Below are 56,929 nucleotides of genomic sequence, written 5' to 3'. Positions count from 1 at the left end.
TCCGTCTGCTCGAAGGACGACACGGACTCGGCTTCCATGCCGGTGAGCTCCGCGAGCTGGCCGCGCGCCTGGCGCAGCACCTCCATCGGCCTCGGCCGGCTGTCGGCCTTCTGGTTGTCGTTCGTCTTGTCCGAATTCTGTGAGTCCTGAGACTTCTGTGAACTCTGTGACTCTTGCGTGTTTTTTGTGTTCGACATGGCCACCTCCCCCTCCGTGTGGCCGCAAGCGTGTTCGCCAAACCTCTACAGGCGCATGCATCTGACACCCACCGGTAGATCGCCGGGGTCTCAGCCACGCAGGGCGTTCAGCCGCCGCCGGGCCGGTCCCAGCGCCCTGCCGCGGCTCAGCAGGCCGGACCAGGGGTTGGTACGGGCCTGCTCGACGGCGTCGGCGACGGTCCAGCGGCGGGCGTGCAGCTCGGGGTCGTCCAGCTGGTCCCAGGTGATGGGGGTGGCCACCGGCGCGCCCGGGCGGGGCCGGACCGTGTAGGGCGCGACGGCGGTCTGGGCGTAGGCGTTGCGCTGGATGTCGAGGTAGAGCCGCTCACCGCGCTCCTTCTTGCGGGCTGCGGTGGTGAGCCGGTCGGGATGTGCGTCGGCGAGGGTGTCGGCGACGTCCCGGGCGAAGGCGCGCACCTCGTCGAAGTGGTGCCGGCCGTTCAGCGGCACGATGACGTGCAGCCCGCGCGAGCCGGTGGTCATCAGCGCCGAGGGCAGGTCCAGCTCGTCCAGCAGCTCCCCCAGGCGCCGGGCGGCCTCGCGCACGGCCTCGAAGTCGTCCCTGGGGGACCCCCCAGGCCCTTCGGGCACTGGGGGAGGGTCGAGGTCGAAGACCAGCCGGTCGGGGTGGTCGACGCTGTCGGCGCGGGACAGCCAGCGGTGCAGGGTGATGCTCGCCTGGTCGGCCAGGTAGAGGAGGGTGGCGGTGTCGTCACAGACGGCGTGGCGGACGGTGCCGCCCTCCTTGGCCACCTCGACCCGGGGGATCCACTCCGGGTAGTGCTCCGGTGTGTTCTTCTGCATGAACGTCGGGCCGTCGATGCCGTCCGGGTGCCTCTCCAGCATCAGTGGCCGACCGCGCAGGTGCGGCAGCATGAAGGGCGCGACGGCCCGGTAGAAGTCCACGAGATCGGCCTTGGTGTACTCCTTGGCGTCGCCGCCGCCGGGGAAGAGCACCTTGTCCGGCCGGTGCACCTCCACCGTGCGGCGGCCCGCCCGCACCCCGCGCGTGCCGTCGCCGCCGCTCACCGCACGACCGCCTCCTCCACCAGCAGCCGCCCGGCCGCCGCGATGGAGTCCGCGTCGATGCCCGAGGCGCGCAACTGCTCCTCCGGGGAGGCCGAGCCCGGCATGCTCCGTACGCCGAGCCGCACCAGGCGCGGTACGGGGCGTCCGTCGGTGAAGGCGTCCAGGACCGCGTCCCCGAGGCCGCCCTCCGGGTGGTGGTCCTCCACGGTCACCAGGCAGCCGGTCTCCTCGGCGGCCCGGCGCAGGGTGGCCCGGTCGACGGGCTTGACGGAGTACAGGTCGATCACCCGCACCGCGATGCCCTCCTGCTCCAGGGCCTCGGCGGCGGCCAGCGCCTCGTGCACGGTGACACCGGCCGCGACGAGGGTCAGCCGGTCCTGGCCGGAGGAGCGCAGCACCTTGCTGCCGCCGACCGGGAACTCCTCGTCGGGGGCGTAGATCACCGGGCTCTCGCCGCGCGAGGTGCGCAGGTAGCGCACGCCCTCCAGGCCTGCCATCGCGCCGACGAGCCGGGCGGTCTGGTTGGCGTCGCACGGGTACAGCACGGTCGAGCCGTGCACCGCCCGCATCATCGCCAGGTCCTCCAGGCCCATCTGGCTGGGTCCGTCCTGGCCGATGGCGACGCCCGCGTGCGAGCCGACGAGGTTGATGCCGGAGCCGCTGACGGACGCCATCCTGATGAAGTCGTACGCGCGGGTGAGGAAGGCCGCGAAGGTGGCGGCGTACGGCACCCAGCCGCGGGACGCGAGCCCGACCGCCGAGGCCACGAGCTGCTGCTCGGCGATGTAGCACTCGAAGTAGCGGTCGGGGTGCTCCTTGGCGAAGAACTCGGCGCGGGTGGAGTCGCCGACCTCGCCGTCCAGGGCGACGATGTCGCCGCGGCCGGTGCCGAGGGCGGCGAGCGCCTCGCCGAAGGCGTTGCGGGTGGCGATCTCCTCGCCCTTGTCCCACCTCGGGAGTTCGAAGTTCCCGGTGTGGACGGAGTGCAGCATGCGGGCGGCGGCCGGCTCCTGCACCCGGACGCGGGTGTCGCGCTGACCGCCGAGTTCGGTGATCGCCTCCTCGGCCTCCGGAAGCGGCTTGCCGTGCAGGCCCTCGCGGTCCTGGACGCCCTCGACACCCTTGCCCTTGAGGGTGCGGGCGAGGATCGCGGTGGGCTGGCCCTTGGTGGAGGCGGCCTCGGCGTAGGCCCGGTCGACGGCGTCCACGTCGTGGCCGTCGACCTCGACGGTGTGCCAGCCGAAGGCCTGGAAACGCCGGGCGTAGGCGTCCAGGTCGTGGCCGTGCCGGGTGGGGCCGCGCTGGCCGAGCCGGTTGACGTCGACGATCACGGTGAGGTTGTCCAGGTGCTCGTACCCGGCGTGCTCGGCGGCCTCCCACACGGAACCCTCGGCCAGTTCGCTGTCACCGCACAGCACCCAGGTGCGGTAGCCGGTGCGGTCGAGCCGCTTGCCGGCCAGCGCGATGCCGACCCCGACGGGCAGGCCCTGCCCGAGCGAACCGGTGGCCGTCTCGACCCACGGCAGGCGCTGCGGGGTGGGGTGCCCTTCGAGGCGGCTGCCCAGCTTGCGGAAGGTGAGCAGCTCTTCGTCGTCGATGGCGCCGGCCGCCTTGTACGCGGAGTACAGCAGCGGGGAGGCGTGGCCCTTGGAGAGGACGAAGCGGTCGTTGCCGGGGTGGGCGGGGCGGTCGAAGTCGTAGCGGAGGTGGTGCGCGAGCAGGACGGCCATCAGGTCGGCCGCGGACATCGAGGACGTCGGGTGCCCGGAGCCCGCCGCGGCGGCGGCGCGGACACTGTCCACCCGCAGCTGCTGTCCGAGGTCGGTGAGTTCACCGGTGTTCATGAGTCTCCTTTCGTGGAGTCGTCCGGGTCGTCCGGGACGTCGGTTCGTTTGACGGGGCCGGGGGCGGGATGAGGGGCCGGGGGCGGTTGACCGGGACCGGGCTGGTTCTTCGCCGGTTCACCGCCGGGCTGGTTCTTCGCAGGCTCACCGCCCGGCTGATTCTTCGCAGGCTCACCGCCCGGCTGGTTCTTCGCAGGCTCACCGCCCGGCTGATTCCTGGCCGGCTCGCCCCCGGGCTGATTCCTGGCCGGCTCGCCACCCGGCTGGTTCTTCGCAGGCTCACCGCCCGGCTGATTCCTGGCCGGCTCGCCGCCGGGCTGATTCCTGGCGGGCTCGCCACCCGGCTGGTTCTTCGCAGGCTCGTGGGCAGACCGCGCAGCCGCAGCCGTCCCCGCATCCGGGCGCCCCTTCGCCGTCTCCGACTCGGACCGCAGCTCCCCGTGCCCCCGGCCGGGGGCGTCCGCAGCCGGGCGGCCCTTCGCCGTCTCGGGCTCGGACCGCAGCACCGCGGCCCCGGATCCGGGCCGTACCTGCGTCGGCCCGGATCCGGGCTGCCCCTTCGCGGGCTCATCGGGGGGCCGGTACCGGCCCGGTCGGGCGCCGGTGCCCCCGTCGTCCGTGTCGGCCGCGAGCGCCGCCCCCGGTCCGGACCGGGCGCTCGCCTCCTGCCGCTGCCCGGCTGGCCCGCCCGGCACCCGGGCTACCTCGGGGGACGAGGTGTCCAGCGGCACCGACCAGGACCGTACGAGACCCAACTGCACGGCCTGGCGCGGCAGGACCGCATCCAGCAACCAGTCGGCCGCGACCCGGACGCGGTTTCCGGGCATCGCGGCGAGATGGTAGCCCCGCGTCACCGCGCCCGCCGGTACGCCGGACAAGGTCACGCCGAGCGGATTGGCGGCGGCCTTCGCCCCGCCCAGGTCGACGACGAAACCCAGATCGCGGTGGCGGTACGGCGTGCGCGCACCGCCGAGACCGAGCGAGGCGGCGACGTTCTCCGCCGCGACCTTGCCGTGCCGCCAGGCGTGCTGCGCCGTCATCGACGTGTAGCTCCCCGGGTTCTCCAGATCGGGCACCGCGGCCACGTCACCGCAGGCGAACAGCTCCGGCCGGCCCGGAACCCGCAGATGCGGGTCGACGAGCAGCCGCCCCTTCTCCATGGGCAGCCCGAGGGACTCGACCAGCGGGTCGGGGCGCACCCCCACGCACCACACCAGCGTCCGGGTCTCGACGAACTCGCCGTCGGTCAGCAGGACACCGTCGTGCGTGGCCTCCTTCACGGAGGTCCCCATGCGCACGTCCACACCCCGCTGCCGCAGCACCCGGTCGGCGGTCGCGGAGAGCCTCTCGTCCATCTCGGGCAGCACCCGCGGCGCCACGTCCAGCAGCATCCAGCGCGGCCGCATGCCCTGCCGCAGCGGGTGCTTGCGCACCTGCGCGTCGGTGAACAGCTGCCCGTGCGCGGCGACCTCGGTGCCCGTGTACCCGGCGCCGACCACCACGAAGGTGCACCGCGCGGCGCACGTCCCCAGATCGTCGGAGGAGGCCGCGAGCTCCACCTGCCGGGTCACGTGATCGCGCAGGTACAGGGCCTCCGGCAGCCCCCGGAAGCCGTGCGCGTGCTCGGCGACACCGGGAATGGGCAGCAGCTTGTTGACACTGCCCGCGGCCAGCACCAGCCGGTCGTAGGCGAGGGTGCCGCCCTCCCCTTCGGGGCCGGTGTAGTGCAGCGTGCGGTCGTCGAGGTCGATGCGGTCGGCCTCGCCCAGCACCAGCCGCACGTCCGGCAGCGAGTCCGAGAGGGAGACCGTGACCCGGCGCGGCTCCAGGACACCGGCGGCGACCTGGGGCAGCAGGGGCAGGTACAGGAAGTAGTCGGTCGGGTTGAGCAGGGTGATGTGAGCCCGGCCCCGGGTGAGCCGGGACAGGGTGCGGGCCGTGCGGTACCCGGCGAAGCCGGCACCGACGATCAGGATGCGGGGTCGACTCACGGTCGCTCGCCTCCGGCGCTGTCGCGTAGCTCGGGAGCCTTCCGCGTCCCCCTGGCCAGGGCACCCAAACGTCGGCCGGAGCCCGCTCACCCGCACGCCGCCGGTTTCCGCTCACCCGCACGCCGCCGGTTTCCGCTCACCCGCACGCCGCCGGTTTCCGGACCCTCGCTCGGGTACCCGGTGCGGGATACGGACCGCCGACGTCGCGGAGGCACTTCCCCATGCCCGAGTACGGATACTTCCTCTCGTGCGAGCAGTACGGACCCGCCGAGCTGATCGAGCAGGCGCGGATGGCCGAGCAGGCCGGATTCCAGGCGCTGTGGATCTCCGACCACTACCACCCCTGGAACGACGAGCAGGGTCAGAGCCCGTTCGTGTGGTCGGTGATCGGCGCGCTGTCCGAGGCGGTGTCCCTGCCGATCGAGACCGCGGTGACCTGTCCCACCGTGCGTATGCACCCGGCGGTGGTGGCGCACGCCGCGGCGACCAGCGCGGTGATGACGAACAACCGCTTCCGGCTCGGCGTCGGCTCCGGTGAGGCGCTCAACGAGCACATCCTGGGCGACCACTGGCCCCCGGCGCACGTCCGGCTGGACATGCTGGAGGAGGCCATCCAGGTGATGCGCCGGCTGTTCAGCGGCGAGGAGGTCAACCACCACGGGCCGCACTACACGGTCGAGAACGCCCGCCTCTACACCGTCCCGGACGAACCGATCCCGATCGACATCTCCGGCTTCGGCCCCGCCGCGACGCAGCTCGCCTCCCGCGTCGGAGACGGCTACATCACCATGATGCCGGACGAGGCGATGGTGGAGCAGTACCGCAAGGGCGGGGGCGGCGGAAAGCTCGTCAGCGGCGGCACCAAGGTCTGCTACGACACCGACAAGGACGAGGCCGTACGGACCGTCCACCGGCTCTGGGCGAACGAGCAGCTGCCGGGCGAGCTCGGTCAGGTGCTGCCCTCCCCCAAGCATTTCGAGCAGGCGCAACAGCTCGTCACCGAGGACATGGTGCGGGCGAACCGGGTGTGCGGTGACGACGTGGACGAGCACGTGGCGGAGCTGAAGCAGTTCGCCGACGCGGGCTTCGACCGGGTCTATGTCAACCAGATCGGGCCGGACCTGCGCGGCTTCTTCGACTTCTACCGCACGAAGGTGCTGCCGCAGCTCCAGCAGGCCGTCTGACCTCGCGCCCACCCTTTGACCCGCGCCCCGGGACGTCCGGGGGCGGGAAATCCGGGGACGGACCTGTGGTGGGTCGCTTACAGTCGCCCGCATGTCTGTTCGTCTGCGTATGCGTGACGCCCTGCCGGAAGCGATGCGGGCCCGGGACAAGGCCGCGGTGAGTGCCCTGCGCGGCACGCTGGCCGCGCTGGACAACGCCGAGGCGGTGCCCGTGGACGGCGCCGTGCCCCGGGCCGCCGCTCTGGAGGCCTCGCCGGTCGGAGCCGGTGCCACCGAGGTGGCCCGGCGCGAGCTCGGTGAGCGCGAGATGGTGGACGTCGTACGCGCCGAGGCCGCCGAACGTCTGGAGGCGGCAGCACACTTGACCGCCCCCGCCCACGCGGATCGTGCCGACCGGCTGCGGGCGGAGGCGACCGTACTGCTGCGGTTCCTCGACGGCTCCGGGGACGGCGGCTGCGGGGACGGCGCAGAAGACGCGTAGCGGGTCTGCGGGGCGGGGCGCTAGCGCCGAGCCCGGCCGGTCAGCTTGCGTACGGTCAGGGCGGCGGCTGCCGTGGTGAGGGCCGCGCCCATCCATCCCCGGTTCCGCGACAGCCACTGCTGCGGGCTGTCGTCCGTGGATTCGTCGTCGAAGCGCCCGTGCGCGCCGAAGTCCCGCCCGTGCGGCCCGTCCGCCGGGGACCACAGGTTCGCGGGCCCCTCGGGCGGGCCGTCCTCCTGCTGCGCGTCGACGTTGGTGCGGGCCAGGTAGCGGTCGAGCAGCCCGGGAGCCACCGCGTTCGCGAGGAGGGTGGCGGCGGTGGAGCCGCCCACCCAGTACTCCCGGCGCCGTGCGTGCGACGACGCGTGCACGATGGCCCGGGCCGCGACCTCCGGCTGGTACACGGGCGCGACCGGCCGGGCCCGCCCGGGCATCCGGTTCAGCACCCAGTCGAACTGCGGCGTGTTGAGACCCGGCAGCTGCACCATCGTGGTCCGCACCCCGCTGCGCGCGTGCAGCAGCTCGCAGCGCAGCGACTCGTTGAACCCCTGGATCGCGTGCTTGGCCCCGCAGTACGCCGACTGCAGCGGAATGCCCCGGTAGGCGAGTGCGGAGCCGACCTGCACGATCGTGCCGCGGTCGCGCGGCAGCATGTGGCGCAGGGCGGCCCGGGTGCCGAACACGTAGCCCAAGTAGGTCACTTCGGTCACCCGCCGGAACTCCTCCGGGGCGACCTCGGTGAACGGCGCGAACACCCCGGTGAAGGCGTTGTTGACCCAGACGTCGATGTGGCCGTAGGCATCGACGACCTGCTGGGCGGCATCGTCGACGGCCTTGGCGTCGGAGACGTCCACGGGGACGACGAGCGCCTCGCCGCCGGCGCGTTGCACCTCGTCCGCCGTGGCGGCGAGTCCCTCACGTCCGCGGGCGAGCAGGGCCACCCTGTCGCCGCGGGCGGCGAAGGCCCGGACCGCGGCCCGGCCGACACCGCCGCTGGCTCCGGTCACCACCACCACACGGCCGCGCCGGTGCGATGTTCCTGGTGTGCGCACCCGGCATCACACCCCGCGTCGGGGTACGTCCGGGTCGCCCGCCGGCCGCGGGGGCACGGGGCCCGGGGCGGCCGTGCCACCGGGCGGGGCCGGCGGCACCGGCGGATACGGCATGCCGCCGACCGCTTCGGCAGCGGTCCGGCGGGCACCGTCTCCGCCCGGCGCCGTCCCGGCCGTGTGCCCCGCGCCCGGCCGGGACGGCCGCGCCATGCCGCGCAGCACGTAGGCGAGGGCGCCCAGGATCACGGCGGTGATCAGCGCGGCGGCCCAGTCGGGCAGTCCGAGGGCGAGGGCCAGCCCCACGGCGAGGGCGAGGGCCGCGCCCGCGTACAGGGCGAGCGCGCCGGACGCGGCGTACAAGGCGGCCTTGCGGCGCTGCTTGCGCGTCTGCTCGCGCAGCTCCTCCCGTACCGTCTCGCGCGCCACCTGTGCCAGCTCGTCGACGAGGTGCTTGTCCAGATGCTCCAGGTGATCCAACGGCTTCATGCCCGGCCGGGTACCCTCGGCCCCTCGCGCGTAACTAGGCTCAGCCGTATGGAGATTCTGGGTGCCACACTGCGCGTCTGCGTCGACGACCTCGAGACCGCGATCCCCTTCTACGAGCGACTGGCGGGCGGCAGAGCCCAGCGCTTCGAGCGGGGAGGTGTCCAGGTGGCGGCGATCGGCTGCTTCCTGCTGATGAGCGGCCCCCCGGCGGAGCTGGAGGTGCTGCGCAAGGTTGCCGCGACGATCGCCGTGACGGACGTGGACGAGACCCACAAGGTGCTGACCGAACTGGGTGCTCACATCGTCGCGGGCCCTATCGCCTCACCGGCGGGCCGCAACCTGATCGCCCTGCATCCGGACGGGTCGATCTACGAGTACGTGGACCGTCACGCCTAGATCCTTTCCTTTGGATCAGGTCGCGGACGCGGGGCCTCAGCGCCGTCCCGGACCGGTGATCATCTCGGTGGTGATCGCCCAGCGTTCGTGGTCGCGCCAGGCCCCGTCGACGAAGAGCATCTTCGGCGAGAAGCCCTCCAGACGGAACCCGCAGCCGCGGGCCAGGGCGATCGACGCGGCGTTGCCCGGCTGGACGTTGATCTCCAGCCGGTGCAGCCGCATCGGGCCGAACGCGTACCCCACGACGAGGTCCAGCCCTTCGCGCATCAGCCCCCGCCCGGCAGCGTGCGCGAAGGCGCCGTAGCCCAGTGCCCCGGACTGGAAGCCGCCCTCGACGATGTTGTTGATGTTGATGAAGCCGCCGATGGCCCCGTCGTCCTTCTCGCAGACCAGGAAGCCGGCCTTGGACGGATCCTCGATCAGCCGGCCCGCGTAGGCGGTGTACGCCTGTGCCGTGGTGGGCGGGAAGAGCCACGGGTGGTGCAGGTCCTTGCTCTCCCGGGCGCGGGAGGTGAACTCGGCACCGTCCTCGTAGGTGAAGGGGCGTATGCCCACCCGGGGGCCTTCGGCGAGGTGGCGGGATGCGTGGTGCGGCACCCCGCCACAGTAACCGCGCCGCCTGAGTGTCCCCAGTCGGGGCGTCAGGAGCCGACGACCGGCAGCCGCAGTACCCCGGTGTCGCCCGGCCCGCTGACCACGGTCACCGGCTTGATCCCCCGGTTGCCGAAGTACGCGTCGTCGCTCGCGGCGATCACGAACCGCAGCCGGTGCCCGGTCTCGTACCGGTGCACGATGCCGGGCAGGGTGACGGTGAAGCTCCGGGTGACGTCCGGGACGCGCACCGGTGCGATCAGCCGGCGCACCAGGGTGCGGGTGCCGTCGGGGGCGACGTCGTAGAGCTTGGCGAACAGCACGAGCTTGTCGGCCGCGTCGGAGCTGTCCTGGGTGCGCTCGGCCCTCGGGGAGACGACCTTGAGCGTGGCCCGGGGGGCGCCGACGACGTCGAGGGGGCGCTCCAGCGGCGGGGTCGTCCAGTCGAGGTAGGTGCCTTCGGTGTCGCTCGGCGGTGGGTCCGGCAGCCCGATGAGCCCGGCGAGCGAGCTCTCCGAATGGCTCGTGGGGATCAGCCGGTTGGTGTAGCCGCGGCTGCCGCGGGCCACCTTGCGGCGGTTGTCGACGAGCTTGCCGTCGCCGGAGAGGTACAGCGTGCGGCTGAGGGCGGGGAGGTGTTCGGCGGTGGCGTAGGTGCGGTCCGGGTCGGTGATCCAGTCGCGGTGGTAGGCGAACGCCGGTCCCGTGTCGATGTGGGGCCGTTTGCGCAGGTGCCGGTCGAACCAGGCGAGGACGCGCCGGCCGACGTAGCTGGTCTCCAGGTTGCCCTTGGTCAGGTCGAGTTCTCCGGCGGCGGCCGGGCCGGTGAGCCCTCCGCTGTGCCCCCAGGCCTGCCAGATCATCTTGACGGGTGTGCCCCCGGCCTTCAGCGCCCGGTACGTCGCCGTCGCCTCGTTGAGGTTGAACAGGGTGTCGGCCTGCCCCTGGACCAGCAGGGTCGGTGTGTCGACGCGGTCGAGGTAGGACAGCGGGGACACGCGGCGCGCGAAGGCGAGCAGCTCGGCGGTCCGGTCGGCCGGGTAGCTCCCGGAGTTGAGGGTGTGGACGGTGCGGCAGGCCTCGGTGACGAAGTGCAGGCAGGACAGGGAGTTGATGCGGGAGGGATCGAGAGCGGGCTGGAGCAGCGGCTGGCCCTCGCCGATGAGGTAGAAGCCGTTCGTCCACTGCCATTTGAAGGCCCCGGGGACGTTCCCGCTGCCGACGGCGTTGTTGGGAGAGAGCGCGTACGCCAGGTCGTTCCAGGTGATCATCGGCACGAGCGCGTCGAGGCGGTGGTCGACGGCGGCCGTCGCGAGCTGGACGGCGCCGCCGTAGGAGCCGCCGATCATGCCGACGCGTGGGTCGCCGGGTGCGTCACGGGTGACGAAGTCGGCGCGGGTGCCGTCGTCGGCGGCGCGGGTGCCGCCGAGGAAGTCGACCAGCCGCGAGGCGGCGGCGCCGTCGATGTCCGGGTCGTCGAGGGAGATGAGGCACCCGCTGCGGCCGAATCCGAGCCCGGAGTAGACGAGCGAGACGTAGCCGCGCTGGGCGAAGGCCTTGCCGATGGCGTCCGTCGAGCCGTCCGTCTTGCTGCCGCCGAAGCCGTTCGTGCCGAGCACGGCGGGCGCCGGGTGGTCGCGGTCCACGCCCGCGGGACGGTACAGGTCGGCGTCGACCGTGCAGGCTCGGCCGCCCGCCCGCACCGTGAACTTCAACGGCGTGACGGTGTAGGCGTCGGCCGCGGCCGCCGGCGGGGTGAGGGCGAGGGGCACGGCCAGGGCGGCGCCCAGAGCGAGAGCGAGGGGTGCGCGGGTTCTGGGCAGGCGTCGGGACACTCGGACCTCCACGGTGAGGGCAACCCGGATACCGACCAGTAGGTACCGGGCCGATTGTCATGGTGTGACACGTGTCAGAAGCCGTCAATCACCGAAACGAGGGTTCTTGACGGGCCTTCAGGGGGCGATGCCCTCAGCCGAGGGCCGGTTCCTCCAGTGTCAACGTGCCCGACTCGGCGTCCAGTTCGGCCCTCACCCCGAGGGGCATGGTCAGCGCGCCCACGCCGTGCCCGAACCCGAACTCCTCCACGACCGGGACGCCCAGACCGCCGAGCCGGTCGGCGAGGACCGCGCGCAGCTCCCCGTACGGTCCGCACCCCGCCCAGGAACCGAGCACGATGCCGGCGACCCCGTCGAGCCAGCCGGTGCGCAGGAGTTGGGTCAGGTAGCGGTCCAGGCGGTACGGGCTCTCGCCGACGTCCTCCATCAGCAGCAGCCCGTCGCGCGCCCCGGGGTGGCCGTGCGGGGTGCCGAGGTCGCTCGCGAGCAGGCTGAGACAGCCGCCGAGCGTGATGCCCCTGGCACGGCCCGGTATCAGTGCGGTGCCGCCCGGCGGGACGGCCGTGAGGGCTTGCACGGACTCCGGCTCGAAGAGGGTGGCCCGCAGATGGTCCTGAGCCCGAACGTTCTTGAGGAAATCGACTCCGGCGGCCGCCGGCCCGTACAGGGTGACCAGGCCCAGACGTGTGGCGAACGCCTGGTGCAGGACGGTGATGTCACTGAACCCGGCGAACACCTTCGGGCCCGCCGCCCGCATCGCCTCCCAGTCGAGCAGGTCGGCCATGCGCTGCGCCCCGTATCCGCCACGAGCGCACAGCACGGCCGCCACCGACGGGTCGCACCAGGCGCCCTGAAGGTCGGCGGCGCGCTGCTCGTCCGTGCCGGCCAGGTAGCCCAACTCGTCTTGCCGGGCGAGCACATGGGGTGCCACCACGGGGTCGAGGTCCCAGCCGCGCAGGATGTCGAGCCCGGCCTGGAGCCTGTCCTCGGGTACGGGCCCGCTCGGCGCGACGACGGCGACACGGGCGCCGGGGGTGAGCCGGGGTGGTCGTACCAACGGGTTCACTCGGCGAGCTCCAGGGTCGGGACACCGGGCGGGTCCAGGCAGAACACCTGGGCGTAGAGGGAGAGTTCGGCCTCCAGGGCGCGGACCATGGTCTCCGCCCTGCGGAACCCGTGCCCCTCCCCCGCGAAGGCGAGATAGGCGTGCGGCACCCTCCGGCCCTCCAGCCGGGCCAGGAACCGCTCGCACTGGACGGGCGGGCAGATCACGTCGTCCAGACCCTGGAGCAGCAGGAACGGCACGGTGAGGCGGTCGGCCTGGGCGGCGGGCGAGCGCTCCGCGTACCGGGCGGGCACGTCGGCGAGCGGACCGATGAGGCCCTCCAGGTACCGCGACTCGAAGTCGTGGGTCTCGCCCGTGCCCCAGCCGGCCAGATCCAGGATGGGGTACTTGATGGTGCCGCAGGCGTAGACGTGGGTGGTGGTGAGCGAGGCGGCCGCGGTCCAGCCGCCCGCGCTGCCGCCCCGGACGGCGAGCCGGCCGCGGTCGGCGGTGCCCTCGTCTGCGAGGGCCAGGGCGACCGCGGCGCAGTCCTCGACGTCCACCACGCCCCACTGCTCGCGCAGCCGCTCCCGGTACGGACGGCCGTATCCCGTGGAGCCGCCGTAGTTCACTTCGGCGACGCCGATGCCGCGCGAGGTGAAGTAGGCGATCTCCAGGTCGAGCACGAGCGGGGCCCGGCCGGTGGGCCCGCCGTGCGCCCAGACGACGTAGGGCGGCAGTTCGTCGCCGGGGGCGACGCAGCCGGGGTGGTGCGGCGGGTAGATGTGGGCGTGGATGTCGCGGCCGTCCGGGCCGGTGAAGGTGCGGATCTGCGGTTCGGGGTAGTACGCGGGATCGACGGCGTCGTCGTGCTCGGCGCCGACGACGCGGGCCCGGCCGGTGCGGGCGTCCAGCTCCACGACCTCGTAGGCGCTGCGGGGGCTGGCCCCGACGGCGACGACCCGTTCGCCGTGGGCGGCGAGGGTGGGTGCGAACTCGGTCCAGGGCCCCGCGGCGTCGACGACCTCGCCGGTCTCCGGGTCCAGTACGCCGAGGGCGGTGGTGCCCCGGCCGTGCACGACGGCGATCAGACCGCTCTCCAGCGGCGTGAACCATCGCGAACCCAGCTTCCACAGCGCGCCGCCGAACTCCTCCTCGCGCGGGCACAGCGGCTGCCCGTCGAGGTAGAGGTTCCACCAGCCGGTGCGGTCGCTCGCGTGCAGCAGGCGGCCGTCGCGGGTCCAGTCGGCCTGGGCGATCGACTCGCCGGGCCCGCCTGCCACGACCCGGGCGCCACGGAGGGTGCCGTCGGGCGCGATGTCGGCGAGGAGCAGTTCGGTGCCGTCCCACGGCATGCGCGGATGGTCCCAGGCGAGCCAGGCGGCCCGGCGCCCGTCGGGCGAGAGCTTCGGCCCGGTCACGAACCGGTGTCGAGCGCCGGTGAGTTCGCGTACCGCGCCCCGGTCCTCGGCGGCGGATCCGTCCAGGGGGACGGCGGCCAGGACGCGGCGCACGTCGGCGGGTCCGTCGCCGGTGAACTCCTCCAGCACGCACCACACCTCGCCCCGTTCGGGCAGCGGCAGCGGCTCGGCCCAGCGCAGTCCCCCGCCCACGGGGGACACAGGGGTGAGCGGGCGGGGTTCACCGCCCGGCTCGCAGCGGTACAGCCGCTGGTCGGCGAAGTTCACGAACACCACCAGCGGTCCGGTGTCACCCTCGAGCGCGGCCCACGGGTGCCCGCCGTACTCGATGACCCGGCTGCGCACGTTCCACGGCGCGGGCAGCAGCGACTCCTCCCGGCCGTCGGCGTGCCGTCGCACCAGGGTGCGCCGACCGCCCTCGGCGGGGCGCGGCTCGGTCCACCACACCTCGTCGCCGACGAAGCCCACGTGCTCCGGGTGCCCGTCGTGCGCGGCGGTCATGGCCGCGTCGATGGGCGAGGGCCACGCTCCGTAGGCCAGCGTCCGCACCGTCTCCCCCACTCTCCTAGGCCGTCCGCAGGAACCGGTCGAGTACGCGGACACCGAAGTGCAGCGCCTCGACCGGTACCCGTTCGTCGACCCCGTGGAACATGGCCGCGTAGTCGTAGCCGTCCGGCAGCTTCAGCGGGGTGAAGCCGTAGCCGGTGATGCCGAGGCGGGAGAACTGCTTGGCGTCGGTACCGCCGGACATGCAGAACGGCACGACATGGCCCTCGGGTGCGAACTCCTCGACGGCCGCCCGCATCCTCGCGAACGTCGCCGAGTCCACCGGCGATTCCAGGGCGACCTCGCGGTGGTGGAACTCCCACTCCACGTCCGGCCCGGTGAGCCGGTCGAGGGTGATGCGGAACTCCTCCTCGCCGCCGGGCATGTACCGGCCGTCCACGTGGGCCACGGCCTCGCCGGGAATGACGTTGATCTTGTAGCCGGCGTCCAGCATGGTCGGGTTCGCGCTGTTGCGCAGGGTCGGCTCGACGAGCGCGGCGGCCGGTCCGAGCTTCTCCAGCAGCGCATCCACGTCGGTGAGGTCGGTCTCGATGCCGTACAGCGCGGCGAGTTCGGTGAGGGCGGCGCGTACGGTCGGGGTCAGCCGCAGCGGCCACTCGTGCGCGCCGATCCGGGCGATCGCGCCCGCGAGGCGGGTCACGGCGTTGTCCCGGTTGACCTTGGAGCCGTGCCCGGCGCGTCCGCGGGCGGTGAGCTTCAGCCAGGCCGTGCCGCGTTCCCCGGCCGCGAGCGGGTAGATCTGCCGTCCGCTGCCGTCGTGGAAGGTGAAGGCGCCCGACTCGCCGATGCCCTCGGTGCAGCCCTCGAACAGCGCGGGGTGCTCGTCGGCGAGGAACCCTGAGCCGTCCTCGGCGCTGGCCTCCTCGTCGGCGGTGAACGCGATGACGACGTCCCGGCGGGGCCGGAAACCCCGGCGTGCCCAGCCGCGCACGACGGCCAGGATCATCGCGTCCATGTTCTTCATGTCGACGGCGCCGCGCCCCCAGACGACCCCGTCGCGGATCTCCCCGGAGAACGGGTGCACGCTCCAGTCGGCGGCCGCCGCGGGCACGACGTCCAGATGGCCGTGGAGCAGCAGGGCACCGGCCGACGGGTCGGTGCCCTCGATGCGGGCGACGACGTTGGTCCGGCCCTCGGTGCGCTCCAGCAGAGTCGGTTCGATCCCGGCGTCGGCGAGCCGTGCGGCGGCGTACTCGGCGGCGGGCCGTTCCCGGCAGTCGCCCCCGCCCCGGTTGGTGGTGTCGATCCGGATGAGGTCGGACGTGAACGTCACCACCTCGTCCAGCGCGGTCCCGTCCACCTGCTCAGCCATACTGCTCCTCCACCGCGGCCGAGACGATCGTGGTGACCGCCTTGAAGGCGCGGATGCCCTCGTACATGGTCTCGCTCGTGTAGGCCACCTTGCGCTCCGCGATCCGGTCCACCCCCGGGACGACGGTGGCGGCCATCGCCAGGTGCTCCGCGTCGAACTCCACGGCCACGGTGAACGGGCCACCCCGCACGGGTTCGTGACGCACCGCCAGTGCGGCCGCCTCCTTGGCCGCCGCCCGGATGTCGGCCGCCGTGCGGGCGGGTGTGCGGCACACCGCCGCGTAGCGCGAGACGTGGTCCTTGACCGCGACCTTCAGCGCCTCGGGCGCGTACCCGAGCGCGTCCTCGCAGGCGATGTCGTCCCCGGTGACGAGCACGACCGGCACGCCGTACTCGGCGACGACGTGGGCGTTGAGGAGGCCTTCGCTGGCCCGTACGTCGTTCAGCCACACGCCCGTGATGGAGTTGGCGAGGTAGGTGTGCGCGAGGACGCCCTCCATGCCGGCGCCCGCGTGGTAGCCGACGAAGGCGATGCCGTCGACGTCGCCGTGCTGCACGCCCTCCACCATGGACAGCGCCTTGTGCCGGCCGGTGAGCATCTGGGCGCGGTCGTCGAGCTGCTCCAGCAGCAGGTTGCGCATCGTGGAGTGGGCCTCGTTGATGATCACCTCGTCGGCGCCGCCGTCGTGGAAGCCCTGTACGGCGGCGTTGACGTCGGAGGTGAACAGGGAGCGGCAGCGCTCCCACTGGGAGGCGCCCGGCATCACGTCGTCGGGCCAGGTGACGCCGGTGGCGCCCTCCATGTCGGCGCTGATGAGGATTCTCATGACGTGCCGTCCGGGGCGGAGATCTTCATGGTTCGTCACGTTACGCGCTACGGGCGGAACGGGCTACGAACCGGTCACCAACGGATCGGCAGGTCGGCGAGGAACGCGGTGAGGCGGTCGGCCAGGAGCCGGTGGTCGCGGGCCGAGTAGTGCCAGTGGCAGCCGGCGTGGTCCAGGCCGGTGGTGTCGAGCGGCCAGGTGCGGACCCGGCGGTCGCCCGCGCTGTTGCGTTCCCGGACGACGTGTTCGACATGACCGGCGAACGGGCCCGTGCCGACGGCCAGGATGGTGGTCGCGGCCCCGTAGCGCTTGCGCAGCTTCTCGAGGAAACCGCTGTAGGCGCTGCGGTAGGCGGCGGCGAGGCTCTCCTCCGTCCAGGGCTCGCCCGGGTTGACCGGGGTCGAGAAGTCGTTCGTGCCGAGGTGGACCAGCACCAGCCCCGGTCGCCAGGTGCCCGGGTTGTGCCAGACGTCGCCCGGCACGTTCAGCAGCGCACGGTCGTAGAAGGTGCGGTAGTTCACCTCCGGGGAGCCCCCGTTGTAGTTGCGCACCATGCCCTGGCCCGAGTAGGCGTTGATCTGGTAGTCGGCACCCAGTCCCCGGGCGGTGAGGGCGCCGTAGCTCACGTCGGCGTTGGTGGTGCGCCTGAGCTGCTCACTGTCGCAGTCGCGGGAGGTGGAGAGGTTGCCGTAGCCGACGGTGAGGGAGTCGCCGATGAACTCGATCTGGCGGCTGCGTGCGGCCGGCCGGGCCAGGACGGCGCCGCCGGGTGCGGCGACGAAACCGCCGAAGGAGCTGGTACTCCACGGGGTGTCGTTGCGCTTGACGAGCCGGACGGTGTGCACGCCCTCACGCAGGCCCCTGACCCAGTGGGTGGTCCTCCCCGGCGTGACGAGGGTCGCGACTGTGGCCCCGTCGACCTGGACGTCGTAGTCGGCGGCCGGATCGTCGAGCACGACGCCCACGCCGGTGCCCCGGACCCTGCCCTCGAAGTAGACGCCGGGCCAGCTGTACTGGAGCACGTCCCCGGCTGCCTTGACGCGCCCGGCGGTGTGCACGCTGTCGCGTACTCCGCGATGGTCCGGTGCGGCGGCGGTCGTGACGGCGCTCGCGCCGATCAGCATCGTCGACACCGCTGACGCGGCAAGCATCCGTAACCAGGGCATCGGCATGACTGTCCTCCGCGGGGGCGAGGCAGGGCACGGACTGGGACAGGCTGACCGTACACCGACAAATTTGTCGCCCACCAGACCGCACCACCGGGTCCGGCTCTCCCGGCCGCCGGCCTCAGGCCGTACGCCCCGCCACAAGCCAGGTGGAGGGCAGCTCGATGCGGGTGCCGTCGGGCCGGTACTCCGTGGTCTTCAGGGGCAGCCGGCCGCTCGCCAGGACGGTGAGCCCGGCCGAGCGCAGATACTCGGGCACGGCCTCGTCCGACACCTCTCCGGGCGCGATGCCGTGCCGGAACACGGGCGCGAGCTTGGGCGGCGGACCGTCGGGGCCGCCCGCCAGGCCCGCCAGGACCGGTTTGGCGGCGCCCGAGAGCTCCACGAGACAGGCGCGGCCGCGATCGCCGACCAGGGTGGCGATCCCGTCGGCCAGGGACTGCCGGTCGTCGGGCTCGCACTGGTGCAGGACGCCCCGCAGATAGACGTTGGTGTCGCCGAGCTCCGCGTGCAGCGCCTGCGTCTCCTCCTTCGCGGCGGCGTCCAGCTGCCGGTAGGCCGCCTGTCCCGCCGAATCGGCCCGCCGGGCGTGGTCGAGGGCCGCGGCGGACAGGTCGACGCCCAGGACGTGCGGGAAGCGGTCGGCGAGGTAGCGGGTCTGTGTGCCGTTGCCGCAGCCGAGGTCCACCAGCGGCAGCGCGGGATCGGCCAGGTACGGTTCGAACAGGGCGAGGTGCGGGCCCACGGTCAGGACCGGTTCCGCGTCCCAGAACACCGCCCCGGGCTCGGCGGACGCCTCCCGCCAGAACCCCTCCCAGGCTTCCCGGTACCTACGCGTCACGCTCATGTCCCACTCCCTGGGGGTGCGAACGGATCCCGCCGTGCGACGGGCGAGTACGGTGTACCGCGCCCGGGCCCCGGCCACAAGAACACGGGCGCGCGGTGCCACTACGTGTGCGGCCGGAGCCGGCCCGCCGGCCGTCGGCGAGCCGGGCGCGCCGAAGAAACCCGGCCGCAGTGCTGCGCCGCGCCTGCGGCGGCGGCACGGACGGTGTTTCAGCGGCGCGGCAGCGTCAGCTCGAACCAGACCGTCTTGCCGTCCTTGGTCCGGCTGGTCCCCCACTCGCGGGACAGCGTGCTGACGACGCGCAGACCGCGTCCGGCCTCGTCGAGCGGGCCCGCGTGCAGCAGCGTCGGCAGCTCGTGGTCGTCGTCGTCCACCTCGCAAAGCAGGGTGTCGCCGCGCACCAGCCGCAGCGCGACGGGCCGGGCGTGCGAGTGCCGCACGGCGTTGGTGACGAGTTCGCCGGCCATCAGCTCGGCCGGTGCGGCGAGCTTCGCAAGACCCCAGTCGTGCAGTTGCTCGCGCACCGCCGCGCGGGCCCGGCCCACCTCGGCCGGGACGAGGGCGAGCCGCCATTCGGCCACGTCGTCCGGCTCGATGCCGCCCAGGCGGGCCATCAGCAGGGCCACGTCGTCCTTGCGGCCACCCCGTGTGTTGAGCGCCCGGATGATGGTGTCGCAGGCGTCGTCCATGGACGCGGCCGGGTGCGCGGCCGACTCGCAGAGCGTCGCGAGGCCCACTCCGATGTCCTCGCCGCGCACCTCGACCAGCCCGTCGGTGCACATCACCAGCCGGTCGCCGGGCTCGACGCGCACGCGTACCGCCTCGAAGGGCACTCCCCCGACGCCGATCGGCGCGCCGGTGGGCAGGTCCAGCAGTTCGCTGCGGCCGTCGGCGGCCCGGACCAGGACGGGCGGGATGTGCCCGGCGTTGGCGAGGTGGAGTTCGCCCGCGATGGGGTCGTAGACGGCGTACAGGCAGGTCGCCAGGTAGCCGTCGCCGAGGCGCTGGGCGAGGTCGTCGAGGTTGCGCAGCAGCTGGGCGGGCGGCAGGTCGAGCCCGGCCATGGTCTGCACGGCCGTCCGCAACTGGCCCATCATCGCGGCCGAGTTGAGGCCGTGTCCCATGACGTCGCCGACGACGAACGCCGTGCGTCCGCCGTGCAGTTTGACCGCGTCGAACCAGTCGCCGCCGACCCGCCCGAGCAGCGTGCCCGGCAGATAGCGGGTGGCGATGTCACAGCCGGTCATGCGGGACGGGATGTGCGGAAGCATGCTGTCCTGGAGCGTCTCCGCGACGTTCTCCTGGAAGGTGTACATACGCGCGTTGTCGAGCACCAGGCCCGCGCGGGCGGCGAGTTCGGCTCCGGTGACCCTGTCCATGTCGTTGAAGACCGGCCGCTCCGGGTGCCGCAGCAGGATCATGAAGCCGAGCACGACGTTGCGCGCCTTGAGAGGCACGACCAGCATCGAGCGGCCGGTGATGAGGGGCCGGATGTCGCGCTTTTCGAACTGCGCGGCGATGGCGTGCCCCATCTCCTCGCTGATGCGCGGCACGAGCACGGGTTCACCGCTGGTCATGCACTGGAAGAACGGCGTGTGCGCCGGGAACGGCATCGCCTCGCCGACGGGGACGACGTCGTCCCAGCGGCCCGGTTCGTCCGTGTGCTCCAGGGCGACCCGATGCCACATCGTGGTCGTGTCGGGCACCCCGTCCTCGAACCCCTCGCCGGCGACGACCTGCTCGCGCAGATACGTACCGGCGACGTCGGTGAAGCGGGGCACCACGGCCCGGCTGACCTCGACGATCGTGCGGGACAGGTCGAGGGAGGTGCCGATGCGTCCGCTGACCTCGTTGAGGAACTCCAGGCGCTCACGGACGGCGGCGTATTCGAGGTCCTCGCCCTCGTCCCGCAGCTCCTCCGGCACGGGTTCGCCGGCGGCCAGAGCCCGCGCGGCCCGTTCCCGGCGCGCCCTGCGCTCGGCGCGCCGGGCCACACCCCAGTCGGGGGTGACGGGCACCCGGTCGCTCTGGCTGAACTCCAGGATCGGGTAGCCGAGTTCGAGGACCTGCGCGACGATCCGGGCGCTCTCGCCGACGCTCATGCTGGGCAGGATCTCGGGGAGCCGGCGGGCGAGTTCCTCCGCCCCGGGGAAGTCGGTGTGCAGCGCGAAGCCGGGCGCGATCCGCTCGAACGCCCCGCCGTCCGCGCCCAGCCCGTCCGTGCCGGCGGCCAGCACGAGCAGTCGCTCGGGCCCGGACCCCACCAGCGGGTAGGCCCACCACAGGACGTCGACCCGGTCGTCCCCGGACGCGGCGAGCCGGGCGCGGCCCGCCGCCGGGTAGGACAGCCCGCCGCCGAGGGAGGATCCGAGACCGGGACCGAGGCCGTCGACGGCGGCGTGTCCGAGGGGATCCTGCTCCTCGGACACGGCGCCGGAGACGGGGAGCAGGTCGAGAGCGGTGCGTCCGATCGCCTCCTCCTTGGGGACGCCGAACAGGCGCCGTGCGCCGCGGCTCCAGTGGGAGACGAGGCCGTCGCGGTCGACCACGACGACCGCCAGGGGCACACGGCCGGGTTCGGCGGGTTCCGTCCCCGCGCCCTGCTCAGCCCTGTCGATGCCACGGTCCATGGCCCAGGCCCTCTCTCCCCACGGACGCAAGATCTGTGCCGGCGCCACCACCGTACGGCGACCGCCGCCGGCCATGTGAGGCAATGCGGGAATTGCCCGCGCGGGGCTCGCACCGGCGTACGACCCCGCGCGCCGGTGCCGTTCGCTCTCCGGCCGGTGTTCGCTCAGTCCTCGTGGCTCAGCTGGAGGTCCCGCTCGGTTCGGCCTCCTCCGGCGACCTGGAGCACGGTGGCGACGGGCGGGTAGCCGGCCGCGATGACCGTGTACTCGCCGGAGGACAGGTCGACGAAGCGGAACGTGCCGTCGGCGCCGGTGGTGAGGGTGTCGACGACGTTGCCCGCCACGTCGAGCAGCGTCACGCGCGCGTCCTCCACGGGCCGGCCGCCGCCCGCCCGGACGGTGCCGCGCAGCACGGCGCCGCCGGCCAGTTCGATGTCCCGGCGGGTCTCGCGGGCGGCCTGGACGGTGACGGGGAGCGCGGCCGGGCGGAAGGCGGGCGCGGATGCGGCGAGGGTGTACTCGCCGGCGACGAGCTCGGTGATGACGTAGCCGCCCTCCCTGCCGCTGCGGGTGGTGGCCACGACCTCGCCGTGCACGTTGGTCAGGGTGACGGTGGCGTCCCGTACGGGCGCGGCGTCGGCGGTGACCACGGTGCCGATCAGGTTGCCGGCGCCGCCGAGGACGATGTCGAGCTCGACGGGACGCTCGCCGACGGTCACGGTGACCGCCTGCGGCTGGTGGCCGCCGGCCGCGGCGATCAGGACGTACGAGCCGGGGCCCGGGGTGGCGAGCGCGTAGCGCCCGTCCTCGCCGCTCGCGCCGCGCCCGGTCTGCTGCCCGGTGACGTCGATGAGCGTGAGCGCCGCACGGGGTACGACGGTCCCGTCGTGATGCTGCACCGAGCCGCACACGGGCACACCGGCGCCGTACGCGGCGCGGGCCTGCGGGACCGGGGCGTTCCCCGGCGCCGTGCCCGGGTCGGTGACGGAGGCGTTGTGGGACACCAGGGGTTTCTCCTTGAGGAAGAGGGCGATGACCAGTCCGAGGACGAGCACCGGCACCAGGTAGAGGAAGATCCGCGGCATGGCGTCGGCGTACGCCCTGATGTAGTCGTCGCGCAGGGCCGGGGGCAGTGCGTGCACGAGCTGCGGGGTGAGGGACTCGGGGTCCGGGAGCGCGGTGCCTGCGCGCGCGGGAAGACGCTCGGCGAGGGCGTCGGCGAGCCGGTCGGTGAAGAGGGTGCCGAAGACGGCGGCTCCGACACTGCCGCCGATCTGCCGGAAGTAGTTGTTGGCGCTCGTGGCGGTGCCGAGGTCGGCGGGGCGTACGGAGTTCTGCACGGCGAGGATCAGTACCGGCATCACCATGCCGATGCCGGCGCCGAGGACGGCCATCCAGATGCTGTAGTGCAGCCGGGGCGTGCCGACCTCCAGCCGCGACAGCAGCCCCATGCCGACGACGGAGAGGGCACCGCCGAGGATCGGGTAGGCCTTGTAGCGGCCGGTGTGGCTGATGAGCCGGCCGACGACGAGCGAGGCGCCGACGATGCCGGCCATCATCGGCAGCATGAGCAGGCCCGACTCGGTGGCGGACGCCCCGTCGACCATCTGCAGGTACGTCGGCAGGTAGCCGGCGGCGCCGAACAGGCCCACCCCGATCACCAGGCCGACCAGGCCGGTGACGTTGAAGACGGAGTCCCTGAACAGCCGCAGCGGGATGAGGGGTTCGACGGCGAAGTGCTCGGTGACCAGGAAGAGGACGGTGGCCGCCGCCGCTCCGGCCGCGAGCCCGAGGATCATCCGTGAGTCCCAGGCGTACTCGGTGCCGCCCCAACTGGTCAGCAGGACCAGGCAGGTGGAGGCGGCGGTCAGGAGCAGCGCGCCGAGGACGTCGAGACGGGCCCTCGCGGCCGGCGTCGGGAGCTTCAGCGTGACGGCGACGACGGCCAGCGTGACCAGCCCGAAGGGGACGTTGACGTAGAAGCACCAGCGCCAGGAGAGGTGGTCCGTGAAGTAGCCGCCGAGCAGCGGTCCGGCCACGGAGGCGAGGCCGAAGGCGGCGCCGATCAGGCCCATGTAGGTACCGCGCCGCCGGGGCGGCACGATGTCCGCGATGATCGCCTGGACGCCGATCATGAGGCCGCCCGCGCCGACGCCCTGCAGGGCGCGGAAGGCGATCAGCTGGTCCATGGTCTGCGCCCGGCCCGCGAGTGCGGAGCCGGCGACGAAGACGACGATCGCGAACTGGAAGACGCCCTTGCGGCCGCGGAGATCACCGAGCTTGCCGTAGATCGGCAGGCCGACGGTGGCGGTGAGCAGATAGGCGGTGATCGCCCAGGACATCCGGTCCAGGCCGTGCAGCTCGCCGACGATCTTCGGGAGCGCCGTGGCGACGATCATCTGCTCCAGGGCGGCCAGGAGCAGGGCCAGCATCAGGGCGAAGAAGATCAACCGCACCCGCCGCGGGCTGAGTCCGCTGTCCGGATTCGGCGGCTGCACGGGGGTGTCGGCAGGCGCCACCGCCGGTTCGTCCTGCGCCAGAGTGATCCCGCCCACTCACCGCTCCCCTCGTCGCGCTGCCGCACAATTCCCGCGTAAAAGCGACAACTACGAGCAAGCGCGACGAGTTACGGCACAGGAGCGGGCCGCACGGAGATCACCCGAACCGGTGAGGGGCGGCAACACCCCTCGGATGTCCGCTTCTTGGGAGGGCTACTTCTCGACCTCGGCGGCGAGCCTGGTGAGCATCGCGTCGTAGATCCGGCCGAGGCCCTTGGGGGCGAAGGTCTTCTCGAAGAAGCCGCCGATGCCGCCGGCGCCGGTCCAGGTGGTGGTCACGACGACCCGGGACGTGCCCTCACCGGCCGGGGTGACCCGCCAGGTGGTGACCATGGAGGAGTTGCGGTCCTTCTCGACCAGCTCACCGTCGGTGGGCTCGCTGACCTCCAGGAGGCAGTCGCGCACGCGCTTGCTGGTGGCCTGGAGCTTCCAGTGGACGAGGGTGCCCTCGCCGTCGCCGCCCTTGTGCACCTCGTACTCGCTGAACTGCTCGGGCAGCAGCTTCGCGCGCGTGCCGCTGTAGTCGGCGAGGGCGTCGAACACCGTCTCCGCGTCCGCCGCGACGATCCGCTCCGTTGTGGCCTCGACCTGCGCCATCGCTTTCCTCCAGGACCTGGTTGCTCGGGGGTCGGGGCAAGCCAACCACCCCGCCGCCCGGCGCCCCAAATCGGGGTGGCGCAACCCGGTCGAACGCGTTCGGAAAACACCCTCGCACGATCAAGGGAACATGTGTTCCATTCTGTGGTCAGTGCTACCGAGGAGGCGTCATGCGCTGGGAGAACCTCACCGTGGACTCCGAACACAGCCGGGCCGATGCCGCGCTGTTCGGCGCGGACGCTGTCACGACCCGTACGTTCGATACGCCGGAGTTCCGCGGAATGACATTCCACGAGATCCGGGCCCGCTCGATCATCAACCGGGTCCCGGCGGTGTCGCGGATGTCGTTCCAGTGGACGGTCAATCCCTATCGCGGCTGCTCACACGCGTGCGTGTACTGCTTCGCGCGCAAGACGCACAGCTATCTGGACCTGGACACGGGCCTCGGCTTCGACAGCCAGATCGTGGTCAAGATCAACGCGCCGGAGCTGCTGCGCCGGCAGCTCGGTTCGCGCCGCTGGCAGGGCGAGCACATCGCGATGGGCACCAACGTCGACTGCTACCAGCGCGCCGAGGGCCGCTACCGCCTGATGCCGGGCATCATCTCGGCACTGCGCGACCACGCGAACCCCTTCTCGATCCTGACCAAGGGCACGCTCATCCTGCGCGACCTGGAGCTGATCAAGCAGGCGGCACAGGTGACGGACGTCGGCATCTCCGTCTCGGTCGGCTTCACCGAGGAGGAGCTCTGGCGGACCGTCGAACCGGGCACGCCGGCGCCCGAGCGGCGCCTGGAGGTCGTGCGCACCTTCGGCGATCACGGCATCGGCTGCGGAGTGCTGATGGCGCCGGTGATCCCGTTCCTGAGCGACAGCCCCGCCCAACTGCGCGCCACCGTACGGGCGATCGCGGCCTGCGGCGCCACGTCCGTGACGCCGCTGGTGCTGCATCTGCGGCCCGGTGCCCGCGAGTGGTTCATGGCCTGGCTGGGGCAGCACCATCCGCACCTGGTGGCCCGTTACGAGCGGATGTACGCGGAGGGCTCCTACGCCCCGAAGTGGTACCAGCGGCGGATCACCCGCCAGGTGCACGAACTGGCCGAGGAGTACGGCATCGGTCCCACGCGCGCGGACACACCGCGCCGGATCCGGCCCCCGGAACCGGCCGAGCCCCCCTCGTCCGAACCGACCCAACTGTCGCTCCTTTAGGAGCGTTCGAGCGCATCCCGCGACCCAATCGGGTCAAGTCTCGACGGAACACGTTCTTTCAGCGCCGTGTGCCGGGACGAATCGGCGAGGACTGTGAGCCCCGCGGTCCGACGCCCCTCCGTCCTGGAAGGTCTCCATGAGAACACGCGCAGCCGTGGTGTGCGGCGCCGCCGCCGTCGCGCTGGCCGGGAGCCTCACGGCCGTGCCCGCCGAGGCGAACGCACCGCACTCCGCAGGTACCTTTCGCCCGGCGAAGCCCGGCTGGACGAAGTGCGGCACCACCGACTATCCGTCGCTCCAGTGCGCGTCCCTCAAGGTGCCGCTCGACCACGCGAACCCGGACGGCCGGCAGGTCACCCTCGCGCTGTCCCGCGTCCCGCACACCGCCGAGAAGTTCCAGGGCCCGCTTCTGGTCAACCCCGGCGGCCCCGGCGGCGACGGCCTGACCCTCGCCGGTTTCGTCGCGGACTCGCTGCCCAAGGAGGTCGCGGCCCAGTACGACGTCATCGGCTTCGACCCGCGCGGAGTGGGGGCAAGCAGACCGGCGCTGGACTGCGAGCCCGGCCACTTCGGCCCGGTGCGCCCGGACTCGGTGCCGAGCACGCCCGAAGCCGAGCGGGCCAACCTCGCCCGCGCCAAATCCTTCGCGGCCGCCTGTACCCAGAAGTACGGGCACCTGCTGCCGTACATCGACACGATCAGCGCCGCACACGACATCGAGGCGATCCGGCAGGCCCTGGGCGCGAAGAAGATCAACTACTTCGGCTACTCGTACGGCACCTACCTGGGCGCGGTCTACGCCGGCCTGTACCCGCAGCGGGTCCGGCGTCTGGTCCTGGACTCGGTCGTCGACCCCACCGACGTGTGGTACACCGCCAACCTCAACCAGAACCACGCCTTCAACGACCGTCACCGCGCCTTCATGGCCTGGGTCGCCAAGCACGACGCGCGGTACCGGCTCGGCACCGACCCGGAAAGAGTCGAAGCCACCTGGTACGCCATGCGGGCGGCTCTGGGCAAGAAGCCCGCGGGCGGCCGGGTGGGCGCCGCGGAGCTCGAGGACACCTACCTCCCGGGGGCCTACTTCAACGGATACTGGCCCCCTCTGGCGGAGGCGTTCGCGGCGTACGTGAACCGCAAGAACCCCGAACCGCTGGTCGCGGCCTACAAGGACTTCGGCGCGATCGACGCCGCCGACGACAACAGCTACAGCATCTACGCGGCGGTGCAGTGCCGGGACGCCTTCTGGCCGCGCGACTGGCACCAGTGGCGCAAGGACAACTGGGCGGCGTACGAGAAGGCGCCGTTCATGACCTGGAACAACGCCTGGTACAACGCGCCGTGCGCGTTCTGGCCGACGGAGTCGCTGCGCCAGGTGAACGTGGCGAACGGCAAGCTGCCGCCCGTGCTGCTGTTCCAGGCGACCGCCGACGCGGCCACTCCCTACGAGGGGGGTGTCACCATGCACCGTCTGCTGGCCGGTTCCAGCCTGGTGGTCGAGCAGGGGGGCGGCAACCACGGCATCACGCTGAGCGGCAACGCCTGCCTGGACAAGCACCTGGCGGCCTACCTGACCGACGGCACCGTGCCGCGGGGCCTCGGCGAGGCGGACGCGGCGTGCGACGCACTACCCGAACCCAAGCCCCCGACGACGCCCACCGGGACGGCCTCGGACAAGGCGGCACCACCCTCCCCGACCGGCACGGCACTCCACGCCCTGCTCGGCTTCCGCGGCTGAGCGGCTGACGACCCGTCGGGGCGGGTGCCGATGCCATGGTCCACCATGGACCCATGAGTGACCTGACGAGGATCCCCGCCCCTGACGGCGTCGCCGCCGCGGCTCAGTACAGCCACGTCGTCGTGGGCACCGGCCGTTTCGTGGCCATCGCCGGTCAACTCGCGCTCGACGAGCGCAGGCGGCTGGTCGGCGAGGGCGATCCGGCAGGCCAGGCACGCCAGGTCTTCGAGAACCTCCGGCGCTGTCTGGCGGCAGCCGGCGCCACCTTCGACGACGTCGTCAAACTCACCTACTTCGTCACGGACATGGCCCATATGCCGGCCGTCCGCGCGGCCCGCGCCGAGCACATACCCGACGATCGGCTGCCGGCCGCTTCGGCGGTGCAGGTCGCAGCCCTGGTCCGGCCGGAGTTTCTGATAGAGGTCGAGGCGTTCGCGGTGGCGGCGCCATGAGGAGCCCGCGGATACGGGAGATGACGCTCGCCGACTGCGAGCGCGTCGCGGAGATCCGCGTCGGCGGCTGGCGCGGCGCCTACCGGGGCCTGATCCCGCAGTCGTACCTGGACGGGCTCAGCGTCGAGGTGGACGCCGAGCGGCGTCGTCAGCACCTCTCGCAGGACGACGGCAGGGTGGTGAACCTGGTCGTCGAGGGCACCGGCGGCGAGCTCGTCGGCTGGGCCTGCCACGGGCCGTACCGGGAGGGCGAAGTCCGCTCCGAGGACGCCGAGTTGTACGCGCTCTACGTCCACCCGGATCACGTGGGACGGGGCGTCGGACGGGCGCTGCTCACGGAGTCCGTGGCCCGCTGCTCCGCCGCGGGCCACGGTCGTCTTCTGCTGTGGGTGCTCAAGGGGAACGACCGGGCCCGCCGGTTCTACGAGCGGGCGGGCTTTCGGGCGGACGGTGTCGAGGAGCCGTTCGAGGTGGACGGGGTAGCGGTTTTGGAGGTGCGGTACTCCAGGCCCCTGGAACGCTGACGTCACCTCTGCTTCGGGATCCGCCCCAGTGCCCGTACCGCCGCCTCGGCCAGCGCCGGATGCGCGAGGGCCTCGTTCAGAACGGGTCCGGCCCGGACGTCACCCAGCGCGCCGAGCCCGTCCACACAGGCGAGGGCCACGCGGCGGTAGGGGTCGTGCGGGCGCAGCCGCCGCCGGAGGGTGGTGATCAGCGCGGGCACCGCCTCGGGGGCGCGCAGCTCGACCAGCAGCCGTACCGGGTGCAGGGCGTAGGCGACGCGCAGTTCGTTGGTGGCGAGGGCGGCGGCCGCGCGGGCGGTGCGCGGGTCGCCGAGCCGGGCGAGGGCGTGGGCGGCGGAGGCGCAGCGCGGGGGGTCGCGGTGGTTGAGCAGCAGGACCAGGGCCTCGAAGGCCCGCCGGTCCCGCGCGAGCCCCAGCCGGAACGCCGCCAGCTCCCTCGCCCACAGGTGCTGCCCGGGCTCGGTCAGCATCGTGGCCAGGGCGTCGAGGTCGTCGGTCGCCACGAGCCGCTCGAACGCCGGCGACGCCCCCGACTCCTGCCGTAAGCGCTCCGTGAGTGATCGCAACTCTTCGTCCATGACTCAGAGGTTAGGGCCTGTCAGTCGGACCACGCGGCAGACGCGGAACTGAAAGGCGCCGCCGATTCCCGCCGCTTGATCACGGGCGAAGACCCGGAAGCGTCGTGAGCCGTGCGGGACGTACGTCACAAACACGAGGGCTGGCGCGCTCGTTACCCGCCGGTTAAGCTCAGACGAGCGAGTTACCCACTCGTATTTCCTCGCGGCGGTCTGGTGACGCGGCTGTCGCGGGAGCAGTCGGTTCGGTGCCTCAGGTACCGCAGTACGGCTCGGCCCCGGGACAGGGCCGGTCGGAATCGCCGTTCATCCCGGGCGTGTGCACGCCCGTGGAGGCGGCACCGGGCGTGTGCGCTTCGCAGCCCGGCCAGCACCCGCACTCATCCACGCACCCGGTGCGCCCGTGGTCCGGCTCCTGCCGGCCCCTTCGGCGCACCCGGAGCGCGTTCCCCGTCGTCACCCTCATCCTGGAGTCCCGCGATGGCCTCTCCCCTTTCCGACCCGTCCCAGTCCACGCTGCAGACCGTCGCCGTCGTCGGCCTCGGCACGATGGGCACCGGCATCGCCGAGGTCCTCGCCAAGGCCGGCCGCACGGTCGTCGGCATCGACATCAGCGAGTCCCAGGCCGCGAAGTGCGTCGCCGCCCTGGAGGCCTCCACCGCCCGCGGCGTCGAGCGTGGCCGGCTGACCGAGCAGGAGCGCGCCGAGATCCTCGGCCGTGTCCGCACCTCCGCCGACCTGCGCACCGCGGCCGACGCCGACCTGGTCATCGAGGTGGCTCCGGAGTCGTACGAGATCAAGCATCAGATCTTCCGGGAGCTGGACGGGATCGTGCGCCCGGAGACCATCCTGGCGACCGGCACCAACGCCCTGTCGGTGACGCGGCTGGCCGCCGACTCCTCCCGCCCCGAGCGGGTGCTGGGCCTGCACTTCTTCAACCCCGCGCCGGCCATGAAGCTGGTCGAGGTCGTCTCCTCGGTGCTGACCGCGCCGGCGGCCGTCACGGCGGTCACCGACCTCGCGCTGGACCTGGGCAAGGAGCCCGTCGCGGTCGGCGACCGCCCCGGGTTCGTCGCGGACGGCCTGCTGTTCGGCTACCTCAACCAGGCCGCCGCGATGTACGAGGCGAAGTACGCCTCCCGCGAGGACATAGACGCCGCGATGCGCCTGGGCTGCGGACTGCCGATGGGCCCGCTGGCCCTGCTCGACCTGATCGGCGTCGACACCGCGCGCACGGTCCTGGAGGCCATGTACACCGCCTCCCGCGACCGGCTGCACGCTCCGGCCCCGATCCTCAAGCAGCTGAGCGAGGCGGGTCTGACCGGCCGCAAGGCGGGGCGCGGCTTCTACACGTACGAGGCGCCGGGCAGCGCGGTCGTCGTGCGGGACGCGCTGACCCCGCTGGAGGGCGGCGACCCGGCTCCCGGCCGGGAGATCCGTTCCGTCGGTGTCGCGGGCTCGGGCACCATGGCCTCCGGTATCGCCGAGGTCTTCGCCAAGGCCGGGTACGAGGTGGTCATCGCCGCCCGCAGCGCGGAGAAGGCGCAGACCGCGAAGGCCCGGATCGGCAAGTCCCTGGCCCGCTCGGTCGACAAGGGCCGGATGACCGCGGAGGCGGCCGCCGAGACCCTGGACCGCATCACCGCCACGGGCACCTACGACGACTTCGCCGGCGTCGACCTGGCCGTGGAGGCGGTCGCCGAGGACCTGGAGGTCAAGCGGCAGCTGTTCGCGGCCCTGGACAAGGTCTGCAAGCCGGGCGCGATCCTGGCCACCACGACCTCGTCGCTGCCGGTCGTCGCCTGTGCCCGGGCCACCTCGCGCCCGCAGGACGTGATCGGGATGCACTTCTTCAACCCGGCGCCGGCCATGAAGCTGGTCGAGGTCGTCCGTACGGTGCTGACCGCCGACGACGTGCACGCCACGGTCCGCGAGGTGTGCGGCCGGATCAGGAAGCACCCGGTCGACTGCGGTGACCGGGCCGGCTTCATCGTGAACGCGCTGCTGTTCCCGTACCTGAACAACGCGATCAAGATGGTCGAGGAGCACTACGCGTCGCTCGACGACATCGACGCGGCGATGAAGCTGGGCGGCGGTTACCCGATGGGCCCGTTCGAGCTGCTGGACGTCGTCGGGCTGGACGTCTCGCTGGCCATCGAGAAGGTCCTGCACCGCGAGTTCCGCGACCCGGGGCTCGCTCCGGCGCCGCTGCTGGAGCACCTGGTGGCCGCGGGCTGCCTCGGCCGCAAGACCGGCCGCGGCTTCCGCGAATATGCCAAGCGCTGAGCGTCCAGGCGACTGGTTCCCCTCCGGCGCGGAGTGGGGCGGCCTGCTCGGCCCGGACCGGTTCCACCCGGCCGGGCCGCCCGCCCCTCCCCCTCCCTCTCCCCCGCCCCCGGGCTCCGGGGAAGAACCGGGCCATGCGCAGCGAGCTGCGCACATGCAGTACGTTCAGGGCATGCCCCAGCCCGCCAGGTCCTCACGTACACCAGCCACGGCCGACGCGCCGGAAAGCGCCGCCGGCTCCCGCGCCGCCGCCCAGCGGCTCAAGATGCGCAGGGAACTGGCGGCCGCCGCGATGGAGCTGTTCGCGACCAAGGGGTACGAGGCGACCACCGTCGACGAGATCGCGGCCCAGGCCGGGGTCGCCCGCCGCACCTTCTTCCGTCACTTCCGCTCCAAGGAAGAGGCGATCTTCCCCGACCATGACGACACCCTGATCCGGGCCGAGGCGGTGCTCAACGCCGCGCCCGCGCACGAGCATCCGCTCGACACGGTGTGCCGTGGCATCAAGGAGGTCATGCGGATGTACGCGGCGCGGCCGGAGATCTCGGTCGCCCGCTACAAGCTGACACGTGAGGTGCCCACGCTGCGCGAGGCGGAGATCGCGTCGGTGGCCCGCTACGAGCGTCTCTTCACCCGCTACCTCCTCGGCCACTTCGACGAGCGGGCCCACGCCGACGACGCCAACGACGACCCGCTGCTGGCGGAGGTCGCCGCGTCGGCGGTCGTCACGGCCCACAACCACGTGCTGCGGCGCTGGCTGCGGGCGGGCGGCCAGGGCGACGTGGAGGCGCAGCTGGACCACGCCTTCGCGATCGTGCGCAAGACGTTCGGCACGGGCATCGGGGCCGGGCGCTCCACGGAACCGCAGCCTGCCGTGGCGACCGCCTCGGCGCAGGGCGAGGTACTGGTGACCGTGGCCCGCACCGACGCACCGCTGGACGAGGTCATGCGCACCATCGAGCAGGCGCTCAAGGAGCGCTGAGCCCCCTCCACCCGTGTGATGGCGGCCACCCCTCGGGGTGGCCGTTTTGGCATGTCAGAGGCTGTTTTGCAGGCCCTTGCCGAGGCCGTTCGATCGATCATCGCTCATTTGTTACGTAAAGATTTCATCTGAGGCCAAGTTCTGGCACTCAGTGCCTTGCGGGGTGACACGCGGTGTCATACGTTGAAGAGGTCCGGACGACGTCCCGGCAGGCAGAACCCGCCTGCACGCCCGGACGCCTGCGTCACAGGCAACCTCCCGCGCCACCATGCGCTGCCGATCAGCACCACCGCCGAACCGACGGCACACCCTCAACCCTCAGCAGCACCGACGAACCCATCGGCGCCCCTCCCTCAGGGCGCTCACCGCCGGAGGCAACACCGTGACCGTTAAGGACATCCTGGCCGCGATCCAGTCGCCCGACTCCACGTCGGAGGACTTCGCCGCCCTCCCGCTCCCCGAGTCGTACCGCGCGATCACCGTGCACAAGGACGAGACGGAGATGTTCGCGGGTCTCGAGACCCGCGACAAGGACCCCCGCAAGTCGATCCACCTGGACGAGGTGCCGCTGCCCGAGCTCGGCCCGGGCGAGGCCCTGGTGGCCGTCATGGCCTCGTCGGTCAACTACAACTCGGTGTGGACCTCGATCTTCGAGCCGCTGTCCACCTTCGGCTTCCTGGAGCGCTACGGGCGCACCAACGAGCTGGCCAAGCGCCACGACCTGCCGTACCACATCATCGGCTCCGACCTCGCGGGTGTCGTCCTGCGCACCGGCCCGGGCGTCAACGCCTGGCGGCCCGGTGACGAGGTCGTCGCGCACTGCCTGTCCGTCGAGCTGGAGTCCAGCGACGGCCACAACGACACGATGCTCGACCCCGAGCAGCGCATCTGGGGCTTCGAGACCAACTTCGGCGGCCTCGCCGAGATCGCGCTGGTCAAGTCCAACCAGCTGATGCCGAAGCCCGACCACCTGTCGTGGGAGGAGGCCGCCGCCCCCGGCCTGGTCAACTCCACCGCCTACCGGCAGCTGGTCTCCCGCAACGGTGCCGGCATGAAGCAGGGCGACAACGTCCTCATCTGGGGCGCGAGCGGCGGACTCGGCTCCTACGCCACCCAGTTCGCGCTGGCCGGCGGTGCCAACCCGATCTGTGTCGTCTCCAGCGAGCAGAAGGCGGACATCTGCCGCTCGATGGGCGCCGACGCGATCATCGACCGCAACGCCGAGGGCTACAAGTTCTGGAAGGACGAGAACACCCAGGACCCCAAGGAGTGGAAGCGCTTCGGCAAGCGCATCCGTGAACTCACCGGCGGCGAGGACATCGACATCGTCTTCGAGCACCCCGGCCGCGAGACCTTCGGCGCCTCGGTGTTCGTCACCCGCAAGGGCGGCACCATCACCACCTGCGCCTCGACCTCGGGCTACATGCACGAGTACGACAACCGCTACCTGTGGATGTCGCTGAAGCGGATCATCGGCTCGCACTTCGCCAACTACCGGGAGGCCTGGGAGGCCAACCGGCTCATCGCGAAGGGCAAGATCCACCCGACCCTGTCGAAGGTGTACTCCCTCCAGGACACCGGCCAGGCGGCCTACGACGTGCACCGCAACCTCCACCAGGGCAAGGTCGGCGTGCTGTGCATGTCCCCCGAGGAGGGCCTGGGCGTGCGCGACCAGGACAAGCGCGCCCAGCACATCGACGCCATCAACCGCTTCCGCAACATCTGAGACGTACGGGAGCACAGATGACTGAGCGTCAGAAGGACCGGCCGTGGCTCATGCGCACGTACGCCGGTCACTCCACGGCCGAGGCGTCCAACGAGCTGTACCGGCGCAACCTCGCCAAGGGCCAGACAGGTCTGTCGGTGGCGTTCGACCTGCCGACGCAGACCGGCTACGACTCCGACCACATCCTCGCCCGCGGCGAGGTCGGCCGGGTCGGCGTGCCGATCGCGCACGTCGGTGACATGCGCCGGCTGTTCCAGGACATCCCCCTGGAGCAGATGAACACCTCGATGACGATCAACGCCACCGCCATGTGGCTGCTGGCGCTCTATCAGGTCGTCGCCGAGGAGCAGGGCGCGGACATCACCAAGCTCCAGGGCACGACCCAGAACGACATCGTCAAGGAGTACCTGTCCCGCGGGACGCACGTCTTCCCGCCGGGGCCGAGCCTGCGCCTGACGACGGACATGATCGCGTACACGGTCTCCCACATGCCGAAGTGGAACCCGATCAACATCTGCAGCTACCACCTGCAGGAGGCGGGCGCCACGCCGGTGCAGGAGATCGCGTACGCGATGTCCACCGCGATCGCCGTCCTCGACGCCGTGCGCGACTCCGGCCAGGTGCCGCAGGAGCGCATGGGCGATGTCGTCGCGCGCATCTCGTTCTTCGTGAACGCCGGCGTCCGCTTCGTCGAGGAGATGTGCAAGATGCGGGCGTTCGGCCGCATCTGGGACCGCATCACCCGCGAGCGCTACGGCATCGAGAACGTAAAGCAGCGCCGCTTCCGCTACGGCGTCCAGGTCAACTCCCTGGGCCTGACGGAGGCGCAGCCGGAGAACAACGTCCAGCGGATCGTGCTGGAGATGCTGGCCGTCACCCTCTCCAAGGACGCCCGCGCCCGTGCCGTGCAGCTGCCCGCCTGGAACGAGGCCCTGGGCCTCCCCCGCCCCTGGGACCAGCAGTGGTCGCTGCGCATCCAGCAGGTGCTGGCGTACGAGAGCGACCTGCTGGAGTACGAGGACATCTTCGAGGGCTCGAAGGTGATCGAGGCGAAGGTGGAGCAGCTGGTCGAGGCGTCGTTCGCCGAGATCGACCGCATCCAGGAGATGGGCGGCGCGATGGCGGCCGTCGAGTCCGGCTACCTCAAGTCGCAGCTGGTCGCCTCGCACGCCGAGCGCCGGGGCCGGATCGAGTCCGGCCAGGAGAAGATCATCGGTGTCAACGCCTTCGAGGGCACCGAGCCGAACCCGCTGACCGCCGACCTGGACACCGCGATCCAGACGGTGGACCCGGCGGTCGAGGCCCGGGTCATCGCCTCGCTCCAGCAGTGGCGCGACAGCCGCTACCAGCCGCCCTTCAACCACCCGCGGCCGTGCAAGGCGCTGGAGCGGCTGAAGGAGGCCGCGCGCGGCGACGAGAACCTCATGGAGGCCACCCTGGAGTGCGCCCGCGCCGGGGCGACGACCGGCGAGTGGGCCGGGGCGCTGCGCGAGGTGTTCGGCGAGTTCCGGGCGCCCACGGGCGTTTCCTCGGCGCCGGTGGCCGTGCCCGTCGAGGAGGGCAGCGCGCTCGACCTGGTCCGCCGCAAGGTGGACCTCACGGCCAAGGACCTGGGCGTCGGCAAGCTGCGCTTCCTGGTCGGCAAGCCGGGCCTGGACGGGCACTCCAACGGCGCCGAGCAGATCGCGGTCCGTGCGCGCGACGCCGGCTTCGAGGTGGTCTACCAGGGCATCCGGCTGACGCCGGAGCAGATCGTGGACGCGGCCCTCGCCGAGGACGTGCACGCGGTCGGCCTGTCCATCCTGTCCGGCTCGCACGCCCAGCTGGTGCCGGACGTCCTCGAACGGCTGCGTGTGGCCGGTGCCACAGATATACCCGTGATCGCCGGTGGCATCATCCCGAATGGTGACGCCGAGCAGCTCAGGGAAGCCGGAGTGGCCGCGGTCTTCACCCCGAAGGACTTCGACATCACCGGAATCATCGGCCGCATCGTCGACGAGATCCGGAAAGCGAACAAGCTCGACCCCCTGGAGGTCCCCGCATGACCACGGTCAACCGCCTTCGCCCCCGGCGTTCCTGCCTGGCGGTACCGGGCTCGAACCCGCGCTTCCTGGAGAAGGCCCAGGGCCTCCCCGCGGACCAGGTCTTCCTGGACCTGGAGGACGCGTGCGCCCCGCTCGCCAAGCCCGAGGCGCGGCACACCATCGTCAAGTTCCTCAACGAGGGCGACTGGACCGGCAAGACGCGCGTGGTCCGGGTCAACGACTGGACGACCGAGTGGACGTACCGCGACGTCGTCACGGTCGTCGAGGGCGCCGGCCAGAACCTCGACTGCATCATGCTGCCGAAGGTGCAGACGGCCCAGCAGGTCGTCGCCCTGGACCTGCTGCTGACGCAGATCGAGAAGACGATGGGCTTCGAGGTCGGCAAGATCGGCATCGAGGCGCAGATCGAGAACGCGCAGGGCCTGAACAACGTCAACGAGATCGCGACGGCGTCCCAGCGCGTCGAGACCATCATCTTCGGCCCGGCCGACTTCATGGCGTCGATCAACATGAAGTCGCTGGTCGTGGGCGAGCAGCCGCCCGGCTACCCGGCGGACGCCTACCACTACATCCTGATGAAGATCCTGATGGCCGCGCGTGCCAACAATCTCCAGGCGATCGACGGCCCCTACCTGCAGATCCGCAACATCGACGGCTACCGCGAGGTCGCCCAGCGCGCCGCCGCGCTCGGCTTCGACGGCAAGTGGGTGCTGCACCCGGGCCAGGTCGAGGCGTCCAACGAGATCTTCTCGCCGTCGCAGGAGGACTACGACCACGCCGAGCTGATCCTGGACGCGTACGACTACTACACGTCCGAGGCGGGCGGCAAGAAGGGCTCGGCGATGCTCGGCGACGAGATGATCGACGAGGCCAGCCGCAAGATGGCCCTGGTCATCTCCGGCAAGGGCCGCGCGGCCGGCATGCAGCGCACCAGCAAGTTCGAGATCCCCACCGACTAGAGAGGCGCTGAGCGCGATGCAGTTCGGGCGCACCTACGAGGAGTTCGAGGTCGGAGCGACGTACAAGCACTGGCCGGGGAAGACGGTCACGGAGTACGACGACCACCTGTTCTGTCTCCTCACCATGAACCACCACCCGCTCCACATGGACACGAACTATGCGGAGAAGACGACGGACTTCGGCAAGAACGTCGTCGTCGGGAACTACATCTACTCGCTGCTGCTCGGCATGTCCGTGCCGGACATCTCCGGCAAGGCCATCGCCAACCTGGAGATCGAGTCGCTGAAGCACGTGGCGCCGACCTTCCACGGCGACACGATCTACGGCCAGACGACCGTGCTCGACAAGTGGCCGTCGAAGTCGAAGAACGACCGCGGCATCGTTTACGTCGAGACCAAGGGCTACAAGCAGGACGGCACGCTGGTCTGCGTGTTCCGCCGCAAGGTGATGGTGCCGACCGAGACGTACATCAAGGAGCGCGGCGGCGAGCAGCCCGGCCGCCCCGAGCTCAGGGAGCAGGAGAAGTAGCCATGGCGCGACTCGCCCAGACCGCCGGTCTGACCGACATCCAGCAGGAGATCCTGTCCACCGTCCGGGACTTCGTGGACAAGGAGATCATTCCGGTCGCGACCGAGCTGGAGCACCGCGACGAGTACCCGCAGCAGATCGTCGACGGGCTGAAGGAGTTGGGCCTGTTCGGCCTGATGATCCCCGAGGAGTACGGGGGGCTGGGCGAGTCGCTCCTGACCTACGCGCTGTGCGTGGAGGAGATCGCCCGCGGGTGGATGTCGGTGTCCGGCATCATCAACACCCACTTCATCGTGGCGTACATGCTCAAGCAGCACGGCACGCAGGAACAGAAGGACCACTTCCTGCCGAGGATGGCCGCCGGCGACATCCGGGGCGCCTTCTCGATGTCGGAGCCGGGCCTGGGCTCGGACGTGTCGGCGATCACGTCGAAGGCGGTCAAGGACGGCGAGGAGTACGTCCTCAACGGCCAGAAGATGTGGCTGACGAACGGCGGAACGTCGTCCCTGGTGGCCGTTCTGGTCAGAAGTGACGAAGGTCACGCTGAGGGCACCGCGCCCCACAAGTCGATGACGACCTTCCTGGTCGAGAAGGAGCCCGGTTTCGGCGAGGTGCGCCCCGGCCTCACGATCCCCGGCAAGATCGACAAGATGGGTTACAAGGGGGTCGACACCACCGAACTCATCATGAATGGCCTGCGGATTCCTGCGAATCGTGTGCTCGGAGGGGTCACCGGCCGTGGTTTCTACCAGATGATGGACGGGGTCGAGGTCGGCCGCGTGAACGTGGCGGCGCGTGGCTGCGGCGTCGCTCAGCGTGCGTTCGAACTGGGCGTCCAGTACGCGCAGCAGCGCCACACCTTCGGCAAGCCGATCGCCCAGCACCAGGCGATCCAGTTCAAGCTGGCCGAGATGGCTACCAAGGTCGAGGCCGCCCATGCGATGATGGTGAACGCGGCACGCAAAAAGGACTCCGGGGAGCGAAACGACCTCGAGGCCGGGATGGCGAAGTACCTCGCCTCCGAGTACTGCAAGGAGGTCGTCGAAGACGCCTTCCGGATCCACGGCGGCTACGGCTTCTCCAAGGAGTACGAGATCGAGCGCCTCTACCGTGAGGCCCCGATGCTGCTCATCGGTGAAGGTACCGCCGAGATCCAGAAAATGATCATCGGCAGGCGGCTGCTCGAAGAGTATCGATTCCAGGGCTAAATGTCCGGATACGGGGTGTTTTCTTGGAGAAGAAGATCACACCCCGTCAGCACTCTTCTGCCGCCGACTCGGCTGCCTGGCTTACCCAGTTACGGCCCCGAGCCGCTACGATCGCCGGAAAGCCGCCGTCCCCCGTCAGAGTGCGGCATCATCCGCTACGAAGGTCATCCATGCCCCACAGCCAAACCTCTGCACCTCGCGACAGCCGGGCCGGCGTACGCCTCGCGCGCGGAGCATCGCCGTGGCTCCTTCCGACCGTCGCCACCGCAGCCCTCAGCCTGGCGCGGGCCCGGCACTCCGGCGCCGCCAAGGCCGTCGCCGTTCCCGCCACCGCGCTCGCGGCGGGGATGCTGTGGTTCTTCCGCGACCCCGAGCGCGAGATCACCCAGGGCCGGGTCATCTCACCCGCCGACGGTGTGGTGCAGAGCATCATGCCGTGGAAGGACGGCCGCACTCGCGTCGCGATCTTCATGAGCCCGCTCAACGTCCACGTCAACCGCGCGCCGCTGGCCGGCACGGTGACGTCCGTCGAGCACATCCCCGGTGGCTTCGTTCCCGCTTTCAACAAGGAGAGCGAGAACAACGAGCGTGTCGTCTGGCACTTCGACACCGAGCTCGGCGACATCGAGATGATCCAGATCGCCGGCGCGGTCGCCCGTCGCATCGTCCCTTACCTGCCCGAGGGCACGAAGGTCGAGCAGGGCGAGCGGATCGGCCTGATCCGCTTCGGCTCGCGGGTCGACCTCTACCTGCCCGAGGGCGTGGAGGTCGCGGTCGAGGTCGGTCAGAAGACCGTGGCGGGGGTGACTCGCATTGACCGTGATTGATCCTGACACCAAGGCCGGCTGGGTCCCGGAATCCGACGGGGTCGACGAGGAAGAGGAGATGCCCCTCTCCCTTCGGCTGTCGATAGCGGACACCCTGACACTCGGCAACGCCACGTGCGGCTTCATGGCGGTGTACTTCACCACCACCGGCATCCTGATCCCGGACCTCATGGGCAGCCAGGAGTCCGGCATGGCGCGCAACAGCGCGGCCACGGCGGTCATCCTGATGCTGTGCGCGGCGGTCTTCGACCTGTTCGACGGCCTGGTGGCGCGCAAGCTGCGCTCCTCCCCCATGGGCGCCGAGCTGGACAACCTCTCCGACCTGATCAGCTTCGGCCTGGCGCCGGCGTACTTCGTCCTCGTCTACGGCATGGTGGCGGAGGGCGCGTACCAGCGGGTCGCGGCGGTCGGGGCGATCGTGGTGCTGCTGGCGGTGGTGCTACGGCTTGCCCGGTTCTCCTGCGTGACGGTCAAGGACGGCACCTTCCAGGGCATGCCGTCACCGTTCGGCGCGCTGACCGTGGTGTCCATCGTGTTGCTGGAGCTGCCCTTCGTGGCGACCCTGCTGGCGATCCTCGGGACGGCGTGGCTGATGGTGAGCCGCGTGGAGTACCCGAAGCCGCGGGGCCGGCTCGCCGTGGCGATGCTGTCGTGGATCGTGGTGGGCATGGGCATGATGGCCGCCTGGGCCTTCGACGCGCCGAGCGGCCAGCTGCTGCTCCAGACGGGCTGCGCACTCCAGCTGGTCATGGGGGCGGTGATCCCGCTGTTCGCGACGGCTCGGCGGGTGAACAACTTCCGGGACAACCGCCGCGAGGCGCGGGCGGCGCAGCTGCCCTGATCTCGTCCCTGTACTGACGGGTGTGGCCCGGGCCTTGAAGGCCCGGGCCACACCCGTTTTTCGTTCAAGGACATCCTCTTCTTGCCCTTGACTGGTCAACTACCGCCGTTCGAGGCCGATTTGCGGAGAAAAAGCAGGAAGAGGAGGGTGGAAAGAGGGGATTGAATCCACTTCGTCCCACTTTCCCCAACCGGGAGGCGGCCATGCCCGCACCCATCCTCAGAGAGCACAAGGTCACACTCCAGTCCAAGATCCCCGCGAACTCCGGCGACACGGTGACCCTGCCCGTACGGGAGTACGAGGGCACCAAGCCGAACCATCCGCACCAGCCGGTGCTGATGCTGCACGGCAGGAGCGTGCCGGCGCTGGCGGGGGTCGACCTCGCGCCGGTGCCCGGCGGGCGCGCCACCCGGTACAGCTGGGCGCAGGAACTCGCGGACGACGGCTATGACGTCTTCATCATGGACCTGCAGGGCTCCGGCCGGTCGCCGCGTCCGAGGATGGACGACCCGTGCAACGCCAACCCGGCCCAGCAGCCGGTCCTCGTCCCCAATCCGCTCCAGGCGCCCTGCCCGCCCCCTCCCCCGTACCCGCACCAGTTGGGCAACTCGGAGAGCGAGTGGGCGGAGCTGGACGCGGTGGTCGAGTACATCAAGGGCCTGCCCGGCCGGAAGAAGCCGATCCGCTTCATCGGCTGGTCCCTGGGCGCGGCCATCATGGGCCCCTACACCCTCCAGCACCCCGGCAACGTCGAGAGCCTGCTCCTGCTCGCCCCGGTCTTCCCGCCCAAGGGACGGTGGTCGGACAAGCCCGACGACCCGTTCGGCCGCCCGGCCGAGGCCCGGACGCTGCCGATGTCCACACCGGCCGTCACCTGGGGCTTCCCGATGTTCGTAGGCACCAGGACGGGCTTCGTGACAGGGCTGGACGGCAACCCCGACCTGCGGGAACCCGGCGTCGTGGAACTCGCCTGGGAGGCCTGCATGCGCAGCGACCCCCTCGGCAGCAAGTGGGGCCCCGAAGTGGCCCCGGGTGAGTACGAGGGCATCCTCCGGTACCGGAACACCTACTGGTGGGGCTGGAACAACCGGACGGTGCCGCACGAGAACCCGGCCGGCACCACCGTGCTCGGGGAACGGGTTCCCGTGCTCATCATCTACGGGGAGCTGGACCGGGCCGCCAACAGCCCCGCCACCTTCCCCGACCCCATCCGCTTCTCCGTGCCGGACCTGTACAAGGCCGTCAAGGGACCCCAGAAGCTGATGTTCTGCCTCGAGGGTGCGGGCCACTCGTTGGTGTGGGAGATCACCGCCCAGACGGTGCACAGCATGTCGAAGCAGTGGTTCAAGAACGGCAAGGTGGAGGGCCAGAGCACCGGCAGCTACTTCCGGGACTCCAACGGTGTGCTGATCCCCCTGCCGTGACGGTTCAGGTCAGGAAGTCCCGCGCGATCCGCTCCGCCACCCGCTCCAGGATCGGGCCGGCCTCGGCGATGCACTCGGCGACGTCCGGTTCCTCGTCCGTCAGGGGGTAGGCCCGGCGGAAACCGGCGCGGCCGAGGGTCTGGGGCGGCAGGGCCAGGCGGCCGCAGACCGCCACGACGTCCTTGTCCGCGGCCCGGGCCGCCGCGGCCACGCCCGCCGGGGCCTTGCCGTGCAGGGTCTGCTCGTCGAGGGAGCCCTCGCCGGTGATGACCAGATCGGCGCGCTCCAGAGCGGGGGCGAAGCCCAGGACGTCGAGCATGACCTCGATGCCGGGAAGGAACCGGGCGCCCAGCAGCAGGGCGCCGTAACCGATGCCACCCGCCGCGCCCGCACCCGGTGAGGCCGCGTACTCGGCGGCCTTCGGGCCGACCGCGCCCTGGAGCATCTTCGCGAAGTGCGCGAGGGCGGCGTCCAGGGCCTCCACGTCGTCCGGTGAGGCGCCCTTCTGCGGGCCGTAGACCGCGGGGGCGCCCTTCGGGCCGGTCAGCGGGTTGTCGACGTCGCTCGCGAGGACCAGCTCGACCTCGGCGAGGCGCGGGTCGAGCCCGGACAGGTCGGCGGTGGCCAGCCGGGCGAGTCCGCCGCCGCCCGGGGGCACCGGCTCCCCGTCGGCGTCCAGGAACCGGGCACCCAGCGCCGACAGCATCCCGGCACCGCCGTCGGTGGTGGCGCTGCCGCCGACCCCGAAGACGATCGTGCGGGCACCCGCGTCCAGCGCGGCCCGCAGCAGCTCGCCGGAGCCGTACGTGGACGCCGTGAGCGGGGCGAAGACCCCGGCGGGCAGCCGCTGCAGCCCGCTCGCCTCGGCCATCTCCACGACCGCGGTGCCCTCACGCAGCGCGTACGCCGCCGTCACCTCGTCGCCGAGGGGTCCGGCGACCCTTACCTCCCGGCGTTCGAACCCGGCCGCGACGGCCGCGGCCACGGTGCCGTCGCCGCCGTCGGCCACGGGCAGCGCCTCGACCTCGAGGTCGGGCAGGACATGGCGCAACCCGGCCGTCACCCGCTCGGCGACCTGCACGGCCGTCAGCGACCCCTTGAACTTGTCCGCGGCGACGAGCACCCGCGGTGCCTTCCGGGTGCCGCTCACTGCAGCGTCCGCCACTTGCACTCCCCTTGCTCTCCGGGCCCTCACGCACGTCAGGGCCAGTCGCGCCGCTGTGACCTTAACCGGCCGACGCCCCGTCCGTCAGCATCTGCCCAGCCCGTGGACCGGGGTCCCAGGGGCGCGGGGTTGCATCCGATATGCGGCTGCCGCCGCGCGAGGGCGAACAGCCGCCGAGCATCGACAGCCCCGAACGCGCCGCAAGCCCCCTGTCGAAACGGGTAGACCACAACCATGACCCTCGTTGGCACCGGAGCGACGCTCCCCGACCGCATCCTCGGCGGCTGGACCGGCCGCATCGCGGGCAACATGCTCGGCAAGCCGGTCGAGCAGGGGGAGGTGTGGACCCGCGACCGCATCGACCGCTACCTCAGACAGGCCGCGGCCCTGCCGCTGACCGACTACCTGCCCGAGCCGATCAGCGAGCACGACGGCTTCGCACTGCGCCCCGAGTGGCGCAGCTGCGTCCGCGGCCGCATCCACGGCAGCTGCCGTGACGACGACGTCGACTACGCGATCCTCGGCCTCGACCTGCTGGAGACCCACGGCTTCGGCTTCACCACCGAGCAGGTCGGCGACCTGTGGCTGCTGCGGCTGCCGTACCTGCAGACCTTCACCGCCGAGCGGGCCGCGTACCGCAACCTCGCGGGCGGGCTGAAGCCGCCACTGACGGCGACGTACGACAACCCGTACCAGGAGTGGATCGGCGCCCTCATCCGGGCCGATGTCTTCGGCTGGACCTGCCCGGGCGTCCCGCGGCGCGCCGCCCTGCTCGCCCGGCGGGACGCGGTGCTGTCGCACACCGGCAACGGGGTCTACGGCGCGATGTGGGCGGCGGCGCTGATCTCGGCGGCGTTCACGGCGCCCACCGTGCGGCACGCCGTCGACGAGGCCCTGGCCGTGATCCCGGCGAGCAGCCGGCTCGCCCGCGCGGTACGCCGGGTGGTCGCTCTGCACGACACCCGGATGTCCTGGGAGGACACGCTCACCACGCTCGCCGAGGAGACCACCGGGATGGGCTGGATCCATTCCGTGCCGAACGCGGCCGTCCTCACCGCCGGCCTGCTCTACGGCGACGGCGACTTCACCCGGACCATCACGCTCACGGTCCGCGGCGGCCTGGACACCGACTCCAACGGCGCGACCGCCGGTTCGGTGGCCGGCGTGTTCGGCGGGGCCGCGGCCATCCCGGACCAGTGGAAGGCGCCGCTGGAGGACACGGTCCGCAGCGCGGTGTTCGGCTTCGACGGGGTACGGATCAGCGAGCTGGCGGAGCGGACGCTGCGGCTGACGGAACACGCGGCCTGAGCGCCGGGGAATGAGGCGGGGAGGTGCTGGTTACCCTGCACCGGTGACTTCCTCTCCTGACTACGCCGCCTACATCGCGTCCCTCCCCCGCGTCCTGGCCGGCGCCGCCACGCTGTTCCGGGACGACGAGGGCCGTGTGCTGATCGTCGAGCCCAACTACCGGGATGGCTGGACGCTGCCCGGCGGCACCGTCGAGTCCGACGACGGCGAGACCCCGCGGCAGGGCGCCCGGCGCGAGACGGCCGAGGAGATCGGCCTGGACCGTGAGCTCGGCCGGCTGCTGACGGTGGACTGGGTGCAGGGCGCGGGCCGTCCGCCGCTGGTGGCGTACCTGTACGACGGTGGGGTGCTGAGCGAGGACGACTTCAAAGCGATCCGCCTCCAGGAGGAGGAGCTGCTGTCCTGGCGGCTGGTGGCGCGCGAGGAGCTGACCGAGTACCTGTCAGGCGCCCACAGCGGCCGCGTCCTGGCCGCCCTCGACGTCCTGGCGGACGGCTCGGGGACGGCGGAGCTGGAGAACGGCCGGCGGGTGTCCTGACGGGTCCGGCCTGTCACCCCTCGGCGTCCCGTTCGAAATGCGCTCGCCGCCGTCCCGCGGACCGGCCTACCCTCGGCGACATGGCCAAACCCCTTGTCGCCCTGCTCACCGGTGCCGGCATCAGCACCGATTCGGGGATCCCGGACTACCGCGGGCCGAACGGGCTGTGGCGGCGGGACCCCGAGGCGGAGAAGCTCGTCACGTACGAGTACTACATGGCCGATGCGGAGATCCGCCGCCGCTCCTGGCTGATGCGGCGCGACACCGGGGCGCTGCGGGCCGAGCCCACCGCCGCGCACCGGGCCGTGGCGGAGCTGGAGCGGTCCGGGGTGCCGGTACGGGTGATCACACAGAACGTGGACGGGCTGCACCAGCTCGCCGGGATGCCCGCCCGCAAGGTGCTCGAACTGCACGGGTCGGCCCGCAGTGTCGTCTGCACCGGCTGCCACGCCCGCGGCCCGATGGCGGACGCGCTCGCCCGGGTGGACGCCGGTGAGGACGATCCGCGCTGCCTGGAGTGCGGCGGGATCCTGAAGCCGGCGACGGTGATGTTCGGCGAGCGGCTCGACCCCGTCGTCCTCGGCGAGGCGGCCGCCGTCAGCAAGGCCTGTGACGTGTTCGTCGCCGTCGGTTCGAGCCTTCAGGTGCAGCCCGCGGCCGGTCTCGCCGGTGTCGCCGCCGACCACGGCGCCCGCCTGGTCGTCGTCAACGCCGAGCCGACCCCGTACGACGACCGTGCCGACGAGATCGTCCGCGATCCCATCGGCACGGCGCTGCCGAAGCTGCTGCGTCGCCTCGGGGACACCCCCTGAAGCCTCGGGGACACCCTCTGGAACCGCGGGGCCCCGCTAGAACAGCGCCGCCCCGCGTTCGAAGTCCAGCAGGCGCTGCTTGCGTTCCAGGCCGCCGCCGTAGCCGGTCAGGCCGCCGTTCGCGCCGATGACGCGGTGGCAGGGGACGATGATGCCGATGGGGTTGCGGCCGTTGGCGAGGCCGACCGCGCGGGAGGCGGCGGGGGTGCCGAGGGTGTCCGCGAGCCGGCCGTAGGTGCGGGTCTCGCCGTAGGGGATGCGGCGCAGTTCCTCCCAGACGGCGCGCTGGAACGGGGTGCCGGTCAGGCGCAGTTCGACGGTGAACTCCTCGAGCTCGCCCGCGAAGTAGGCCTTCAGCTGCTCCTCCGTCTCCGCGAAGGGGGTGTCGTCGCGGGTGCCGAAGGTCTCGTGCTGCGGGCGGTGGCGCTGGTCGGTCATGTAGAGGCCGCACAGGACGCCGTCCTCGGCGACGAGGGTGAGCGGGCCGTACGGGCTGTCGGTCATGGTGTGCTGCTTCATCGGACGTCCCTATACCGGAAGGAAGTTGATCGGGTGGCTGTCGGTCGCCCAGAGGTACTGGACCGCGTAGGCCCGCCAGGGGCGCCATGCCGCCGCGCGGGCGGTGAGGGCGGCCGGGGTGGCGGGCAGGCCCAGTTCCCGGGCTGCGCGGCGGATGCCGAGGTCGGTGGGGAGGAAGGCGTCGGGGTCGCCGAGGGCGCGCATGGCGATGACGTCCACCGTCCAGGGGCCGAAGCCGGGCAGGGCGAGGAGTTCGGCGCGGGTGCGCGGCCAGTCGCTCTCGACGCCCAGGTGGAGGTCGCCGTCGGCGAGCCGGCCGACCAGGGTGGTGAAGGTCGTGCGGCGGGTGCTCGGCATCGCCAGCGTCTCGGGGTCGAGCGCCGCGAGGGCCTCGGGAGCCGGGAAGAGGTGGGTGAGGCCGCCCTCGGGGTCCTCGACCGGTTCGCCGTGCGCGGTGACCAGGCGGGCCGCGTGGGTGCGGGCGGCGGCGGTGGAGACCTGCTGCCCGAGCACGGCCCGGACGGCGAACTCGGCCTCGTCGACCGTGCGCGGCACCCGCCGTCCGGGCGCCTTGTCCACCAGGGGCGCGAGGACCGGGTCCGTGCGGAGCTGGTCGTCGATGGCGACGGGGTCGGCGTCCAGGTCGAGCAGGCGGCGGCAGCGGCTGATGGCGACGGTCAGATCGCGCAGGTCGCTGAGGGTGAGGCGGCAGGCGATGTGGTCCGGGTGGGGGGTGAGGGCCACGATGCCGTGGCCGTAGGGCAGGCGGAGGGTGCGGCGATAGGAGCCGTCGCGCCACTCCTCCACGCCGGGTACGGCCGTCGCCGCGAGGTGGCCGAAGAGGTTGTCGGGGTTGAGCGGGGTGCGGAACGGCAGCCGCAGGGACAGGGCGCCGGGGGTGCTCGCGCCCTGCCGCTTCGGGGCGCGGGCGCGCAGCTCGCTCGGGGAGAGGGCGAAGACCTCGCGGACCGTGTCGTTGAAGGTGCGGATCGAGGCGAAGCCGGCGGCGAAGGCGATCTGCGCCATGGGCAGGGCGGTCGTCTCGATGAGCAGCCGGGCGGTCTGGGCGCGCTGGGCGCGGGCGAGCGCGAGGGGGCCCGCGCCCAGCTCCGCGAGGAGCTGCCGCTCGACCTGCCGGGTGCTGTAGCCGAGGCGGCCGGCGAGGCCGGGCACGCCCTCGCGATCCACGACCCCGTCGGAGATGAGCCGCATGGCGCGGGCCACGAGATCGGCGCGCTGGTTCCACTCCGGGGAGCCGGGGCTGGTGTCGGGCCGGCAGCGCTTGCAGGCCCGGAACCCGGCCTGCTGACAGGCCGCCGCGCTGGGGTGGAAGACCATGTTCTCCGGCTTGGGCGGCACGACCGGGCAACTGGGACGGCAGTAGATGCCTGTGGTCAGGACGGCCGTGAAGAACCAGCCGTCGAACCGCGCGTCCTTCGACCGGACGGCGCGCAGGCAGCGCTCGGTGTCGGTGTGCATCCCCATCTGCATGGGTCCAGCATCCGGCACCGGGCGGCGCGGGGCTGGCGAGAATCCGACATCGACGTGTCCGCTCCCGGCGGGCGGCACGGGCGGACAGCCGAGACAGATGAAGATTCATTCATGTGTTCGTGCGGGGCCGGTACGATGACGGCATGGGTCATGGAGCCGTCACCCCCGCGCAAGACGCCGCCGAGCGTGTACGCCTGGACGCGGACAACGTCGCGAACGTCGCCACCACGCTCCAGGCCCTGTCCACACCCTCCCGGCTGCTCATCCTCGCGCGGCTGCGCGAAGGCCCGCTGCCGGCCACGGAGTTGGCCGCCGAGGTGGGCATGGAGCAGTCGGCCTGCTCCCACCAGCTGCGGCTGCTGCGCAATCTGGGCCTGGTCGTGGGCGAGCGGCAGGGCCGTTCGGTGGTCTACGCACTGCACGACCACCATGTCGCCGAGCTGCTCGACCAGGCCGTGTACCACGTGGAGCATCTGCGGCTCGGCATCAGCGACGCCGCCGACTGAGGCGGCGCCGCTGTCCCACGATCCGTTCTAGTCGGTGGCGGTCCGCCGTCGCGAGGCCTCCGTCGCCTCGCTCACCCGCGTCAGCGGACGCAGCCGGTAGGTGTACGCGTAGTCGCGGTCGGCGAGCAGCTTGAACTCGGCGTGCGTGTGCGCGCCCCAGCTGTCGTCGCCGCCCACGCCCATCTGACGGTGGTTGAGCCGCAGGACCACCGCGTCCCGGGGGGTGAGCTGGTAGTCGTGGCGGGCCCCGACGGACAGGTCCTCGGGCGTGAAGTGCGAGGCGTTGACCTCCAGCAGCGGCTCACCGCTCACGAGCAGTCCGCGCCCCCGGCCGTCGGTCAGCGCGGCCCAGCGGACGTCGGTCTTGTTGCCGTTCTCCTGGGGGCGCAGGTAGGAGGTCCACTGCCCGGAGACGGTTCCGGAGTACAGGCCGACGTCGGTGGCGTCGTGGCGGTCCCACATGTTCTCCTCGGGTCCCCGGCCGTAGTAGTGCAGCCGGTCCAGGCTCCGCGGCAGGAACAGCAGGGTGCCGACCTCCGGGATGTACGGCAGGTTCGCCGCGCCCGGGTGCAGGGTGTTGTCGACCTTGATCTCGCCGTTGCCGAAGACTGTGAATGTCGTGCTGTACGTGGACTCCGTGCTGGTGGGCAGCGTGCCGGTGACGGTGACCTCGACGGCCCGGTCGGCCAGGGGCCGGACGCGTACGTCGGACACCTTGCGCTTCGCTCCGGCGTCGCGCCAGGTCTGGTTGCGGGTGTGCTGGCCGTTGCCGCGGTCGTTGTCGGTGGGCGCCCGCCAGAAGTTCGGGACGGGCCCTGAGGTGAGGAGACGGGTGCCGCCCGCCTCGTAGGAGGTGATGGTCCCGGTGCCCTTGTCGACGGTGACGGCGAAGCCCTTGCCCTTGACGGTGACGGTCTTGTCCCCGTCGGTGTGGCTCAGGGCGGGGACGCTCCGCAGCGGCGCGGGTTTCACGGCCGGACTGCCGGCGTCGAGGGCGAGTTGCTGCTTGGCCACCTCGAAGCCGGCCTTCGCCCACTCGGTGGCCTCCCTCGTGGTGAAGGAGAGCTGGAGGAAGTACTCGGTGCCGGGCTCGGGCCTGGCGGGGATCCGTACCGGGACCTTGATGTCCTTGCTGCTCAACGGGGCCACATCCAGCTGGTCGCGGGTCAGCCGGCCACGCTGGACGACCTCGCCGTCGGCGACCAGGGACCAACGGCCCTCGAACTCGCGGAGGTTGGTGAACAGGTACTCGTTGGTGAGCGTGACGGCACCGGGGCCGCCGGAGGCCGACGTGGCGTTGACGGCCTGGTAGATCTGCTTGACCTCGGCCGACTTGCCGGTGAGGCCGCGGTCGGCGGTGACGATGCCGTCGCCGGAGAAGGCACCGTCGTTGGGATTGTCGCCCCAGTCGCCGCCGTAGGCGTAGAACGTCCTGTCGCGCGGGCGCTTCTCGGTGAGGCCGGCGGTGGCGGCGTCGAACCAGAAGCGCACGCCCTCGTCGTCGGGCCCTCGCGTGTCCGAGGCCAGCTCCGCGGCGCTCAGAGCGCGGGCGTACACGCGGGCCCGGCGGATGGTGCCGCTGAACTCCCGGGTCGGGTTGTCGACGTCGGTGGCCAGCGACAGGGAGGCGGTGTTGTCGGCGGGGCGGCGGGTGGTGGTCCTGGTGCCCCGCACCTGGCCGTCGACGTACAGGGTGAGCGTGCCCGCGTCCGCGTCGAAGACGCCGGCGATGTGGTGCTCCTGGCCGGTCCAGCCCTCGGGCAGCGCCCAGCTCGCGGTGACCCACTGGCCGCCGCCGTGGATGAAGAACTCCAGGTTCCTGTCGGTCTGCTTGAGGGCGTACTGGGTGTCGCCCTTGGCGATGATGGGCTGATGGCCGCCGGTGACATCCGGGGTGACCCAGGCCTCCAGGGTCAGGGAGCCGGTGAGGTCGAGGCGGGTGTCGCGGGGGAAGACGGTGCCGCCCGAGACGCCCTTGGCGCGGTCGAAGGTGCCCGCGGGTGCCATGACCTCGCCGCGCAGCGAGCCCGGGCCGGACTCGGTCAGCAGCTTGCGTGCCGGGGTGGGCCAGCGCAGCGCCTGGTCGACGAAGTCCCAGATCCAGCCGCCCTGGAGGACGTCGTAGCGGCGGATGAGGTCCCAGTACTTCTTGAAGTTTCCGCTCGAGTTACCCATCGCGTGGGAGTACTCGATCATCACGTAGGGCCGGGTGTCGCCGGTGTCCTTGGCGCGCTGCTCGACCCGCTGCGGGCTGTCGTACATCTCGGAGCGGATGTCGCTGATGCCCGGGCGGTCGTCGCCCTCGTACTGGATGACGCGGGTGGAGTCGTAGGAACGGATCCAGTCGTGCATGGCGTTGAAGGTCGTGCCGCCGCCGGCCTCGTTGCCGAGGGACCAGATGACCACCGAGGCGTGGTTCTTGTCGCGGTGGACCATGTTCTGGGCGCGGACCACGCACGCCTCGGTCCACTCCGGGTGTCCGCTGCCGGGGAACTTGTCGCGGATGCCGTGGGTCTCCAGGTTGGTCTCGTCGACGAGGTAAAGGCCGTACTCGTCGGCGAGTTCGAGCCACAGGGGGTTGTTGGGGTAGTGCGAGGTGCGGACGCTGTTGATGTTGAGGCGCTTGATGATCTGGATGTCCTCGACCATCTGCGCCCGGGTGAGCGCCGAGCCGGTGACGGGGTGCATCTCGTGCCGGTTGGTGCCGCGGAAGGAGACCGGCTTGCCGTTGATGCGCATCAGGCCGTCCTTCAGCGCGAACTCGCGGAAGCCGACCCGGTGCGAGAGGGTCTCGACCACCTTGCCGGCCGGGTCGCGCAGGCGGAGCACGGCGGTGTAGAGGTTCGGGTGTTCGGCCGACCACAGCTGGGGCGAGGGGACGGCCCTGGACGCCTCGGCGGTGGCCTCGTCGCCGTCGGGGACGTCGACGGTCCGGTTCAGGGGGCGGGACCAGACGGCATGGCCACGCGCGTCGTAGAGCTGGGTCTCGACGGTGTAGCGGCCCGCGCCCTCGCCGCCGTAGTCGCGGACCTGGGCGGTGACCTTGAGCTCGGCGGAGGTGTAGTCGTCGCCCAGCGGGGTGTCCAGGCGGAAGTCACGCACGTGCACGGCGGGCGTGGAGAACAGGTGGACCGAGCGGAAGATGCCGCTCAGCCGGATCATGTCCTGGTCCTCCAGCCACTCCGCGTCGGAGTAGCGGTACACCTCGACCGCGATCTGGTTGGTGCCCGGCTTGAGGTGGGGGGTGATGTCGTACTCGGCGGAGGTGTAGGAGTCCTCGTGGTAGCCCGCCAGCTTGCCGTTGATCCACACGTAGTGGGCGGACTTGACGCCCTCGAAGTGCAGGAAGGTGCGCCGGCCCGACCAGTTGCGGGGCACGGTGAACGTGCGGCGGTACTGGCCGACGGGGTTGTAGCGGGTCGGGGCGGCGGGCGGCTGGGCGTTCTCGCCGCCGCCGTTGGGGCCCCACCAGGGGTAGGTGATGTTGACGTAGATCGGGAAGTCGTAGCCGTGCAGCTGCCAGGCCGAGGGCACGGGGATGGTGTCCCAGCCGGAGTCGTCGACGTCGGTGCCGTAGAAGTCCGGGTCACGGTCGTCGGGGCGGTCCGCGTAGGCGAACTTCCAGGTTCCGTCGAGGCTCAGCCGGTACGGCGAGTGCTCGCGGTCGCCCTTCAGTGCCTGTCCGAGGTCCGCGTAGGGCATGAGGGTGGTGTGCGGTGGCTCGGTGCCCACCCGGTACACGCTCAGGCCGTCGTTCCACTCCGGAGGGCCGTCCGCCGCCGGGCGCCGGCCGGCCGCGTGCGAGGCGGTGGGCGACGCCGAGAGGGCGAGCGCGCCGAGCACGGCGGCTCCTCCCTCCAGCAGACGACGGCGGCTGACGACGGGCCGGTCGGTGGGGGACGGATGCGGGGGGTGCGGCATGAACGTGGCCTTCCTCGGTTCGACAGGTGCGGTGCTGCACGGACTGAGGGCACGTCAGAAGCGATCCTCAACTGCGCACCCGTGGTGGGTGTTTCTGTTGATTCAGGTGACAACTGACGGTGACAGAGCAACTGCTGAGCAGGCACACCCTAGGACTCGCACACAATCGAAGCAATGACCGCGTCTGACTTTGTGCGGTCCTGATGATTCAGGCCGTGAGGAAGGCCAGCAGTTCGCTCGTCAGCCGCGCGGGCGCGTCCAGCGGGACGAGATGTCCGGCGTCGGGGACGGGTACCAGCCGCGCACCCGGGATGAGGTCGGCGAGTTCCCGCCCCTTGGCGAAGGGGATCCAGGTGTCCTCGGTGCCCCAGCACACCGTGACGGGCAGGTCGATCGAGGGATAGAGCGGCTGGATCTCGTCGGTGTAGCGCTGGTCGGCCTGCGCGATCTGCCGGTAGAAGGCCGCCTGCCCCTCCTCCCCCGTCCAGGGCCCGACCAGGGCGTCGAGGATGGCGGGGCGCAGGCCGGGGTGGCTCGCGGAGGTGACGTACTCGCGCACCAGGGCCTCGTGCAGCGCCGCCGGGAGCTGCTCGAAAACCTGACTGTGCTCCCCGACCAGGCGGAAGAAGGGCGAGCCCCAGGGCTTGAGGGCCACCGGATCGACCAGCGCGAGCCGCCGGTAGCGGGCCCCGTGCAGCAGGTGGGCGCGCAGGGCCACGCAGCCGCCGAAGTCGTGCGCGATCACGGACGGCTCCCGCAGCCCCCAGTGCGCCAGCAGCTCGGTGAGGATCCGGCCCTGGGCGGCCAGTGAGACGTCCTGGCCGGCGTGCATGCCGGAGGTGCCGTAGCCCGCCATGTCCCAGACGTGGACATGGTGCCCGACGGCGGCGAGGGCGGGTCCGATCTCGTGCCACACGTACGACGAGAAGGGCGTCCCGTGCAGCAGCACGACCGGCTCTCCGCCGGGGTCGCCCCACCGGTCCCAGCGCACCGTCCCCGACCCCGTGAGCAGGCTCTCCCGCAGCGCCACGTCCTCCACGATGCCGCTCCCTTCCGCCGCGGGTCCCGACCCGCGCTTTTTTGTCGTTTCGGCGCGACAGTGCCGCTGCTCCGACCGTAATGTGACCTCATCGGACAGCCCGCACAACAGATCATGGCGGTACCTTTGCCGCGCCGGAAGGAGCGGCCCGCATGAACGGCTATGCGACCTCGGACCGCGACGCCGTCACGGCCGCGCCCGGCGGGCTGCTCGATCTGCTCAAGGTCGCGGCCGTGGTTCTCGACGCGCGCGGGCACATCGCGCTGTGGAGCCCCGAGATCGAGCAGCTGCTCGGCTGGACCGCGGAGGAGGCTCTGCGGCAGCGCGCCGACACCCTCCTGGTCTCCCCCGAGAACCGCCCCCGGGGCAGGGAACTGTTCACGCAGGTCAGCACGGGGGCGCGGTGGGCCGGGGTGTTCCCGCTGCGGCACCGTGACGGGACGGAACGGGCCGTGGAGTTCCGTACGATGCGCCTCCTCGACCCCGAAGGGCAGCCCCACCTGCTGGGGCTCGCCACGGACGCGACGACGGTACGCAAGGTGGAGCGCGACCTCGCCCTCTCCCACAGCCTCGTCAACCAGACCCCGCTCGGCATCGCCGTCTTCGACAACGACCTGCGCTGGGTCGGGGTCAACCCCGCACTGGAGCGGATCAACGGCGTGCCCGAGGAGGCCGTGCTGGGGCGCCGGGTCGGTGAGGTGCTGCCGGACCTCGACGTCGCGGCCATCGAGACCCGGATGCGGCACGTCCTGGAAACCGGCAGACCGCTGCTCGACCAGCAGACCGTAGGGCGTACGGCGGCGGACGCGCAGGAGCGCGCCTACTCGGAGTCGTACCACCGCATCGAGGACACCGACGGCCGGGTCCTCGGGCTCGCGATGGCCGTACTGGACGTCACCGAGCGCCAGCAGGCCGCGGCCGAGGTCGCTCAGGCGCGCCAGCACCTGTCGGTGATCGCCGACGCGGGGATGAAGATCGGCACCACGCTGGACCTCCAGCAGACCGCCCGGGAACTGGCCGACGTGGTCGTGCCGCACCTGGCGGACCTGGCCGCCGTGGACGTCCTGGAGTCGGTCGTGGCCCGCGGCACCATCACGCCCGTGTCGGGCGGCTCCCCGGCCGAGTTCCGGGCGCTGGCCGTCGCGGCCGGTTACCCCACCGACGCCATCCACGCCGCCGACCCGGTGGGCGAGCTCGCCACGTACGGCTCGTCGCGGATCATCACGCAGTGCGTCCGCAGTGCCCGCCCGGTGCTGGTCGAACGCGTGGACGCCAAGATGCTGCGGCGCCTGGCCCGGGACTCACGGGCCGCCCAGGCCCTGCACGAAGCCGGCGCCCACTCCTACCTGGCGCTGCCGCTGGTGGCCCGGGGCAAGGTGCTCGGCACGCTCTCGCTGTACCGCACGGTCAACGAGCGCCCCTTCGACGACCGGGACCGGGTTCTCGCCTCGGAACTGGCCGCGCGCGCCGCGATCTGCATAGACAACGCCCGCCTCTACGGCCGCGAGCGCGGCACCGCCCTGACCCTGCAGCGCAGCCTGCTCCCGAGCACGCCTGCGGAGCGGGAAGGGCTGGACATCGCCGCCCGCTACCGCCCGGCCCTCAGCGAGGTCGGCGGCGACTGGTACGACGTCCTCCCGCTGGGCCCGGGACGCACCGGGCTGGTCGTCGGGGACGTCATGGGCAAGGGTGTCCAGGCCGCGGCGATCATGGGGCAGCTGAGCACGGCCACGCGGGCGCTGGCCCGGCTGGACCTGCCGCCCGCCGAGCTGCTGCGGCACCTCGACGACATCGCCGGCTCGCTCGGCGACGCGATCGCGACGTGCGTGTACGCGGTGTGCGACCTCGGGCGCGGCACCTGCGAGCTGTCCAGCGCCGGGCATCTGCCGCCGGTGCTCGCCGGGGCGGACGGCAGTGCGCGGCTCGTCGACGTGCCGGGCGGTGTCCCGCTCGGGGTCGGCGGCGTGGAGTTCGGCACCGTGGAGGTGGAGCTCGCCCCGGGCTCCCTGCTCGCCCTGTACACGGACGGCCTGGTCGAGAACCGCGGGGAGCCCATCGACACCGGCCTCGGCACCCTGACCCGGCTGCTCCAGCACGCGGGGCCCAGCCTTCAGCGCGCGAGCGACTCTCTGCTCAGCGCGCTGAGTCCGGAGCCGGACGACGACGTGGCCCTGCTGCTGGTCCGCACCAGGGCCTGAGCCATGACGGGCTCAGGCGTCACCCCTGCGGGGCGTGCACAGGGCCCAGATGATGAACCCTGACATCGCGATCATGATCACGGACCAGACCGGGTAGGCCGGCAGGGAGAGGAAGTTGGCGATGATGACGAGGGCAGCGATGCCCACGCCGAAGACGCGCGCCCAGCCCGCCCCCTGGAACAGGCCCATGCTGACCAGCACGGCGACCACGCCCAGGGCCAGGTGGGTCCAGCCCCAGCCGGTGAGGTCGAACTCGAAGATGTAGTTGCGGGTCGAGACGAAGACCTCGTCCTCGGCGATGGCCGAGATGCCGCGCAGGACGGCCAGGATCCCGGCGATCATGAGCATGATCGCCGCGAAGGCCGTCATGCCGGTGGCCCAGCCGCGCTTCGCCGTCGCGTGCCCGTGCGTAGGGTGTGTGGCGGTCATCCTGCTCCTCGATTCTGCTGAGTCCGGCGCGGTCAGCGACCGGAGGTGGGGGGACCGGGGCGCCCTGTGCGCCCCATGCGGCGGAGCGGCCGCGCAGCGGTTCCCGCGGATCCGTACAGCCCGGCGAGCTCGTCGGCACTGCCGGGCCGGTGCTCGCCGCCCCGGGAACCGCACCTCGCGGCCCTCCGCCCCGGTCGCCCGCCCGGCAGCGGTCCCCGTCGACCTCAGCCTGCCCGGGGCGCATGTCGGGCTGCCTCACCCGTGGCGGGTGATCCCTGTGCGGCGCCGGAGCGCTGAGGTGGTGGGACAGGCCTTGTGGGGCGCCCAGGTGCCGGAGGCGGGACCGCGACCGGAAGACGCGCGATGGACGATCCAGTGGAGCAGCCGGACCGGCGCCCGCCGGGGCGGCGACGGCGTGCCGCGGTCTCGGCCCTCGTCCGCGCCGCGCTCGTCGCGGCCGGGCTCGTCACCGTCTACTACGTGCTGCCCCTGGACGGACGCGGCACGACCACCGACTCGGTCCTGCTGGCCTGCGGTCTGCTGCTGGTCGTCGTGGTGTTCTGGTGGCAGGTGCGGGCCATCGTGACCTCGCCTCACCCCCGGCTGAAGGCCGTCGAGACCCTGGCCACCACGTTGGCGCTCTTCCTGCTGCTCTTCGCGGGCGCCTACTTCCTGCTGGAGCACACCACCCCCGGCTCGTTCAGCGAGCCGCTGACCAAGACGGACTCCCTGTACTTCACGCTCACGACGTTCACCACCGTCGGATACGGCGACATCACGGCCCGCTCGCAGACCGGCCGGGTGCTGGCGATGATTCAGATGGTGGGCGGTCTGATGCTGGTGGGCGTGGCGGCGCGGATCCTCGCCGGCGCCGTGCAGGCGGGACTGCGCCGGCAGGGCCGGGAGCCCTCGGACGACTTCCCCACGCGGCGGAAGGACTGAGCCATGACCGTACCGAGCCCCTTCACGACCTTCATGTCACCGGCCGAGCGGGCGGCCGCCGGCCGGGAGGCGCGGCGGCGGGTGCCGCGGTCGGCCCACGCCGGGTTCGAGGCGGGGCCGGACCGGTTCGACCCGGTCGACGTGCTGGAGCGCCAGTCGGCCACCCGGGTGACGGAGTTGGTGCCGCTCCGCTACGCCCGCATGCTGGAGTCGCCGTTCCGCTTCTACCGCGGCGCGGCGGCCATCATGGCGGCGGACCTGGGGGCCACCACGGACACCGGGCTGCGGGTGCAGCTGTGCGGGGACGCCCACCTGCTGAACTTCCGGCTGCTGGCCTCGCCGGAGCGCCATCTGGTATTCGACATCAACGACTTCGACGAGACGCTGGCCGGGCCGTTCGAGTGGGACGTCAAACGGCTCGCGGCCAGCTTCGCCATCGCGGGCCGCGCCAACGGCTTCGGGACCGCTGAACAGAACGGCGCGATCGAGACCTGTGTCCGGGCCTACCGGCGGCGGATGCGGGACTTCGCCGGGATGCGGAACCTGGACATCTGGTACGCCCAGGACGACGCCGACCACATGCGGGAGCTGATGGCCACGTCGATGTCCAAGGAGGCACGGCGCCGCACCGCCAAGGCCACGGCGAGCGCCCGGACCCGCA

48 protein-coding genes (2 of these 48 only partly in view) are annotated in these 56,929 nt (G+C 71.8%); 24 read left to right on the top strand and 24 right to left on the bottom strand.

Annotated elements, in window-relative coordinates:
* The 4 genes from FDO69_RS18400 to FDO69_RS18385 all read right to left on the bottom strand — a co-directional run.
* Positions 1 to 197: the 5' portion of a gas vesicle protein GvpO gene (locus tag FDO69_RS18400; protein WP_104781095.1), read on the bottom strand. The gene continues 175 nt to the left of window position 1, outside the view; 197 of the gene's 372 nt are visible here — the first part of the coding sequence; the start codon lies at positions 195 to 197; the stop codon falls past the left edge of the window.
* Positions 198 to 287: 90 nt separating this feature from the next.
* A complete protein-coding gene (gene ligD, locus FDO69_RS18395) occupies positions 288 to 1,247 on the bottom strand; it encodes a non-homologous end-joining DNA ligase (RefSeq protein ID WP_104780932.1) in 960 nt (319 codons plus the stop codon).
* The gene (locus FDO69_RS18390; protein WP_104780931.1) at positions 1,244 to 3,091 is read right to left on the bottom strand and encodes a transketolase; all 1,848 of its coding nucleotides are present in this window, start codon (positions 3,089 to 3,091) and stop codon (positions 1,244 to 1,246) included. Before FDO69_RS18390 ends, ligD begins: the two co-directional genes overlap by 4 nt.
* A complete protein-coding gene (locus tag FDO69_RS18385; RefSeq protein WP_104780930.1) occupies positions 3,088 to 5,082 on the bottom strand; it encodes an NAD(P)/FAD-dependent oxidoreductase in 1,995 nt (664 codons plus the stop codon). The genes FDO69_RS18390 and FDO69_RS18385 overlap by 4 nt, the downstream gene beginning before the upstream one ends.
* A 221-nt stretch (positions 5,083 to 5,303) precedes the next feature.
* On the opposite strand from FDO69_RS18385, the gene FDO69_RS18380 reads away from it, so the two are divergent.
* Together FDO69_RS18380 and FDO69_RS18375 are read left to right on the top strand one after the other, a co-directional pair.
* Positions 5,304 to 6,266 carry an LLM class F420-dependent oxidoreductase gene (locus FDO69_RS18380; RefSeq protein ID WP_104780929.1) on the top strand — a complete coding sequence of 321 codons (963 nt, stop codon included), beginning with the start codon at positions 5,304 to 5,306 and terminating at the stop codon, positions 6,264 to 6,266.
* Positions 6,267 to 6,399: 133 nt separating this feature from the next.
* Positions 6,400 to 6,747, top strand: a complete 348-nt coding sequence (locus tag FDO69_RS18375) for a hypothetical protein (protein ID WP_104781094.1) — start codon at positions 6,400 to 6,402, stop codon at positions 6,745 to 6,747.
* Between the two features lie 20 nt (positions 6,748 to 6,767).
* Here the strand turns inward: FDO69_RS18375 and FDO69_RS18370 are convergent, their stop codons facing one another.
* The gene (locus tag FDO69_RS18370; RefSeq protein ID WP_104780928.1) at positions 6,768 to 7,799 is read right to left on the bottom strand and encodes an SDR family oxidoreductase; all 1,032 of its coding nucleotides are present in this window, start codon (positions 7,797 to 7,799) and stop codon (positions 6,768 to 6,770) included.
* Between the two features lie 6 nt (positions 7,800 to 7,805).
* Positions 7,806 to 8,285: a phage holin family protein gene (locus FDO69_RS18365; RefSeq protein WP_104780927.1), complete on the bottom strand. Its 480-nt coding sequence runs from the start codon at positions 8,283 to 8,285 to the stop codon at positions 7,806 to 7,808.
* Positions 8,286 to 8,333: 48 nt separating this feature from the next.
* On the opposite strand from FDO69_RS18365, the gene FDO69_RS18360 reads away from it, so the two are divergent.
* Complete coding sequence (locus FDO69_RS18360; RefSeq protein WP_104780926.1) at positions 8,334 to 8,681, top strand: VOC family protein; 348 nt, start codon at positions 8,334 to 8,336, stop codon at positions 8,679 to 8,681.
* A gap of 36 nt (positions 8,682 to 8,717) precedes the next feature.
* Here FDO69_RS18360 and FDO69_RS18355 read toward each other — a convergent pair whose 3' ends face one another.
* From FDO69_RS18355 to FDO69_RS18305, 11 genes are all read right to left on the bottom strand, one after another.
* Positions 8,718 to 9,278, bottom strand: a complete 561-nt coding sequence (locus FDO69_RS18355) for a GNAT family N-acetyltransferase (protein WP_104780925.1) — start codon at positions 9,276 to 9,278, stop codon at positions 8,718 to 8,720.
* 44 nt (positions 9,279 to 9,322) lie between these two features.
* Positions 9,323 to 11,107 (bottom strand): CocE/NonD family hydrolase, encoded by a 1,785-nt coding sequence (locus tag FDO69_RS18350; RefSeq protein WP_234387985.1) that lies wholly within the window; start codon positions 11,105 to 11,107, stop codon positions 9,323 to 9,325.
* A gap of 133 nt (positions 11,108 to 11,240) precedes the next feature.
* A complete protein-coding gene (locus FDO69_RS18345; RefSeq protein WP_104780923.1) occupies positions 11,241 to 12,173 on the bottom strand; it encodes a S66 peptidase family protein in 933 nt (310 codons plus the stop codon).
* Positions 12,170 to 14,134: a prolyl oligopeptidase family serine peptidase gene (locus tag FDO69_RS18340; protein WP_104780922.1), complete on the bottom strand. Its 1,965-nt coding sequence runs from the start codon at positions 14,132 to 14,134 to the stop codon at positions 12,170 to 12,172. The genes FDO69_RS18345 and FDO69_RS18340 overlap by 4 nt, the downstream gene beginning before the upstream one ends.
* A 4-nt stretch (positions 14,135 to 14,138) precedes the next feature.
* Positions 14,139 to 15,452 (bottom strand): M20/M25/M40 family metallo-hydrolase, encoded by a 1,314-nt coding sequence (locus FDO69_RS18335; RefSeq protein ID WP_104780921.1) that lies wholly within the window; start codon positions 15,450 to 15,452, stop codon positions 14,139 to 14,141.
* Positions 15,445 to 16,278, bottom strand: a complete 834-nt coding sequence (locus tag FDO69_RS18330; protein ID WP_104780920.1) for a M55 family metallopeptidase — start codon at positions 16,276 to 16,278, stop codon at positions 15,445 to 15,447. The genes FDO69_RS18335 and FDO69_RS18330 overlap by 8 nt, the downstream gene beginning before the upstream one ends.
* Positions 16,279 to 16,352: 74 nt before the next feature.
* The gene (locus FDO69_RS18325) at positions 16,353 to 17,444 is read right to left on the bottom strand and encodes an SGNH/GDSL hydrolase family protein (protein ID WP_234387984.1); all 1,092 of its coding nucleotides are present in this window, start codon (positions 17,442 to 17,444) and stop codon (positions 16,353 to 16,355) included.
* Between the two features lie 121 nt (positions 17,445 to 17,565).
* Entirely contained in the window at positions 17,566 to 18,291 is a 726-nt protein-coding gene (locus tag FDO69_RS18320) for a class I SAM-dependent methyltransferase (RefSeq protein ID WP_104780918.1), read from the bottom strand.
* A gap of 209 nt (positions 18,292 to 18,500) precedes the next feature.
* Positions 18,501 to 20,921: a SpoIIE family protein phosphatase gene (locus tag FDO69_RS18315; RefSeq protein ID WP_167526638.1), complete on the bottom strand. Its 2,421-nt coding sequence runs from the start codon at positions 20,919 to 20,921 to the stop codon at positions 18,501 to 18,503.
* 164 nt (positions 20,922 to 21,085) lie between these two features.
* Positions 21,086 to 23,476: an MFS transporter gene (locus FDO69_RS18310; RefSeq protein ID WP_104780916.1), complete on the bottom strand. Its 2,391-nt coding sequence runs from the start codon at positions 23,474 to 23,476 to the stop codon at positions 21,086 to 21,088.
* A 156-nt stretch (positions 23,477 to 23,632) separates the two neighbouring features.
* A complete protein-coding gene (locus FDO69_RS18305; RefSeq protein WP_104780915.1) occupies positions 23,633 to 24,076 on the bottom strand; it encodes an SRPBCC family protein in 444 nt (147 codons plus the stop codon).
* A 170-nt stretch (positions 24,077 to 24,246) separates the two neighbouring features.
* Here FDO69_RS18305 and FDO69_RS18300 point away from each other — a divergent pair, with 170 nt between their 5' ends.
* From FDO69_RS18300 to FDO69_RS18285, 4 genes are all read left to right on the top strand, one after another.
* Positions 24,247 to 25,284 (top strand): Rv2578c family radical SAM protein, encoded by a 1,038-nt coding sequence (locus FDO69_RS18300; protein ID WP_104780914.1) that lies wholly within the window; start codon positions 24,247 to 24,249, stop codon positions 25,282 to 25,284.
* A gap of 136 nt (positions 25,285 to 25,420) precedes the next feature.
* Entirely contained in the window at positions 25,421 to 27,022 is a 1,602-nt protein-coding gene (locus FDO69_RS18295; protein WP_104780913.1) for an alpha/beta hydrolase, read from the top strand.
* Positions 27,023 to 27,075: 53 nt separating this feature from the next.
* Positions 27,076 to 27,474 (top strand): RidA family protein, encoded by a 399-nt coding sequence (locus FDO69_RS18290; RefSeq protein ID WP_104780912.1) that lies wholly within the window; start codon positions 27,076 to 27,078, stop codon positions 27,472 to 27,474.
* Positions 27,471 to 27,998: a GNAT family N-acetyltransferase gene (locus FDO69_RS18285; protein ID WP_234387983.1), complete on the top strand. Its 528-nt coding sequence runs from the start codon at positions 27,471 to 27,473 to the stop codon at positions 27,996 to 27,998. The genes FDO69_RS18290 and FDO69_RS18285 overlap by 4 nt, the downstream gene beginning before the upstream one ends.
* Before the next feature lie 2 nt (positions 27,999 to 28,000).
* Here FDO69_RS18285 and FDO69_RS18280 read toward each other — a convergent pair whose 3' ends face one another.
* A complete protein-coding gene (locus tag FDO69_RS18280) occupies positions 28,001 to 28,576 on the bottom strand; it encodes an adenylosuccinate lyase (RefSeq protein ID WP_104780910.1) in 576 nt (191 codons plus the stop codon).
* Positions 28,577 to 29,053: 477 nt separating this feature from the next.
* Here FDO69_RS18280 and FDO69_RS18275 point away from each other — a divergent pair, with 477 nt between their 5' ends.
* The 10 genes from FDO69_RS18275 (at position 29,054) to FDO69_RS18230 (ending at position 41,400) form a co-directional block, all read left to right on the top strand.
* Entirely contained in the window at positions 29,054 to 30,859 is a 1,806-nt protein-coding gene (locus FDO69_RS18275; RefSeq protein WP_104780909.1) for a 3-hydroxyacyl-CoA dehydrogenase family protein, read from the top strand.
* A gap of 172 nt (positions 30,860 to 31,031) precedes the next feature.
* Entirely contained in the window at positions 31,032 to 31,841 is an 810-nt protein-coding gene (locus FDO69_RS18270; RefSeq protein WP_234387982.1) for a TetR family transcriptional regulator, read from the top strand.
* A 382-nt stretch (positions 31,842 to 32,223) separates the two neighbouring features.
* Positions 32,224 to 33,567, top strand: a complete 1,344-nt coding sequence (gene ccrA, locus FDO69_RS18265) for a crotonyl-CoA carboxylase/reductase (RefSeq protein ID WP_104780907.1) — start codon at positions 32,224 to 32,226, stop codon at positions 33,565 to 33,567.
* A 17-nt stretch (positions 33,568 to 33,584) separates the two neighbouring features.
* Positions 33,585 to 35,612 carry a protein meaA gene (locus FDO69_RS18260; RefSeq protein ID WP_104780906.1) on the top strand — a complete coding sequence of 676 codons (2,028 nt, stop codon included), beginning with the start codon at positions 33,585 to 33,587 and terminating at the stop codon, positions 35,610 to 35,612.
* Positions 35,609 to 36,571 carry an HpcH/HpaI aldolase/citrate lyase family protein gene (locus FDO69_RS18255; protein WP_104780905.1) on the top strand — a complete coding sequence of 321 codons (963 nt, stop codon included), beginning with the start codon at positions 35,609 to 35,611 and terminating at the stop codon, positions 36,569 to 36,571. The genes FDO69_RS18260 and FDO69_RS18255 overlap by 4 nt, the downstream gene beginning before the upstream one ends.
* A gap of 16 nt (positions 36,572 to 36,587) precedes the next feature.
* Entirely contained in the window at positions 36,588 to 37,100 is a 513-nt protein-coding gene (locus FDO69_RS18250; protein WP_030843910.1) for a MaoC family dehydratase, read from the top strand.
* A gap of 2 nt (positions 37,101 to 37,102) precedes the next feature.
* Positions 37,103 to 38,308: an acyl-CoA dehydrogenase family protein gene (locus tag FDO69_RS18245; RefSeq protein ID WP_104780904.1), complete on the top strand. Its 1,206-nt coding sequence runs from the start codon at positions 37,103 to 37,105 to the stop codon at positions 38,306 to 38,308.
* 170 nt (positions 38,309 to 38,478) lie between these two features.
* Positions 38,479 to 39,135, top strand: coding sequence for a phosphatidylserine decarboxylase (locus FDO69_RS18240; RefSeq protein WP_104780903.1), 657 nt, complete (start codon positions 38,479 to 38,481; stop codon positions 39,133 to 39,135).
* 58 nt (positions 39,136 to 39,193) lie between these two features.
* Positions 39,194 to 39,976, top strand: coding sequence for a CDP-diacylglycerol--serine O-phosphatidyltransferase (pssA, locus tag FDO69_RS18235; protein ID WP_104780902.1), 783 nt, complete (start codon positions 39,194 to 39,196; stop codon positions 39,974 to 39,976).
* Between the two features lie 203 nt (positions 39,977 to 40,179).
* The gene (locus FDO69_RS18230) at positions 40,180 to 41,400 is read left to right on the top strand and encodes an alpha/beta fold hydrolase (protein ID WP_104780901.1); all 1,221 of its coding nucleotides are present in this window, start codon (positions 40,180 to 40,182) and stop codon (positions 41,398 to 41,400) included.
* Positions 41,401 to 41,404: 4 nt separating this feature from the next.
* Here FDO69_RS18230 and FDO69_RS18225 read toward each other — a convergent pair whose 3' ends face one another.
* Complete coding sequence (locus tag FDO69_RS18225) at positions 41,405 to 42,523, bottom strand: glycerate kinase (RefSeq protein ID WP_104781093.1); 1,119 nt, start codon at positions 42,521 to 42,523, stop codon at positions 41,405 to 41,407.
* A 276-nt stretch (positions 42,524 to 42,799) separates the two neighbouring features.
* Here FDO69_RS18225 and FDO69_RS18220 point away from each other — a divergent pair, with 276 nt between their 5' ends.
* The 3 genes from FDO69_RS18220 (at position 42,800) to FDO69_RS18210 (ending at position 45,223) form a co-directional block, all read left to right on the top strand.
* Entirely contained in the window at positions 42,800 to 43,873 is a 1,074-nt protein-coding gene (locus FDO69_RS18220) for an ADP-ribosylglycohydrolase family protein (RefSeq protein ID WP_104780900.1), read from the top strand.
* A 43-nt stretch (positions 43,874 to 43,916) separates the two neighbouring features.
* Positions 43,917 to 44,411 carry an NUDIX domain-containing protein gene (locus FDO69_RS18215; RefSeq protein ID WP_104780899.1) on the top strand — a complete coding sequence of 165 codons (495 nt, stop codon included), beginning with the start codon at positions 43,917 to 43,919 and terminating at the stop codon, positions 44,409 to 44,411.
* 80 nt (positions 44,412 to 44,491) lie between these two features.
* Positions 44,492 to 45,223, top strand: coding sequence for an SIR2 family NAD-dependent protein deacylase (locus tag FDO69_RS18210; protein ID WP_104780898.1), 732 nt, complete (start codon positions 44,492 to 44,494; stop codon positions 45,221 to 45,223).
* A gap of 36 nt (positions 45,224 to 45,259) precedes the next feature.
* Here the strand turns inward: FDO69_RS18210 and FDO69_RS18205 are convergent, their stop codons facing one another.
* Entirely contained in the window at positions 45,260 to 45,742 is a 483-nt protein-coding gene (locus FDO69_RS18205) for a methylated-DNA--[protein]-cysteine S-methyltransferase (protein ID WP_104780897.1), read from the bottom strand.
* A 9-nt stretch (positions 45,743 to 45,751) separates the two neighbouring features.
* Complete coding sequence (locus tag FDO69_RS18200) at positions 45,752 to 47,233, bottom strand: AlkA N-terminal domain-containing protein (protein ID WP_276616071.1); 1,482 nt, start codon at positions 47,231 to 47,233, stop codon at positions 45,752 to 45,754.
* A gap of 143 nt (positions 47,234 to 47,376) precedes the next feature.
* On the opposite strand from FDO69_RS18200, the gene FDO69_RS18195 reads away from it, so the two are divergent.
* A complete protein-coding gene (locus tag FDO69_RS18195; protein ID WP_104781091.1) occupies positions 47,377 to 47,739 on the top strand; it encodes an ArsR/SmtB family transcription factor in 363 nt (120 codons plus the stop codon).
* 27 nt (positions 47,740 to 47,766) lie between these two features.
* Here the strand turns inward: FDO69_RS18195 and FDO69_RS18190 are convergent, their stop codons facing one another.
* Together FDO69_RS18190 and FDO69_RS18185 are read right to left on the bottom strand one after the other, a co-directional pair.
* Positions 47,767 to 51,660 (bottom strand): glycoside hydrolase family 2 TIM barrel-domain containing protein, encoded by a 3,894-nt coding sequence (locus tag FDO69_RS18190; RefSeq protein WP_104780896.1) that lies wholly within the window; start codon positions 51,658 to 51,660, stop codon positions 47,767 to 47,769.
* 208 nt (positions 51,661 to 51,868) lie between these two features.
* Positions 51,869 to 52,699, bottom strand: a complete 831-nt coding sequence (locus tag FDO69_RS18185; protein ID WP_167526637.1) for an alpha/beta fold hydrolase — start codon at positions 52,697 to 52,699, stop codon at positions 51,869 to 51,871.
* Between the two features lie 152 nt (positions 52,700 to 52,851).
* Between FDO69_RS18185 and FDO69_RS18180 the strand changes: the two genes are divergently transcribed.
* Positions 52,852 to 54,897 (top strand): SpoIIE family protein phosphatase, encoded by a 2,046-nt coding sequence (locus FDO69_RS18180; RefSeq protein ID WP_104780895.1) that lies wholly within the window; start codon positions 52,852 to 52,854, stop codon positions 54,895 to 54,897.
* A gap of 12 nt (positions 54,898 to 54,909) precedes the next feature.
* Here FDO69_RS18180 and FDO69_RS18175 read toward each other — a convergent pair whose 3' ends face one another.
* The gene (locus tag FDO69_RS18175; RefSeq protein WP_104780894.1) at positions 54,910 to 55,326 is read right to left on the bottom strand and encodes a DUF7144 family membrane protein; all 417 of its coding nucleotides are present in this window, start codon (positions 55,324 to 55,326) and stop codon (positions 54,910 to 54,912) included.
* Between the two features lie 363 nt (positions 55,327 to 55,689).
* Between FDO69_RS18175 and FDO69_RS18170 the strand changes: the two genes are divergently transcribed.
* Both FDO69_RS18170 and FDO69_RS18165 read left to right on the top strand, forming a co-directional pair.
* Complete coding sequence (locus FDO69_RS18170) at positions 55,690 to 56,268, top strand: potassium channel family protein (protein WP_104780893.1); 579 nt, start codon at positions 55,690 to 55,692, stop codon at positions 56,266 to 56,268.
* A 3-nt stretch (positions 56,269 to 56,271) separates the two neighbouring features.
* Positions 56,272 to 56,929: the 5' end (the start) of a DUF2252 domain-containing protein gene (locus FDO69_RS18165; RefSeq protein WP_104780892.1), read on the top strand. The gene runs 752 nt beyond the window's last position; only the first 658 of its 1,410 coding nucleotides appear in the window; its start codon is at positions 56,272 to 56,274; the stop codon falls past the right edge of the window.

The organism is Streptomyces tibetensis (assembly GCF_007655005.1).
Classification (GTDB): Bacteria; Actinomycetota; Actinomycetes; order Streptomycetales; family Streptomycetaceae; genus Streptomyces; species Streptomyces tibetensis.
This window is presented reverse-complemented; position numbering and strand designations above follow the sequence as displayed.

What these genes read in the sequence shown, in the direction of transcription:
- FDO69_RS18375 (WP_104781094.1), top strand. Translation starts at nt 6,400, where the DNA reads ATGCGGGCCCGGGACAAGGCCGCGGTGAGTGCCCTGCGCGGCACGCTG.
- FDO69_RS18330 (WP_104780920.1), bottom strand. Translation starts at nt 16,278, where the DNA reads ATGAGAATCCTCATCAGCGCCGACATGGAGGGCGCCACCGGCGTCACC.
- FDO69_RS18250 (WP_030843910.1), top strand. Translation starts at nt 36,588, where the DNA reads ATGCAGTTCGGGCGCACCTACGAGGAGTTCGAGGTCGGAGCGACGTAC.
- FDO69_RS18365 (WP_104780927.1), bottom strand. Translation starts at nt 8,285, where the DNA reads ATGAAGCCGTTGGATCACCTGGAGCATCTGGACAAGCACCTCGTCGAC.
- FDO69_RS18275 (WP_104780909.1), top strand. Translation starts at nt 29,054, where the DNA reads ATGGCCTCTCCCCTTTCCGACCCGTCCCAGTCCACGCTGCAGACCGTC.
- FDO69_RS18320 (WP_104780918.1), bottom strand. Translation starts at nt 18,291, where the DNA reads ATGAGCGTGACGCGTAGGTACCGGGAAGCCTGGGAGGGGTTCTGGCGG.
- FDO69_RS18205 (WP_104780897.1), bottom strand. Translation starts at nt 45,742, where the DNA reads ATGAAGCAGCACACCATGACCGACAGCCCGTACGGCCCGCTCACCCTC.
- FDO69_RS18360 (WP_104780926.1), top strand. Translation starts at nt 8,334, where the DNA reads ATGGAGATTCTGGGTGCCACACTGCGCGTCTGCGTCGACGACCTCGAG.
- FDO69_RS18295 (WP_104780913.1), top strand. Translation starts at nt 25,421, where the DNA reads ATGAGAACACGCGCAGCCGTGGTGTGCGGCGCCGCCGCCGTCGCGCTG.
- pssA (WP_104780902.1), top strand. Translation starts at nt 39,194, where the DNA reads ATGCCCCTCTCCCTTCGGCTGTCGATAGCGGACACCCTGACACTCGGC.
- FDO69_RS18220 (WP_104780900.1), top strand. Translation starts at nt 42,800, where the DNA reads ATGACCCTCGTTGGCACCGGAGCGACGCTCCCCGACCGCATCCTCGGC.
- FDO69_RS18180 (WP_104780895.1), top strand. Translation starts at nt 52,852, where the DNA reads ATGAACGGCTATGCGACCTCGGACCGCGACGCCGTCACGGCCGCGCCC.
- FDO69_RS18210 (WP_104780898.1), top strand. Translation starts at nt 44,492, where the DNA reads ATGGCCAAACCCCTTGTCGCCCTGCTCACCGGTGCCGGCATCAGCACC.
- FDO69_RS18230 (WP_104780901.1), top strand. Translation starts at nt 40,180, where the DNA reads ATGCCCGCACCCATCCTCAGAGAGCACAAGGTCACACTCCAGTCCAAG.
- FDO69_RS18335 (WP_104780921.1), bottom strand. Translation starts at nt 15,452, where the DNA reads ATGGCTGAGCAGGTGGACGGGACCGCGCTGGACGAGGTGGTGACGTTC.
- FDO69_RS18190 (WP_104780896.1), bottom strand. Translation starts at nt 51,660, where the DNA reads ATGCCGCACCCCCCGCATCCGTCCCCCACCGACCGGCCCGTCGTCAGC.
- FDO69_RS18200 (WP_276616071.1), bottom strand. Translation starts at nt 47,233, where the DNA reads ATGCAGATGGGGATGCACACCGACACCGAGCGCTGCCTGCGCGCCGTC.
- FDO69_RS18390 (WP_104780931.1), bottom strand. Translation starts at nt 3,091, where the DNA reads ATGAACACCGGTGAACTCACCGACCTCGGACAGCAGCTGCGGGTGGAC.
- FDO69_RS18240 (WP_104780903.1), top strand. Translation starts at nt 38,479, where the DNA reads ATGCCCCACAGCCAAACCTCTGCACCTCGCGACAGCCGGGCCGGCGTA.
- FDO69_RS18325 (WP_234387984.1), bottom strand. Translation starts at nt 17,444, where the DNA reads ATGCCCTGGTTACGGATGCTTGCCGCGTCAGCGGTGTCGACGATGCTG.
- FDO69_RS18300 (WP_104780914.1), top strand. Translation starts at nt 24,247, where the DNA reads ATGCGCTGGGAGAACCTCACCGTGGACTCCGAACACAGCCGGGCCGAT.
- FDO69_RS18270 (WP_234387982.1), top strand. Translation starts at nt 31,032, where the DNA reads ATGCCCCAGCCCGCCAGGTCCTCACGTACACCAGCCACGGCCGACGCG.
- FDO69_RS18170 (WP_104780893.1), top strand. Translation starts at nt 55,690, where the DNA reads ATGGACGATCCAGTGGAGCAGCCGGACCGGCGCCCGCCGGGGCGGCGA.
- FDO69_RS18290 (WP_104780912.1), top strand. Translation starts at nt 27,076, where the DNA reads ATGAGTGACCTGACGAGGATCCCCGCCCCTGACGGCGTCGCCGCCGCG.
- FDO69_RS18175 (WP_104780894.1), bottom strand. Translation starts at nt 55,326, where the DNA reads ATGACCGCCACACACCCTACGCACGGGCACGCGACGGCGAAGCGCGGC.
- FDO69_RS18245 (WP_104780904.1), top strand. Translation starts at nt 37,103, where the DNA reads ATGGCGCGACTCGCCCAGACCGCCGGTCTGACCGACATCCAGCAGGAG.
- FDO69_RS18305 (WP_104780915.1), bottom strand. Translation starts at nt 24,076, where the DNA reads ATGGCGCAGGTCGAGGCCACAACGGAGCGGATCGTCGCGGCGGACGCG.
- FDO69_RS18260 (WP_104780906.1), top strand. Translation starts at nt 33,585, where the DNA reads ATGACTGAGCGTCAGAAGGACCGGCCGTGGCTCATGCGCACGTACGCC.
- FDO69_RS18380 (WP_104780929.1), top strand. Translation starts at nt 5,304, where the DNA reads ATGCCCGAGTACGGATACTTCCTCTCGTGCGAGCAGTACGGACCCGCC.
- FDO69_RS18195 (WP_104781091.1), top strand. Translation starts at nt 47,377, where the DNA reads ATGGGTCATGGAGCCGTCACCCCCGCGCAAGACGCCGCCGAGCGTGTA.
- FDO69_RS18280 (WP_104780910.1), bottom strand. Translation starts at nt 28,576, where the DNA reads ATGGACGAAGAGTTGCGATCACTCACGGAGCGCTTACGGCAGGAGTCG.
- FDO69_RS18315 (WP_167526638.1), bottom strand. Translation starts at nt 20,921, where the DNA reads ATGGACCGTGGCATCGACAGGGCTGAGCAGGGCGCGGGGACGGAACCC.
- FDO69_RS18285 (WP_234387983.1), top strand. Translation starts at nt 27,471, where the DNA reads ATGAGGAGCCCGCGGATACGGGAGATGACGCTCGCCGACTGCGAGCGC.
- FDO69_RS18255 (WP_104780905.1), top strand. Translation starts at nt 35,609, where the DNA reads ATGACCACGGTCAACCGCCTTCGCCCCCGGCGTTCCTGCCTGGCGGTA.